We start from the raw sequence: 41,639 nt of genomic DNA on the forward strand, positions 1-41,639 counted from the left end.
TCATTGTCGCCGACAACCGTCTGATTAAATGCCGAAAAGCCCAGTTCTGCACACTGCGTGGCCAGATACCGGGCATTCGTATTAACAATGTTTCCTAATAAAAGTTCAGTCCCAACACTTATCAGTTCAGCAGTCATAGCTATCGGCTTCCCTCTTTAAGAATATCCTGATTTTTAACAAGATAGTCGATCAATGATATAATGGTCAGTATCGTTGACAGATAGATGAAAATCTGTTCCAATACATTAAACGCAGCATTATTCAGATTCAGCGACAAAAGTATTACCATGATCATCTGTGCCACTGTCTTGTATTTGCCCCACCATCCGGCGGCAATAACTGTTCCTTTTGTGGATGCAACCAGTCTGAACCCGCTGATAATGAATTCACGGCTGATTATAATAATTACAATCCAAGCCGGCAGCAGCTGCATGGATGCAAAACAAATCAGACCAGAGCTGACTAAAAGCTTATCTGCAAGCGGATCCATGAATTTTCCAAAATCCGTTACCAGATTATCCCTTCTGGCAAGGTACCCGTCCAGCCAGTCCGTTGCGGAAGCGACTATGAACAGAATTGTAGCAATGTATTTTCCAGCATCCCCGAACATCCCGGAAAGCAGGAAGAATACATAAAAAGGTATGAAACAGACCCTTATAATCGTTAGTTTATTTGGTAAATTCATTTCAACCCCATTTCCGGCAATCAATAACCTACATGATTTCTCCTATAAGATCATAGCCCGATGCACCTGTTATATCTACAGTCACAAAATCTCCGGTCATTAATTCCCAATTTGTATTCACAAAAACATTTCCATCTACATTGGGACTGTCCATGTAGGACCTGCCCACATAAACATCTTCATCGGTCAGCTTTCCTTCAATCATAACCAGAAGTTTCTTGCCCTTCATTGCTTCCGCATTTTCGAAAACAATTTCCTGCTGCAGCTGCATTATTTCGTCTCTTCTCTGCAGCTTGACTTCGTCATCTACCTGATCTGGCATAGTGGCTGCGGGGGTATCCTCTTCCTGGGAATAAGCAAAAACACCGAGCCTGTCAAATTCCATCCGGTCAACAAATTCCAGCAGTTCTTCATGATCTTCACTGGTCTCACCGGGAAAACCGCTAATCAGTGTAGTACGCAGCACAATTTCTGGTATTTCTTTCCTTATGGATGCAATGATGTCTATAAGCTGCTGTTTATTGGTTCTTCGTCCCATTCTTTTTAACACATTATCGCTGGCATGCTGTATTGGCATGTCGATATATTTACATATTTTTTCTTCTGTTTTAATGGTTTGGATCAGTTCTCCGGTAATCTCCTCCGGGTAGCAGTATAGCAGCCTGATCCATACAAGATCCTGTATTTCGCAAAGCTTCTTCAGAAGCTCATGAAGCATTTTCTTTCCATAGATATCCGTTCCATACAAGGTAGTTTCCTGAGCAACCAATATAAGTTCCTTTACGCCCTTTTCAGCCAAAGTTCTGGCTTCATCCACCAGTTCTTCCATCGGACGGCTGCGGTAAGCCCCCCTTATCGACGGGATGATACAGTATGTGCAATATTTATCGCAGCCTTCTGCAATTTTAAGGTACGCAAAATGACCACCCGTAGTGAGCACTCTTCCGCTTTTCGTCACCGGATGCCTGCTGTCTGCCTCAAAGCGCATGGTTCTGTCGCCATTCATGGCAGCGTCCAGAGCAGCACCTATTTCATTATAGGCATCCGTTCCAACAAGTGCATCCACTTCAGGTATTTCATTAGTGATTTCATCTTTGTATCGCTGGGCAAGGCAGCCGGTCACTATGAGGGCTTTACACCTTCCGTTTTTCTTCAGTCTGGCCATCTCACAGATCGTGTTAATGCTTTCTTCCTTCGCATCATTTATAAAGCAGCAGGTATTGACAATAACTGCATCTGCTTCCTCCTCGTCATCCGTGAATGAATAGCCCCTGCTGTTAAGGATCCCCAGCATCTCTTCCGAATCTACCAGGTTCTTATCACAGCCAAGGGATATAAATAATAAATTCATCTATACATTTTCCTTTGTATCTTCGTCACTGACAATCTTAACCTTTGACTGATATAATTCGTCAATAGCGATAGACAGGGGTTTCATACCGCAAGCTCCGCTTATGTGAGGCTCTTCTCCGGCAATGATCTGTCTCGCTCTTTTTGAAGTAGCGTTCACGATAGAATATCTGCTCTGTACTACCGGCTGCTCTCCTACTTCCACATCACTATTTACAACTTCCATTAAATCCGTATATGATGGATGTAACATATTTGTTCCTCCTATAAGCTTTTAAGCTCTTCTTTGATAGTATTTATCCGGTCAATATTTCTGAATGTCCTGCAGTGTTCACTCTGGATGACCCTGTGGATTTCATTCACGCTTTCATCCAAAACACCATTTTCGATGATATAGTCATACTTTTCCATTTCTGTTGACTCTTCACATGCACGCGCAAGCCTTGCCTGTATAGTCGCCTCGTCCTCCGTTCCACGGGAAACGAGCCGTCTTCTCAACTCTTCGGCACTGGGAGGCAATACGAAAACCAGCACAGTATCCGGATATTTTTCTTTCACCTTCAAGGCACCCTGAATCTCTATTTCCAGGATAATATCTTTCCCGTTATCCATTTCATTCATGATAAAGTTTTTGGGCGTTCCATAAAAATTGTCGACGTATTGTGCATGCTCCAGAAGTTCGTCTTTTTCAATCATTTCCTGAAACTCTTCTACGGACTTAAAGAAATATTCCTTTCCTTCGATTTCACCGGGTCTTGGTTTCCTGGTTGTGGCTGACACAGAGAGAGTATAACGACTTCCGTAAGAACTTATAAGTCTCTTGATGATTGTTCCTTTACCGGTGCCGGCAAATCCGGAAATTACCGTTAATATCCCTTTTTTACTCATTGCTTTCCCCTTTTGGCATTTCATTATGATTTTCATTAAAACGTCCGGCTATGGTGTCCGGCATAAGAGCAGACAGAATGACATAATTCCCGTCTGCGATTATCACAGACCGGGTGCGTCTGCCCTGGGTCGCATCCACTGCATTTCCATTGTCCTTTGCAGACTGGATCAGTCTTTTTATAGGCGCGGAATCCGGATTCAATACAGAGACTACTTTCCCGGAATTAACAACATTCCCATAACCAATGTTAATTAATCTTTCCATACATCTCCTTTGTTATTCAATATTTTGTATCTGTTCCCTGACTTTTTCAATCTCTGTTTTTAATTCAATCCCGATGCTGGATATTTCCATGTCGTTTGTCTTGGATAAAATGGTGTTGGCTTCCCGGTTCATTTCCTGGGCAATGAAGTCCAATTTCCTTCCCATTCCGTCCCCAGATTCAAGTACATCTTTTGTATTCATAATATGACTTTTAAGTCTGACAATTTCTTCATCTACACAGACCTTGTCGGCAAAAATAACCACTTCAGCCGCCAGTCTTGACTCGTCAATCTGGACATTCTCAACAAGTTCCCTGATTTTCTCATCAATTTTCTTACGATAGTCCGAAACAATCTGTGGAGAACGTTCTTCTATAAATACAACATGTGCAAGCATTATGTCAAGCTTTTCCGAAATATTTATTTTCAGTGAAGTCCCTTCCTTCAATCTTGATTCGACAAAGTTATCCAAAGCTTCCTGCAGTGCCTTTTGAATGGCACCCCAAAGCTCATCCTCATCGGGGCTCTGTTCTTCCATAATAAGCACTTCCGGACATCTCAAAAGCACGGAAGCCTTCATATCGTTATCCAGACCAAATGATTCTTCCACTCTTTTATAATAGGAAATATATTCTTCCGCAAGAACTTCGTTATACTTAAGGCTTGTGTTGCCGGACCCTGAATCTTCATAGGAAATATACAGATCTATCTTACCTCTTTGAATCTGTTGTTTCACGGTATTTCGAACTGCGGTCTCCAGCAGATTCAATTTTTTTGGCATTTTCAGGCTTAAATCAAAGTATTTGTGGTTCACAGATTTGATCTCCACAATCACTTTGCGGTTATTCTCAAAAATCTCCGCCCGGCCAAATCCTGTCATACTTTTAATCATAAATCCCACTTTCCAGATTCACGTCTTTTTTGATATTTAAAGAGCTATTATAATTCATTTACTGAAATCAGTCAAGCAGACGGAAGTCCCGGAGACCGGTCAGTTAACGGTTGACTTAAAGTGATTAAGATTATAGAATCATCTAATATAAAAGATATAGGAGGTTATTATGGCTTTAGATGGAATTACTGTCAGCGCCCTGGTTCATGAACTGGACTCCACCCTTACGGGCGGCAGGATAACAAAAATATCCCAACCAGAAAAAGATGAGCTGCTGCTTACAATAAAAAATAATGCATCCCAATACAGACTTTTGATTTCTGCAGGAGCATCCCTGCCCCTAATGTATCTCACAGACAAAAACAAACAAAACCCCATGACAGCGCCAAACTTCTGCATGCTCCTCCGCAAGCATATCAACAACGCCAAAATCACAGGCATCACCCAGCCTGGGCTGGAGCGTGTAATAAATATCAGCCTGGAACATTTTGATGATTTGGGCGACAAAAGAAGAAAAACCCTCATCGTGGAATTAATGGGGAAACACAGCAACATCATTTTTTGCAATGAAGAAAACCGTATTGTCGACAGCATTAAACATATATCCTCCAATGTCAGTTCCGTCCGGGAAGTTCTTCCAGGCAGGGATTATTTTATCCCCAATACGGCTGATAAAATAAATCCATTGGAGATGACCGCAGAGAAGTTTGAAGAAATATCACAAAAGCCAATGGAAGCCTACAAGGCACTATATACCTCCATGACGGGTTTAAGCCCAGTTGTGGCCCAGGAAATCTGCCACAGAGCATCCATTGAGCCTTTCAGGACAATAAATGAGCTTATGCCTGAAGAGAAAATGCGGCTGCTCGGCTCCATCACTTCCATGATGAAAGATGTGAAAAATAAAATCTTTGCTCCCTGCATATTCTACGAAAAAAAAATTCCTGTGGAGTTTTCTGCCATACCCCTGTCTGTTTACGAGGGACTTCCTGTAAAGCAGAGCGAAAGCATCAGTGAAATACTTGAAACATACTTCAGTGAAAAAGATGAAGTGACCCGTATCCGTCAGAAAACTATCGAATTAAGGCAGATAATACAGAACACCCTCCAGAAGGATTATAAAAAATACGATCTTCAGCTTAAGCAATTGCAGGATACCGAAAAAAGAGATAAATTCAAGATTTACGGGGAGCTCATAACAGCTTATGGATATAACCTTAAGCCTGGTTCAGATAAACTCGTAACCGTAAATTATTATGATGATGAAGAAATAGCCATACCCCTGGATCCAACAATGTCTCCCATTGAAAATGCCAAGAGGTATTTTGATAAATACGGAAAAATGAAACGGACAAATGAAGCCCTTGCAGAAATCATCAAGCAGACTTCAGATGAAATAACACACCTGGAATCAGTCAGCATGGCACTCGATATGGCCCAGGATGAAGGAGACATTTCCGAAATCAGGGAAGAGCTGGTTCAGAGTGGATATATCCGAAGGAGATCCGAAAAGAATAAAAGACGTACAGAGAGCAACCCGCTGCATTTCATTTCGTCAGAAGGCTATCATATTTATGTTGGAAAAAACAACCTGCAGAATGAATACATTACATTCAAGCTTGCCGGAGGAAATGACTGGTGGTTTCATGCGAAAGGAATACCCGGCTCTCATGTTATTGTGAAGTCTGAAGGAAGGGAACTGCCCGATCTGGTATTTGAGGAAGCGGCCAGACTGGCAGCCTATTATTCAAAGGGAAGAAGTCTGGAAAAAGTTGAAGTCGATTACTCCCTGAAAAAGAATATACGTAAACCTGGCGGCTCAAAACCGGGGTTTGTAATTTACCACACAAACTTTTCCATGATAATCGAGCCCGACATAACAGGTATCAGACAGGGGTAAATGATTTCTTGAGCTTTTCAGCCTCATCGAGCATTTCAGATGCGTTATGTCTTACCGTATCCGTAATATGGATTCCACCGAGGATTCTGGAAAGCTCATCAATGGACTCTTCTCTGTCCAGCCGGTTGACTTCAACAATTGTGGCACCCTCATTTACTCGTTTATCAATTCGAAAATGCAGGTCAGCCATAGATGCAATCTGCGGCAGATGTGTGATGCAAATAACCTGATGGTTTCTGGAAACGTGACTGAGCTTCCGGGCAACCTGCCCTGCGGTGCGTCCACTGATACCTGTGTCGATTTCATCAAATATCAGCGTGTTTATATTATCCTTCTGTGCCATGATGGTCTTGATCGCCAGCATGATCCTGGAAAGCTCACCGCCGGAAGCTACGTCCTTAAGGGGGCGTATTGGTTCCCCCGGATTTGTGGAAATCATAAATTCCACCCCATCTATCCCCTTTTGTGATGCCTCCGCTAATGGGACAAATTCGATTTCGAACCGCACATCATTGAAGTTCAGGTCCTCAAGAGATTTTCTTATTTCTTTTTCAAGTCTTTCTGCAGCTTCTTTACGGAGTACAGATAAGCTTATGGCAATTTCAGTGAGTTTGGCCATTTCTTTTTCAATCACATTTTCCAGACAGCTTTTTCTTGTTTCAAAATCCTTTAATACTTCAAGCCTGGAGGCCGCTTCTTCTCCGTAAGCCAGGATTTTGGAGATAGATTTCCCATACTTGCTTTTCATTTTGTTGATCAGATTCAGCCTGTTCTCAACTTCATAGACCGCCTGCTCATCATAAGAGAATTCGCCCATATATAAATTTATGCCTCTCATGAAATCACTGAAAATGCTTTCCAGCTCAAGAAGCTGATCATAGTGCTCCTGCAGACGTTCGTCATAGTTTGAGATATTCTTCAGGCTTTTCACTGCCTCTCCCATTTCATCTCCAATATTCAGAGATTCCACAGAAGACAGAACTTCCATAATTTTCATGCCGTTGGAAAGTTTCTTATATTCCGATTCCAGACTTTCATCCTCATCTATAATCAGATGGGCATTATCTATTTCGTTCAACTCATACTCATACAATGACATTTCCCTAAGCCGCTGTTCTTCGTCCAGGTTATAACCTTCCAGCTCCTGCTTAAGCCTTCGGATTTCCCGGTATTTGTCAGACACCTGGCCTGCGAGATCTGCGATTTCTGTCCCCCCGTACGTATCAAGGATTTCTATGTGTCTGGATTTGTTCAGCAGAGACTGATGATCATGCTGACCGTGGATGTCGACGAGATCAGAAGTAATCTGTCTCAGTTTTGATAATGTGACCGTAACTCCGTTTACCTTGGAGATACTGTGTCCATTGGTGATTTTTCTCGAAATGATGATTTGTCCGTTCTCGAACGAAATATCCTCTTTCTGAAGACAATGTCTTACATGAGGATCCTCAGTTTGAAATACAAGTTCTACAAGAGCATGATCGGCTCCCGTACGTATCAGGTCACTGGAAACCTTACCTCCCAGCGCGGCATTGATGGAACCAAGGATAATGGACTTACCGGCACCCGTCTCACCGGTCAGAATGTTCAGTCCCTCTCCGAAGCTGATATCAATATCCCTTATAAGTGCAAGATTTTTAACATGCAAATTCACTAACATTGATTATGCAGTCCTCCTTCACATTATTTGGCTGTATGGATTTCTAAAATATTGTTTATCTTTCCTGTCAGCTTGAATGTATCTTCCACCGAACGAACGGCACACATTATGGTATCGTCCCCTGCTATACAACCTACAATTTCATTGAAATTCAGTTCATCCAGCGCAGCCGCTACCGCCATAGCCATGCCGGATACAGTTTTTATCACCAGAATATTTTGTGCCATTTCCATGCCCGTAAATCCGTCACTTAAGACCCGAAGGTACTTTTCATTCATATCGGCCGGTTTTGTATGGAGCATGACATATTTCTGTTTTCCATCCCTGGCTGCGACTTTCGTGAGCTGGAGTTCACGAATGTCCCTGGAAATGGTAGCCTGGGTAACATTATAGCCAGATTCAATAAGCATCCTGGCCAGTTCCTCCTGGGTTTCAATATCATGGATATTGATAAGTTCGATTATTTTCCGGTGTCTGGTGATTTTCATTATCTCATCTTCTTTCCTAATAATTCTAAAAAGCTCATCTTATTAAGCTTAATAATCTTCGCGGATAAGTCTGCTTTCGTAATGATTACCCTGTCGCTGTCCTCCAGTATCACGTCGTTTTCTCCATCAAATACCAGTATTCTGCGGTTCTGCTTCAAATTCTTGTCCTGCATTATCTCGATTTCGATGGTCACATCCTCGGAAAATACGATGCTTCTTGAGTTAAGGGTGTGCGCACATATCGGTGTTACGACGATAATACTCGATGTAGGCTGGGCAATGGGGCCTCCTGCCGATAGATTGTATCCGGTCGTTCCGGTGGGGGTGGATACAATGATTCCATCTGCGTTATACTGATTCAGAAGCTGGCCATTTACATATATCTTGTATCCGATTATACGGAGCGATCCGCAGCGGTTGATGACGATATCATTTAATGCAATATTTTCTGCAATGACACTATCGTTTCGGAGTATTTTCCCCTCAAGCATCATTCTCTGCTCAATATGATATTCATCTTTAAGCAGTCGATCCAGGGATTCACCGATATTGTTCTTCTCTACTTCCGCCAGATATCCCAGATTCCCGAAATTGATTCCGAGTACGGGAATTCCTTTCGCAGCCATTTCCTTGGCGGCATGGATGAGGGTCCCGTCCCCTCCAATCACCAGAATGCATTGGATTTTTTCAGGAACCTCATCCGGATTGATGAAATCATAATTCTGGTGCTCCTGTGCTGTCTTGAAAACGCTTTTAGTACAAGAGGCCCCTCTGTCTTTTAAATATTTTTCAATCTGGTCGGTTATTTTGAATTCAGGATCTTTGATAGGATTGGTGACCACAAAAAAACTATTCATTATCTGTCCTCTGTTTGTCCAGTTCATCATGAGCCCGTAATACGGTCGAGGTCATGTCAGCCTCTGAAAAAACAAGCCCTTCCTCTTGTGTTTTTTCGATATACATCAGATACTCAATATTTCCCTGGGGTCCCTTGATAGGTGAATATTCAAGACCCAGGATGTTAAAGCTATTTGCTTTTGTAAAGGCAAAAACCTTTTCGATTACTTCCAAATGCGTTTCCTTATCCCGTACAACGCCCTTTTTTCCTACTTTATCCCTGCCTGCCTCAAACTGGGGCTTGATCAGGCATACCATTTTGGCACCCGGCACGAGCAGTTCTCTGACAGCGGGCAGGATTTTATCAAGCGAGATAAAGGATACATCTACCGATGCAAATTCAATCATATCTGCCACATCGTTTTTGGTTATATAGCGGACATTGAATTTCTCCATTGTCACAACTTTTTCGTCATTTCGCAGTTTCCATGCCAGCTGGCCGTGTCCCACATCCACCGCATACACTTTTTTGGCACCGTTTTGCAGCATGCAGTCCGTAAACCCACCGGTAGATGCTCCGATGTCCATGCAGACCAGCCCCTCTACGTTGACATGGAAGGTTTCCAGCGCCTTCTCCAGCTTAAGTCCGCCCCGGCTGACGTATCGGAGGGTATTTCCTCTGAGTTCGATTTCCGCTTCCGTATCTACGGAGGTTCCCGATTTATCTTCCCTCTGACCATTAACAAATACTTCCCGGGACATAATCACTGCCCTGGCATTTTGTCTGGTAGCCACGAGACCTTTTTGTACGAGTAAAACATCTAATCGTTCTTTCATATTATATCATTCCCGTTTTCAATTCCGATTTTTATTTCGATTTTTTTCACAATTGAGGCAGCATCAATATTTCCAGCCTTTTTTAATGTGTCCACATTTCCATGTTCGATATACCCGTTGGGAAGGGCTATATTTATGACTTCCATATCTAATCCCACAGAAGCAGCATACCCTAAAACGCTTTGTCCGAAGCCGCCGTTAAGAACGTTTTCTTCCATGGTTATCAGGTAATCATGGTCCTTTGAGAGCTCCATAATGGCAGCCTCATCGAAAGGTTTGATAAACCTTGCATTCACCAGAGAAACGTAAAGTCCCTTTTTCTTAAGTATTTCACGTACTTCAATGGCAGTTTCCACCATGGATCCCACGGCAAGGATAGCGATTCCTCTTTCTTTATAAATGACTTCACATTTACCGAATTCAATGGGCAGCCGGTATTCTTTAAGTCCGTCGAAAGCTTCTCCTCTTGGGTATCTGATTGCCAAGGGAGCATTAAACTCAGATGCAAACTGAATAGACGCTGCCAGTTCATACTTATTCTTAGGTGCCATGATGTTCAGGTTTGGAATCAGATTCATATAGGAAATATCGAAGACTCCATGATGGGTTTCTCCGTCGCTCCCTACAAGCCCTGCTCTGTCCACCGCAAATATTACAGGCAGATTCTGGATGCAGACATCATGAATAATCTGATCAAAGCCTCTTTGGAGAAAAGATGAATATATAGCCACAAAAGGCTTCAAACCGGTTGATGCAAGCCCGGCCGCAAAGGTGACAGCATGGCCTTCTGCAATTCCCACATCGAAAAAACGTTCCGGGAAGCTTTCTTTAAATCTTTTCAGACCGGTTCCATCCGGCATGGCCGCTGTGATGGCCACAATTTTTTTATTCTTCTCCGCTTCTTTTACAAGCGCAAGGGAAAATACATCCGTATAATCGGGTTTCTCTTTCTTTTTCTTAAGCTTGCCTGTCTCTTTGTCAAAAGGACCGACCCCATGAAAAACATCCGGATGCCTCTCGGCCGGAAGGTACCCCTTCCCTTTTTTGGTCAGTACATGAATCAATACAGGCTGGTTGAGCTTTTTTGCCTCTTTCATGATACTGATGAGCTGATTCACATTATGTCCGTCAACGGGGCCAAGATACGTAATTCCCATATCTTCAAAAAACATGCCCGGAATCAGAAGCTGTTTGAGGGAGCTTTTAGTTTTCTTGAGCTGCCGGACAAGACTCTCCCCAACCATAGGCACCCGGTTCAGCGTATTTTCTATTTCATCCTTGAAATCATTGTAGGATTTGTCTACCCTCAATTTATCCAGATAGCGGGATATTCCACCGACATTTTCAGAAATGGACATGTTGTTATCATTAAGGATTATTATGAAATTCCGTTTAAGCTGTGCTGCATTATTCAATGCCTCATAGGCCATTCCTCCGGTTAACGCTCCGTCCCCGATTACCGAAATGACCATTCCATCCTTATTAAGTATTTCATTCCCACGTACGATGCCAAGACCCGCTGAGATGGATGTAGAGCTGTGGCCGGTATCAAAGCTGTCGCATTCACTTTCCCTTCTTTTCGGGAATCCACTCATTCCGCCGTAGCAGCGCAGAGTTTCAAAATCGTCCCTCCGGCCGGTTAATAGCTTGTGGGTATAGGACTGGTGACCGACATCCCAGACAATTTTATCCTTGGGCAGGTCGAATACAATGTGCATTGCCATTGTCAGCTCTACAACCCCCAGATTGGACGCAAGATGTCCGCCCGTCCTGGAGATTTTATCAATCAGAAATTCCCTGATTTCCGCAGCAAGCGAATCATAGTCCTCTCTGGGTATTCTTTTAATATCATTTTCCATGTTTATTTTCTTAAGTATCACAGTTATTCCTTCTTACTTATTTCTTATGGTGAGATAACGTATCAGTTCAATGAGAAAATCATTCTTCCTATCCATGGAATTCAATTTGTCTATGGCGGAGGACGAAAGACTACGAACCTCCGACTCTGATTCATTTAATCCATTCAGTGTAACAAAGGTAGTCTTCTTGTTTTTTTCATCACTTAAAACAGGTTTCCCTATTTCTTCCATAGTCCCCGTGAGATCCAGAATGTCGTCACGGATCTGAAAAGCCCTTCCGATTTCTGAAGCTGTTTCTTCCATCAGAGAGATTGTTTGATCATCTGAGTCTGCCAGTACTGCCCCTATCATCATGGATGCCTCAATCAAGGCACCGGTCTTCAAAGAATAGATGAAATCCAGCTTTCTTGTATCCAAAGGCAGTCCTGTATTTACTACATCTGCCGTCTGGCCACCAATCATCCCAAACACACCGGATTTTCTGGCCAAAATGGCTGCTGCCCTGGCCATTTTCTTTGAGTCTTCTGACTCTATAATCTGTTGAAGTATAATTTCGAAGGCATAATTTAAAAGGGCATCCCCCGCAAGGATTCCGACAGCTTCCCCATACACGACATGCGTAGTTTTTCTGCCTCTTCTGTATTCATCATCGTCCATGGCAGGCAAGTCGTCGTGAATCAGGGAATAGGTGTGAATCAGCTCCATGGCCGCCATAAAAGGCTCTGTTATGGAGCAATCCCTACCACCGCAAAGCAGATACGTTTCATGAATCAGGATAGGACGAATCCTCTTTCCGCCTCCAAGTACACTATAACGCATGGCTTCCTGCACAATCTGCTGGTATCCCGCGGCAGGAGGCAGGAAGCTGTTCAACACTTCGTCGATATGTGCTATCCGTGTTTTTAGTTCTACATTAAAATTCATGATCTTCCTGTATGCTTCCTTCGTTAAGTATTGTTACTTCCTTTTCAACTTTATCTATCTTCTCATTGCATGATTGAATCAGCTTAACGCCCTCCCTATATAAGGAAAAAGACTCATCCAGGGGAATGTCCGGCTGATCCATTTTAATGATTATTTCATTAATCTGGCTGAGCATTTCTTCCAATGAAATATCAGGTTCTTTCTTAGCTTTTGGCATACTCTTCACCTCGTTTGGTTATATTGGTAACCTTGGACGTAATCTGACCGTCCTGAAGTTCTATTATTACAAGGTCGTCCGTATTGATGTTTTCCACACTCTTAATGGCTTTCCCGGATTCATCCGTGACGAACGCATATCCTTTATTCAATCTGGCTAACGGCGAAAGACCATTGAGTTTTTCTGCCGAAATAGCAATTTCATGGCGGGTTTCCCTGATTCTGCGGGATATTCTTTCGGCCAATTTTGTTTCTAAATCTGCAGTATACTGTTTCTTCTGGTAAATCTGGTTCACTGGACTCAAATATTTCATCCTGACCCCGGCATTATCCAGCCTTTCTCTGGTCCGGTCCAGTTTATCCCTTAACAGCTTGTACATTGTATATCCGGCATCCGAAAGATTCTTCTCAAGCCCGTAATAATCAAATACTGCCAGTTCACATGCTGCAGACGGTGTTGGTGCTCTCATGTCTGCGACGTAATCGGCAATGGTCGTGTCTGTTTCGTGTCCAACACCAGAGATTACCGGTGTTTGGCAGTTAAAGATGGCACGGGCAACGATTTCCTCGTTAAAGGCCCATAAGTCTTCAATGGAGCCGCCGCCTCTGCCAATTATGATTGTGTCCAGTCCCACTCTGTCCAGGGTTTCTATGCCTTTAACAATCGAAGCACCAGCCCCTTCACCCTGAACTTTTGCCGGATAAAGATATAATTTCACGTATGGATTTCTTCTTTTGGCGACATTTATGATATCCTGAATGGCTGCTCCGGTTTTAGCCGTAACTATACCTACTTTAAGGGCGTATGCCGGGATAGGTTTTTTGTACTCCTCAGAAAACATTCCCATTTCACCCAGACGGGTTTTCAATTCCTCATACTGCTGATATAAAATGCCGGCGCCGTCCAGCAGGATTTGTTTTGCGTATAGCTGGTATTTTCCATCTCTCTCATACACATTTATACCGCCCAAGGCGATGACCGTTTGTCCATCTTCCAGTCTGAAGCTTAGTCCTGAACGGTTTCCGGCAAACATTACGGCTGCAATTACTGATGATTTATCCTTCAGTGTAAAATAGATATGACCTGATGAGTGATATTTGCAGTTTGAAACTTCACCCTTGATATATATGTTGGAAAGAGCATAGTCCTGGGTGAAAATCCTTTTTATATATGAATTGACCTGTGATACAGTATATACATTATTCATACCTGTCCTCTAAACCAATTTTGCAAGAATCCCATTAACAAAAGAAGGCGAGTCATCCGTACCATATTTTTTGGCAATTTCTACCGCCTCGTTTATTGCCACGTTCACAGGGATGGTATCATCGTGCTTCATTTCAAAATACGCGAGCCGTAAAATTGAAAGATCAGTCCCGGTTATTCTATCCAGTTTCCATCCTTCCGACACCCCGGCAATAACTTTATCGATATCGTCAAGCATTCCTGTCACGGCTGTGACTTTTTCAGAAATATACTTTCTATCTTCATTTTTGATATTTTCCATATCTTCAAAATACAAATCAATCTGCTCCTTCAGTTCCTCTCTATCATGGAACTGTGTAATAAAAAGCAGCTTAAAAATATTTTCTCGTAATTCTCTTCTTTGCATTGAAATCCTCCGTTACAACTGTTTATTAAAAAAGGGTGTCCACTTTATTGACACCCCTGATTATGCTATATTTATCTCCTGACAGAAAACATTTACTGTTCTTTTTCCGTAACAACGCTTGCGATTCGGATATTTACATCCGCAATGGCAAGACCCGTCATATTTTCAAGGGCGGCCTTTACATTGTCCTGCACGGCGGCAGATACTTCCATCACATTGTATCCGTAAGCTATATTAAGGGAAATATTAACGGAAACCGTACTGTCGCAAAGTTCGACTGTGACTCCTCTTGACAGGTTTTTCTTTCCCAGTTTTGCCACCAGTTCGTTAGTGATGTTCCCAGCCATGGAACCGACGCCTTCTACCTCTGTGGCAGCCAGTCCGGCTATCACAGCCACTACGTCATCAGCAATATGAACCTCTCCAATGTTCCCGGTTTCGTGTATCTTATATGTGTTGCGTTTTTCCACGTTTTCCCTCCCGAGCGTTTCATTTATAACTGTATTATAACAAATTAAACGATAAATGCAACCTATTTAAGGCAGGCCTTCATTCAGAAAACCAGGATAAATTTGTTAAATTAATATTTATGCCGGTTTGTTATAGGAAAAGAAAAAACAATATGATATAATGCGAAATACAAAATATTTTAACTACAAAGAACAAGAGGAGAGATTAAAATGAAATTTAACCGTTGGATTTACGCAATTGCAGGATTTGTCGTTATGTTGTGCGCAGGACTGATTTATGCATGGACGAATATCTCAAAACCGATTCGGGCCGACATCGAAAGTGGAGCTTTGAACATACCTGCTGGCAGCCTGTCTTTGACCTTTTCCATATGCATGGTCTTTTTCTGTATTGGTGGTCTGGTTGGCGGAATGATTGTCAAAAAAGCCAGTGCAAAAATCAATATCATCATTGCTTTGATTTTATTTCCAGCCGGCCTTACCATTGCTGCCAATTCCCATTCAGCAGCAAGCCTTTACCTCGGTTATGGTGTGCTTGTAGGACTGGCTGCCGGATTTGTCTACAATGCCGTCATGAGCGTCGTAACAAGGTGGTTTCAGGACAAGCAGGGATTCATATCCGGGCTTTTGCTTATGGGCTTTGGACTTGGCGGGTTCATTTTAGGTCCCGTTGCCAACATCCTCAAAAATAATGTTGGCTGGAGAACTTCCTTTATCATTTTAGGTATCGCTTTTGCCATTATTCTGTTTATTTCCATATTTTTCATGGTCGTACCGGATGCCGGATATACACCTCCGGCTCCCGCAGCAGGCAAGAAGATAAAACCGGTTATGGAAGGTGCCCTTGATGTTGGTCCCAAAGAGATGATCAAAAGACCTTCCTTCTGGTTTTTCTTCTTTTGGAGCACACTCCTGTCCGGTGCAGCGTTATGTATTATCCCAAATGCGAACGCCCTGGCATCCTCTGTCAGCAATATCGGTGAAATGGGTCTGGTCATCGTTGCCGGAACAATAAGTATATTTAATGGATTAGGAAGAGTACTCTTTGGAACTATCTTCGACAAAAAAGGAAACCGGGCTGCTATCACCGGAGACGCCATCCTGCTTATACTGGCATCTCTCATCCTTCTGGCGGCTGTTCTGTCAAGCAACCTGATATTGACCGTAATTGGCTTCATTGCACTCGGATTGGCCTATGGCGGAGCGCCATCCAATACCTCGGCCTTTATCAACACCTTTTACGGCAACAGGAATTACTCCGTGAATCTGCCTGTCATGAACCTGCAGCTTATCGTGGCATCCCTGTGGGGACCAAACATCGCACAGACTTTCATGTCTTCATCCTCCGGCTTTACCGGCATACTGATCACTATGACCATTGTCGGAATTGTATCCCTGTTCATTTCATTTTTTATACGCAAAGCATAAGGAGCGCGTATCTGCTTCCCTGGTTTGCAAAATCTTTCAGCTGATAGCCAGTCCCGGAAAACTTCCTGGACTGGCTATTTCTTTATGTACTCAGGTTTTTCTTTAGAAATTCAACAAAAAAGGATACCACACGAAGTGATATCCTTTCTGCGTATCTTATATATATCTTATGCCTTTTCTTTCCGCATGAACTGCACGAATATAATCGCCAGAACAGTAAACACTCCCATAATCATAAGGGAAGACAGATAATTTGAGCTTGCCGCCCTGACCATGCCGATCAGGTAGGTTCCTAAAAAGGCTGCTACCAGCAGCGAAAAACTGCTTATTGCAAAGTTTGTCGAGAAATATGTATTACCAAACTGTTTACGTGTAAATGTTGCATTGCTGCCAGGTGCTGCACCATAAGACAAACCGATGCATATATATCCGATCACCAAGAAAGGCAGAAGGCCCGTGTTGAAGCATAAAATCAAAGAAATAACCCCTAAAAGGCCCAGAACCGATGACAATGTGAGTGAAAATGTTCTTCCTTTGATATCATACAGGGTTGAAAATGCAAATTTTCCTAATCCATTGGAGGCTGAGACAAGACCGACCGCCAAAGCAATCATCCCGCCAGGCACGTTGAATTCTGTTGCCAGCGTGGCTGAATGTCCTATCAAAGCCAAGCCCAGCGAACTCACGAATATCTGCCATATATTGAATATCCAAAAATATGGATGGCGGATCATTTCCTTGGGAGATCTGTCTCGAACTTCTGAATCGATTTTTTTATCACTCCATATGGCATTCAAATTCTTAGGTGTTCGGACAAAAAACGCAAGCGCCAGGAAAACCACAATGAAAGTAATTCCCAGATATACGAAGGTTTCCCTCCACTCAATTATATTAATCAGTTTTTTGGCAACAGTTCCCAGGACAAGTCCTCCCATACCAAAACAAAACAGCATTGATCCATTTATGATTCCTATACGCTTTGGATAGTACATAGGAACGATGCTCAGGATGCAGTTATATGCTGACCCTACCGACAATCCACAAAACACTCCATAGAACACATATAGCTGCCACAGAGAGGTCAGACGTGAAGTCAGTAGAAACCCTATCAGGATTACAATCGCATTGATAATCAGCAGAATACTTACATTGATTTTCTTTCGGATCCTGGCTGCTACCAGTCCTCCTATACAGAAAAAGGACATGCATATTGTAAATGTGAGGGAGGTCTGGTCCCTCGTCCAACCAAATTCTTTCTCAAGTGGTGCCACAAATATAGACCATGCATAGATTAGTCCCAGCAATAGCATAATTATTGCCGAGCTGGCCGTTGCCATAATTTTTCTCATTATCTAATTACCTTTCTCAATTTATAAAAAGGACTTCCGCCTTTGGCAGAAGTCACTTAAAAGCATAATATTTATTCTGACTTTAGCGCATTGCAAGATATCCACGATACTGGGACATGTTGTCACTGGCAGCATAGTCTGTCAGAAAAATACCATCAAATTCAAAAGTCGCCTGTAAATATGGAAAAGCATCTACACTTGCCCAGGATGGTTTTTCAATATTTTTAGCTTTGACAACTGCAGCCTGATACCACGCATTTGGTCCGTCAAACCACATTTCTACTACTCGGTGGAAAGCACAGCCATTGATGGACTGGATGACTTTGCTCGTAAGAATCCTGGTCACTTCCGGCATTTCCTGGAAGGCAGGAATCATTTTCTCATAAAACCACTTATCCCCTTCTTCCATCGAGGTACCCTCCGGATATTTCATTACAAAGTTCCAGCGGTAATTTGGTCCATTTTCTATCGTTCTTTCCTTGCCTTTGAAATCCTCTTCCCAGCAAAGCGGGAGGAATGCAAATATGAAAGGGGCACAGCCATTGTGACCGCCCTTAGATCTCGCCTCATCTCCTTCAAAATTCACTTCAAGATCATCATCGGGAATGTTTCCCTGCCACTTAAGGACATCGCACGGGAAATATTCTGTAAGAGCTTTGTTCTTAAAATGTTCTGTGAACGGATTCACCATCCAGTAATGTTCCGTGAGCTGCTGGCGAATTGTACCAAACCGTTCTCCTTCCGGAGGCGTCGGCAGAGCATTATAAAAACAATACTTCGATACATATGGCGCAAATTGTGAAATACTGTCCGGCACATGATAGTGGTATAGCCAGTTCTGTAATCTGTGGCGGTACTCCTCCTTCACGCAGTCGACATAAATCAAGCTTCTCATTGGCTGAAATTCTGGTCCCATAATATAACTCCTTTCTTGTCTGATTAAATTCTATATGATTCGCATATATTTATACGAATGTAACAGCAGTTTTATTCCGATCTGTGAAATTCTTTTGCCATTTCTTTTCCCCTGAGCACACGCAGTCCGCCTAATGCAAGGGATTCCATCTCGTTTTCTCCCGGATATACAATGACCGGCGCTATAAATTTAACTCTCTCAGCAATCATGCCGGTGAAGGTTTCCGAATAAGCAATTCCGCCTGTCAGGATGACAGCTTCCACGTTTCCGTTTACGACTGCCGCCTCGCTGGCAATGTGTTTGGCGATGTTTAAAGTCATGGCTTTATATACCATTTCCGCTTTTTTATCGCCGTCTTTCATCATCTTTTCCACTTCACGGGTATCTGTAGTTCCAAAATACGCAACGAAACCGCCTTTGTTCTTAACCATTTTCATCAGGGATTTTTTGTCATACTTTCCCGAGGTTGCCATATCGATAACCTGGAAAAGCGGAAGTCCACCGGTTCGTTCCGGTGAGAATGGCCCCTCTTCATCACTAACGATATCTGCTACACGTCCGTCTTCGTGAAGGCTGACAGAAATTCCTCCTCCAAGATGGGCTACAATCAATGAACAATCCTTGTATTCTTTGTCATGCTCTTTTGCATAGCGCATAGCAGCTGCACGCATATTCAGGTTGTGTCCGAGACCTTTTCTTCTCATCTCTGGAAGCCCTGTTATTTTCAAAAGGGGAAGCATCTCATCTACGGTCACGCCATCATAAATGAAAGCCGGGATATCGTATTTAGTTGAAATATCAAAAGCAATAACCGCCCCAAGATTGGAAGCATGTTCATTTTGCGGCTTGTTTCTAAGCTGCCAAACCATATCTTCATTTACTCTGTAGGCACCTGCTTCAATTGGAGGCAGAAGTCCTCCCCTGGACACTACAGCTGTCAGCTGGTCCAACGACACACCTTTCTCTTCAACGGTTTTGTAGATAAGGTCTCTCCTGAATTCATACTGATCCATGATTTCACTGAATTTGGTCAGTGTTTCGCTGTCGTGGTTAATATTTTCCACAAACAGCTGTTTTTCATCCTCATACACGGCTATTTTGGTAGATGTTGAACCCGGATTGATGATTAGTAGTTTTTCCATATTTCCTCCTGGATTAATTTGTCGCACAGGCAGCCAGTACGATAGATAAATATTTTTCCTCAGCGGAAGATCCTCTGGATGTAAGAATTATCGGAGCTTTCGCGCCAACTATAAAGCCGGCCATCTTTCCTCCGGCTATCGTAACAATGGATTTTCCGAGAATATTCCCCACCTGGATATTTGGAACCAGAATCATATCTGCATCTCCTGCAACCGGATTATGATACCCCTTGATGTCAGCAGCTTCTTTATCCAGGGCAATGTCCAAGGAAATCGGTCCTGCAACGATACAGTTTTTTATTTCGCCGGATTTATTCATCTGGGCAAGCTGATCTGCTTCGACAGTCTCAGGCATTTTGGGATTTACTTTTTCAACGGCAGCCACTGCCGCAACCTTCGGACAGTCATACCCCAACTTAATCATTGTATTGACGGCATTATCAATTATCTCCTTCTTCTGCTGCAAAGTAGGGTATGTAACCATGCCTCCGTCGCTTGTAACCAGTAATTTATGATAGTATGGCAATTCATTTATAACGAAATGCGACATCACTTTTCCCATGCCCAGCCCGGTCTCTTTATTCACTACCGGCTTAAGGATCTGAGAAGTTTCCAGTTTGCCTTTCATTATGAAATCCCCTTTTCCTTCTCGGACAAGAGCCACAGCTTTATAAGCGGCTTCATCCGGATCTGGAACGTCATAAATATCCGTTTCAGGGATTTCCATGCCAAGTTTATTGAGAATCGCCATAATAACCTTCTTGTCACCAACCAGGACAGGCCTTACAATTCCCTCCTTCACTGCGTGGTATACTGCTTCCAGTGTATGCTCATCACCAGCGGCAGCAACTATCATTCGTTTTGGTTCTGAAAAGCTTTTCACCTTGGCAATCAGCTCTTCAAAATTTTTCAACACCATAAAATACCTCCAGACCTGCTTTTATACTTCGATAAAATATGTGGATTGGATCAATATGCAGATCCAACATGTACATATTATCATACAGGAAAAAGAAAATCAATATATTATGCATAATATATTTTGCATAATATATTGAAGAAATTAATCCGCTTTAACAGAATTTTTGAGATTTTTTATAATGTATCCTCTGGACCACACACGATGCTCTTTCAGCGCATCCAGAATCTTCAGGACATCGCCTTCCCGAACGGCATCCCGGATCGTTTCAAAAAAAACAATCCCTGCTGGAAATTCACTGAAGCAGCTGCTGGTTGCCGAATCGGGCATCACGAACAGGTTGTGCAGGATTTCTTCCTGACCCTTCAATGAATTGCTGCGGTTAATGATCCTCTTATTGTCGGCATTCGTGTAAAAAACATTTTTTATTCTCCGTATGCAGATACAGCTCTCCTTCAAATCCTTGGAATCTCTGTAGTCATCTACGTAACGGCTGATTTCATTGGCCATTTCATCGTGATTTCCCTTTTCCATGGCATAATAGCAGGCGGCCATTTCATATGCTGCGGCAAGTTCCTGAATTTCACGCACGTCATCTGCAGTAATTTCAATTACTGTCGCTCCAACGTTATTCTCAAAATCCACCAACCCCTCGTTCATAAGCCTGTTGAGTGCTTCCCGGACAGGTGTCGAACTTACGCTGTATTCTTCCTGTAATTTTATAAGTGTAAGTCTGCTTCCAAGCGGTATATCCATTTTTATGATACGATCCCTAAGACTTTCGTATACCTGGTCCACCAAAGACATTTTTTTAATTTTCACCATATAATCATCCCTCTTTAAATGTATTTGTATTTGATATTATGTATAATACATTGTCTCATCATATGGGAAATAATACAAGTTTATTCTAAAAAAAGCCGTTATAAGTTTTCTTTCAGAATCCCTATAACAGCCTGATTGAATATTTTATTATTTTGAAGGAGTCGTTGCTGCGATAAACTCTTTATATTTGGCTACTCGGGCCTTATATTCATCCGATTTCTGGGACTCCGACAGTTTCCCTTCATTGGTTCGAATATCGTCGGCATGAATGAATTTTCCAGAAAGTGTATCATGTGCATGTGCAATCTGTGTTTCAGGAAAAACAAATGTCATCTTCCCATCTTTTATTTCCATATTTCCTTCGATACCGCAAAGGCAGCAGATAGCTTTTGCCGAGTCTTTGTCGAGAAAGAAATTATTGCTGTGACAGTGCGGACACACACCCTCTTCACTTTTATACTCTGCTTTTTCATAGTCCAATGCCGCATTCGCGATATTCTGGCCGATTTCATGGGCTTGAGCGAGATATTCATCATTCATCATTATGCCTTTTGACCACTTGAAAACATCATTATTAATGACTTTCCACATTGGCGTAAGTGCATGTATGCCGCAGTGTAATTGAATATCTGTTGCCCAGTCGGAACCGCCGACTCCCATGTAGGAGACAACCTTATCCTTGAGCAGACGTGGATCAGGAGCGATTCCTCCCATTTCCTCCGCAATCTTTGTGCCGATGATATTATTTCCCCTGTCTGTTCTTGGACCAAAACGATCTGTGATAGTCCTGAAAAGACCCGTTGCGCCTTTTTCAAAAATCGGAATAGAAAATACCACTCCGTCAGCATCCAGCATCTTCCCAAGCAGCCAGTCAAAATCATCCTTCAATATACATTTTCCGCCTTTTCCACCAAAAAGGCCTTTAACACATGCGATGCATCCCGTGCAATGTTTGATATCGAGATCATTCAGTCGTATAAATTCAACCTCTGCCCCCATATCCTTCGCACCCATAAGGGCTTCTTTGCACATTGCGTCATTGTTTCCATTCTTTGTTCCGCCGGAAATACCTAAAATTTTCATATGTATGACATCCTCTCCATTCAATGATTTATAGTTCTTAGTTTAGCAGAGGATCAGTTAAATGTTAACGTCTGATTTTATTAGATATTAACACCATTTTTGCAATTAACCAAATAAGTCTTTTTCTGTCGATTTGAATATGTTAAAATAATGTATATAAAATATCAAATATATACAGTATTGAAAGGTGGTTATCTCAATGGATGCCAAACAAATATCTTTTGATTTCGGTAAGGAAGTACCCATTCAATTTTCTATCGTCACTACTGCCCCTCTGGGAAGGCATTGGCATCCTCAGATTGAAATTGTGTATGTGCTCGAGGGAGAATCGGAAATCATAATGAATGAACAGAAATATCTTTTAAAAGAGGACCAGCTCCTGGTAATAAATCCTTACAGAATCCATACAATTCAGAATGACAAATGCACAATGGGGGTTTTTCTTATCAATCTTTCCATGTTCGACCAGACACTTGTGCGAGAATCCCTTCAGATTGATTGCAACAGCATCACAATCGGAAACGATGACCAGCTGCTGCCATTAAAACATCTTCTTGCCCGAATCGTAAAATCCAACATTTCCATCGAGAAACCGAAGCATGCGGAACTGCTGAATAAATCTCTTGCCTATGCCCTGTTGTTCGAACTCATCTCTAAATTCAGTGTAAAGGAGGTATCCGGCACAATCGAGACTTCGGCCACTTTCAACCGCATGGAAGATATCATCAAGTACATAAATCTTCACTATGCCGAAAACATTTCCCTGAAAGAACTATCCCGGGATTTTTTTCTTTCGGTGCCTTATCTGTCTCGAATTTTCAAGAAATATATCGGAATGAACTTCACGGAATATCTGAACAGTGTCCGGCTGGCCCGCTCTGTAGAATTCCTTCGGGATTCAGAAATCACAACAGAAAACATTTCCCAGCTCTGCGGATTTCCCAACAGTCGATCCTTTGTCAATACATTTCGCAAGGAATACGGAGAAACTCCCGCACAATACCGAAGAAATATAAAACTTCAAAAACCAGATTCCCCTCGTCCCCTGGTTCCGTCCCAGCACAACCAGCTTTATGTGCTGGCAAAATATCTGCACAACGAAGAGCTCGGGTCATCCGATGTGCAATATTATTTTCCGGATCTTGCCGAAATTGCTCCGGTTGATGTGACGCAGAAGGGTTTTCCATTGAAGCACACATATCGCAGGATGATTGGAATCGGCAAAGCAAAGCATCTTTTGTATCAGGAAAGCAGAAATATCCTTACCTGTGTTCAAAAAGAACTTGGTTTTTCATATATCACCTTTTACGGACTGCTGGATGATGACATGATGGTATTTTCCCGGGATGGGTCGCATAACCCGCATTATAATTTCCAATATATTGATGCCGCCTTTGATTTCCTTGTATCCATAGGACTCAAGCCGTTCATACAGCTATCCTTCATGCCAAAGGATTTGGCTGAAACCTCTGACAGAACTATGTTCTATAATCCATCAATCATCAGCTTGCCAAATGCACTCAGCGACTGGTACGAACTAGTCCGAAGACTGACACAGCATCTGCTCTCCCGTTACGGAGAAGAAGAGGTCACAACATGGCCGTTTTCTGTTTGGAACGAGCCAGAAACCTCGGAAAGCCTGTATGGTTTTGAGGATCAGAATGCTTTCTTTCGATTTTACAAGGAAACATTCCATTCCGTAAAGGGTTGCTGTGCAGGAATTTCATTTGGGACCCCATCCTTCATCTGTGAAACTCTGGAGCAGATGGACTGGTTCAGGGACTACATGAAATATTGTCAGGACAATTCGTGTATACCTGAATTCTTGAACTATCATTTTTTTCCTTTGAAATTGAATGATAAAATAGTGGAAAGAAATTTTGTTGCATCTTCCGCCCTGAAATACAGGGAATCACCGGATTCCTTGAAAGAAAGCATTTACAGCATTCTTAAAAATCTAAAGGACGGCAGCTTTCTATTTGACCGGATTTTTATGACGCAATGGAATTCATCCGTTTCCCACCGCGAACTCATAAATGATACGGCCTTCAAGTCCGCATATATCGTAAAAAACATACTGGAAAATTATGACAGACTGGACAGCTTCAGTTACTGGATGCTCTCGGATTTCAATGACGAATTGCAGGTTCCGGAACAGGCTTATCATGGCGGACTCGGTCTTATAACAGCAAACGGCGTCAGAAAAGCCTCCTATTATGCATTTGTCCTGTTAAGCAGGCTCGGATCCACTTTAATCGGCAAAGGAAACGGTTATTTTATCACGCGAAACGGCGGATCCTTCCAGATAATTCTGTATAACTATCAGCATTTTTCAAAACTTTACGCAGAAGGAGAACTTTTTGACCTGACCTTTACAAGCCGGTATGCCCCATTTACAAACGAAAGTTATAAGAAAATGGTTCTTCCCCTGGAAGGGCTTGACGATAGAAAATATCAAATACGGGAAACCATTCTGAATAGAAAATATGGCAGCTCCTTTGATAATTGGGTCAATGCAGGAGCACTGCCGTTTGAAACTCCGGAAGAAGCCGACTACATCAACGGCATATCCAGACCCCACGTACAAAGACGAATCATACAGGTTTCCGGAAATTACCATACTTTTTCCTGTGAGCTCGAACCACATGAAGTCCGTCTAATTGAAATGGCGCCCAGTCTGGACTGACGGGCGCCTTTGTTTTTTTACATTTTTATTTGTTGATCTGGCCATATATACTTAGATAATTAATAATATCAGTGTTAGAGATTATTCCATGCAATGTTCCATTTTTATCTACAACGATGACCCGTCCGATTCCATTCTGGGATATCTTTGACACGGCCGCAGAAACAGAGTCTTCCGGCACGACAAGCATTTTTTCCGTCAGAGCTGTCCGTATGTTGCCCACAGTCTTCGTTCCTCGGTGCTCCCGGTCCAGATTCTTAACCGTTTCCGTCCTGACGATCCCAATCATTTCCCCCTCCCGCATCACAGGAAAGATGGCGAACTTATATTTCAAAATATAATGATCAATCAGCTCTTGTACCGTGAGAGCATAATCGACCGTCACTACTTTTTCGGTCATGAACTGGCCTACCTGGATTTTATCAAAAACATTGGAAATCAGCATGGATTTATATTCAGAGAGGGACATCTGCATAAGAAGCCAGCTTATGAACGCAAGCCATATCCCATTGAATATGTAGCCATTAAAAGCTAAAAATACTCCCACAAATATCAAGAGATATCCGAAACCTTTTCCAATGTCTGATGCGATTTTTGTGGCTTTTTGAAGTCCTCCGCCAAACCGCCAGATCAATGCCCGCAATATTCTTCCGCCATCCAGCGGAAAGGCAGGAATCAGGTTGAACAGGGCCAAATAAAGATTCGTGGCAGACATGTACTGCAGTGGTATGGAAATAATGCCAGCTATTCCGGAATTTGGCAGAATTGCTGAAACCGCCCAGAAAACCAGTGACAGGAGGATGCTCATGGCAGGACCGGCAATTGCAATCTTGATTTCAGTTCCAGGTTTATCCGGCTCCTTTTCAATCTGCGCAGCTCCCCCGAATATGTAGAGGGAAATGCTCTTTACCGGAATGCCGAGCCTGACGGAAACCAGGGAGTGAGATAATTCATGAAGGAGTATGGAAATGAAAAACAGAATACCCACAGCTGCTCCCAGAATCCATCTGACGGGCACTTGCATATCCGGATAAAGCTGCGGCAAATATCCAGCTGCCAGAGAATACATGATCAGGATGAAGATAATGAACCAGCTGTAGTTTACTTCTATCCGGATACCCTTTATTTTTCCGATAGCAAAAGTTCCACCCATAGATTACCCTCCTGTCTGTTATGAATTTATTTTATCATATCAGCAGATGGATATAAACAATTATAAAAGTTTTGTGGTCCATTCGGAACAGTCCCAAACGTCCGTTGCAAGATCTTCATAAAAATCCGGCTCATGGCAAACCATCAGAATACTCCCCTTGAAGTCCTGCAGTGCCCGTTTTAATTCTGCTTTGGCCTCCACATCCAGATGGTTTGTGGGCTCATCCAGAACCAGAATATTCGTTTTCCGGTTGATCAATTTACATAGTCTGACTTTTGCCTGTTCTCCGCCGCTCAGGACTTTGACGAGGCTCTCAATATGCTTCGTAGTCAGGCCGCACCTCGCCAGGGCAGAACGCACTTCATACTGGGTAAATCCCGGAAACTCTTTCCAGATTTCTTCAATACACGTTGTTTTTATATCCTTCGGCATTTCCTGTTCAAAATATCCGATCTCAAGGTAATCCCCCAGTTCTACACTGCCAGACAAAGGTTTCTGCATTCCAAGAATGCTTTTCAAGAGGGTTGATTTTCCAATCCCGTTAGCTCCGGTCAGTACGATCTTCTGGCCTCTTTCCATTTCAAGATTCAGTGCAGAAGAAAGAGGCTCATTATAGCCGATGATTAAATTTGTCGTCCTGAATATATATCTACCCGGCGTCCTCGCTTCTTTAAAACAAAAAACCGGTTTTGGTTTATCCGCCGCCAGCTCTATGACATCCATCTTATCAAGCTTTTTCTGCCTCGACATGGCCATGTTCCTGGTGGAAACCCTTGCCTTGTTTCGGGCAACGAAATCCTTTAATCCCGCTATTTCCTTCTGCTGTCTATTGTAGGCTGCCTCTTTCTGGGATTTCTTCATTTCATATACTTCCATGAATTTATCATAATCTCCCACATAACGGTTCAATTCCCTGTTGTCCATATGATATATAAGATTAACCACGCTGTTCAAAAATGGTATATCATGGGTGATCAGAATAAAAGCGTTTTCATATTCGTTCAGATAACGCTTCAGCCAGTCAATATGCTCTGTGTCCAGATAGTTTGTGGGCTCATCCAGCAAAAGTATGTCTGGTTTTTCCAACAGTAGTTTTGCCAGCAACACTTTAGTCCTTTGTCCTCCGCTTAAGTCCATGACATCTTTGCCAAGACCGATATCATTCAGACCAAGGGCCCTGCCGATTTCATCGATTTTTGCATCGATCATATAAAAATCATGCATGGTCAGAAGGTCCTGAATGGTACCCAGTTCCTCCAGGTACACTGTCATTTCCGAATCCGTAGCTTCTCCCAGCCTGTCACAGATTGTGTTCATATTCTTTTCCATTTCATAAAGAAAATCATATGCAGAAGCCAGCACATCCCGAATGGTCATGCCTTTTTCTAATACTGTGTGCTGATCCAGATAGCCGACCCTGACGTTCTTGGACCACTCAACATTCCCTTCATCCGGCATCAGTTTTCCGGTTATTATATTCATGAAAGTGGACTTTCCCTCTCCGTTTGCTCCAATCAATCCGATATGTTCGCCTTTAAGAAGACGAAAGGAAACATTCTCAAATATTCCCCTGTCCCCAAACCCGTGCGTCAGGTTCTCTACGTTTAATATGCTCATTAATGACTCCTTAGGTTTTTTCTTCACGATTCTAACACATAAGCTTATATTCTGTCCATCAGCAATAGCAGTCCGTATATGATTGCCTGAGGAGAAGGGGGACACCCTGGAATATAGAGATCCACCGGCAATATATTGCTTAGTTTATCAAGATTTCCGTACCCATCTTTAAAAACCCCTCCATCATTGGCACAGCTCCCTACCGCAATAACCAGCTTTGGCTCAGACATGGCATCATATGTTTTGAGCAGAGCCTTCTTCATGTTGACAGTGACCGGACCTGTTACCACAATACCGTCACAATGTCTGGGAGATGCAGAAAAATTTATTCCGTACCTGGACAAGGCATAAAAATTGTTCTGCGTTGCGGAAAGCTCCAGCATGCATGCATTGCAGGAACCTGTATCCACCGATCTCAGCACCAGAGATCTGTTGAAGATTTTAAAGATTTTCGATCTTAACTCTTCGCCTTTTTCTGACAAATGCGCCATTTTATAATCAGAGGATGCAGTAAGGGCCTCCTGTTTGCATACACCGATGCATTCTTGGCAGAATATGCATTTGTCCATTTGTACTTCTGCCATTTCTCCCAGCGTGATGGCTCCCGCAATGCACTCTGCTGCACATTCCCCACATCGACTGCATCTTTTGCTGTCCACCAGAATCCGCCCATTGGCATATCCATTTTCATACAAGGAGTCTTTAACGGATTCGCTGCCATATTTAATTCTATCCCAAATAATTTTCATATTTAACCTACCTGTCGTTTTCAGAATATGACATGTTGAAACTTTTGTTGCATAGCGGAAAATCCGGGACAATCTCCCCAAGCACTGCAAACGTAAGGCCCTCCCAGTTCATGAAGGACGGAGTCCGCATGTAAAGTCTTTCAAACCTGTTGTTTAAACCGGTTTTTCCATATACTATCAATTCACCCTTTACAGTCTCAACAATGGAAAATCCTTCCACCCCGGGCTCGATGTTGATTTTTTCCCTGCATTTATTTACGTCATTCTCCACCAGATTCAGCGCCTGTCGAATAAACAGAAACGCGTCTTTGATTTCAGCAATTTTTATCTTATACCGTTCAAATGCCCCGCCCGTCTTCTCAAAATTGATTTCTTTTTTTAGAGATTGATATATCTCGTAAGGAAAACTTTTTCTTACATCATAGTGGATGTCAGACGCCCTGGCCACGACGCCAGTCATGTTGAGACTTTTTGCAATTTTATTTTCAACAATACCGGTATCCTCTACTCTGTCCAAAAATGACACGGCGTTCAGAGTGATATCCAGCAGCCCGTCAAACCGTTTTTCCACCATTTGCAGTGTCTCCAGTATATCGGCTTTATTCGCTAGGGTGATTTTTGAATTTAGGCCGCAGGGAACAATCACGTTTCTTAAAAATCTGCTCCCAGTTATTCTTTCGCATAGCTGGTGGATCATTTCTGATAAATATGCGAATTTTTTTGCCGGATAACTAAATCCAACATCCAAACATATTCCACCAATATCATCCAGATAGTTGTACGTTCTCTCCAGCTCCAGCAATACAACTCGTACAGCTTTTATGTCTTCCGGCAGATTATAATCCAATATTTTTTCAATAAGCAGGGCGTATGCTTCTGCGTACGCGACAGATGATTCACCGGAAACCCTTTCCAGTATCAGATTCAACCTGTTAATGTCTGTATTTTCACAGATTTTCTCGATGCCCCTGTGCTTATACATCAGGCGTATTTCCAGATTTTCAATGGGTTCTCCTATAGCGCTGAACCGAAAATGCCCCGGCTCTATAATTCCCGCATGAACCGGTCCGACAGGAATCTGATACCCGCCTCCATTCGTAACTTCCTTAAATCGGTAAACTTCCGTCTCGTTCAGATTTCTGATTTTTCTTCCATAGGTAAAATCTTTGCAGAGAGGATAAACATCCTTCTCCCATTCTTCATGTTTAACCAGATGCCTGTTGTCAATTGCCCCAACGATTTCCAATCCAAACAGATCTCTGATTTCCCTTTCAAACAGACCGCTCTGATTTGCCAGTCCCTGAAGCGAGATCAGTTCCCCTTCGGTTTCGTATCTTATTATGACAAAATAGCCCTGTTTTCTGCTGGTAAGAATAACGCTGATTACAAACATGTCCTCCTGCATGCAGAACTCCCCGGCGAAGTACATCCGGAAGTCCCTGAACATGCACTCCGTAATTTTTATTATATTATCTTTATCAGCATATACGAAAAGCTCATTCTTATTTTTAATCTCTGTATTCAAGCCGGGATTTCCCGCTAATATGGCATCTTTTATTTCTTGTAATCTCATCCGTTCACTCCCTTAAATTCCGATGATGGAGACAGCTTTCTCCAGTATTGTCACAAAATAATTGCTGAACGTAATTGTAATTAAAACCACGAACGCCAGCGACAGGACCAGCGGCCAGATATTCTCATTATCTTTTTCCAACTTCACATATTCTTTTCCTTCCGGATTTTTAAATATCATCCTTATAAATATGTTCAGGAATCCTGCAAATACGAGGATGAGACACAATAAATAGATTCCCGCAGAAATGTAGTGCCCCTGCTGTATCCCTGCATTCAGGATGCTGAATTCACTGAAAAACGTTGCGAAGGGAGGACTTCCCACGATGATAAGCATGCCGATAATCAGAAAGACGGCGTTCTTCGGCATTAATCTTACCAGACTGTTCACTTTCTCAATTCTTTTCGTTTTCAATGCAGAAAGAAGGTTCCCGGCGCCCAGAAACAGGAGGCTTTTACCAAAGGCATGTACGACCGAGTGCAACAGAGCACCAAATATTCCCCAAAAACCACCAAACCCTATTCCGATTGCTATGATTCCCATATTCTCAATGGATGAAAAGGCCAGAAGACGCTTATAATTCGTCTGCTTAAGCATGCTGAACGAAGATACGATGAGGGAAACCAGCCCGAATACTATGAACAGGTATTTCAGATTCCCAAGACCGGGAAAGCTTTTCACAATAATGTAAAACCGTAAAATAACGTACATCGCCAGGTTGAGAAGCACGCCGGACATCATGGCGCTAATTGGCGAAGGGGCCTCGCTATGTCCGTCTGACAGCCAGGTATGCATGGGAGCGAAACCAACTTTCGTTCCAAGCCCCACGAATATCAGCGTAAATCCAATCCTATTATAAAGTCCGTTTGAAGAGGAAAACGCCTGAAGAAGGGATGTCCAACTAAAATCGACATATGTTGCCCCGTACTCTGCCGAATAAATCAGCATGATTATCCCCACAAGTCCGACAATCAGCCCGGTTGAGCAAATAATTATGTATTTCCAGGCGGCTTCCAGCGATAATTTATCCCTATGGAAACCGATCAGGAAGGATGTTGCAATGGTCGTTGCTTCCAGTCCGATCCACATCCCCATGACGTTGTTGCTGACCGCCGTAATCAGCATGGAAAAAACAAAAGCATTAAAGAGAAAATAGTATATCCTGGCTCTTTTAATGGAAATTTCACCATCCATCACTTCATTCAGGATGTATCTGTATGAGTAAACGGCCGCAATAAGCGCAACGGACGTTATTATAAAAATCTGTATTACGTTCAGCGAGTCCAGATATACGAGATTGCCAAAATATGCTATGGAATCACTCTGCCGGATCAGTACAATAAACCTTACGGAAGCCAGAAAACAGACCAGTATTCCGCATGTTGTTGAAATCGAAACAAATTTTAAATTTTTAGAAATGAATGATATTATACTGGTTATTATCAATATAGAAAAAATTATCAGAATCTCCATGATTATACCGCCTAATCTTTTAAGTTTGAAAGGTAATCCGTATTGACCGAGTGAAAGACCTTGTTTATATAGAAAATCATAATTGCCATGATTGCCGATATAAGCAATACCTCCAGTATGATCAGAATATCAATCAGAAGCCCCATTTTTATCATGGATAGTTCCAAAAGGACCAGACCATTTTCCATCACCAGAAACCCGGTCATCTGAGTAATCGCCTTTTTTCGCGCAACCAGCATGAGAGCTCCTGTCACCAGCAGTACAACCCCCGCGATGATAAAATCACTGTTGAAGCCTTCCATGACAACGTAAATCACTGCAATGAATATGCCGGCAATCACACTCGACCACCACCCATTAATAATGGGATCCATTTCTCTGTTCGCGGATAGTTCTTTAATGGACCTATTCATGAAATGTGGAATCAGCACCGTTTTGGTTATCAGGGTCAGTACCCCAATTACGTAATAATGGCTTTCACCTGACAGATATCCCAGCGCAAAGCATAAAAGCCCAATTGCCAGCGATTGAATCCGGAATCCTTTGGTCAAAAGATTGATTCTTCTAAAACCTGCCATGATAATCGCGGTTATGAGTATTACCGCAGTTAGTATTTCAAGCATGACTATCTCCTTATATTTTTAATGTAAATATACAATGGCTATTGCCGTCAGCGCGAAACAGAAAGATGTAGCAAGTAATTCAGGTGCCCTGAATAGACGGAATTTTGCCATAATCGTTTCTGTTACAGCAAGCATGGACAACATAATCAGCATCTTTACAACGAAAAGAACAAACGCCGTCAGAAGGAATGAACCCGATGCTGAAGCAGCAATACCAAAAGGAATGAAAGCATTTACAAACAAAGCCATACTTACAGTCAGTTTTAAATAGGTTGACAGTTCAAAATACGCAAGATCCCGTCCGCTTAGATCCAGAAGCATTGCTTCATGTATCATTGTCAACTCCAGGTGCGTCTCCGGATTATCCACGGGTATCCTGGTATTCTCCGCTGCTATCCATAGCAAGAATGCGACGGCCGCCATAATATGGGCTGCCGGTTCCGCAATTCCCCTGCTGTTGATATACGTTATCTCAATTATATTGAAACTGCCCGCTTCAAAATACAAAAATGCAGCAGTCAGAAATCCGATCGGCTCAGCAAACATAGAAATAAAGAGTTCTCTGCTCCCCCCCATCCCACCGAATGCACTGGCAGAATCAAGACCAATTAATACCGTCATAAATTTCAATATGGCCATCAGAAATATAATCACGAAAATGTTCCCCAGCCCGTAGTCAGAGCCGATGTATGCGACTGGCACAGTGAAAGCAAGAAGTATAGAGGCGGCAAGCACGATTGCAGGAGCAATGGAAGTAATAAAGGAACTATTGCCGGACAGCACTCTTCCTTTTGAAAATAATTTCATCAGTTCGTAGTACGGCTGTAAGACGGGTGCTCCTTTGTATCCCCTTAATACCGCTTTCAATCTTCTTAAGCTCCCAACGAAGAGCGGAGCTCCTGCAATAAGGAGCAGGCTCTGTATAATATATATTATGCTCATTTCCGCTCCTCCTACACAAAATTGATCACAAGAATCAATGATAAAATTACTGCAACCAGGATATATGCTACATACAGCTGAATCTTTCCATAATGAATTTTCACGACCCTGACTGCAAGAAAATTCGTAAAATAAATCAGCTTCATGTAAATGTTATTCTCCAGCTTATCCGTTGTTTTCTGTTTTAGCAGTATGGTATCTTTAACCTTGGATTCTTTTTTGTACCCGGCCATCCGCCCAAAATATCTGGCAACCGGCTGGCTGAATCCATCCCCGGAATATTGCATGTTCGGTTTGGACGTATCAAATCCACATCCCCAGGTTGAATTTATCTGAGGTTTCTTTCCTTTGTCCAGTATCCTGGATACAAGCAAAATCAGTATAATGATACCAAATAGAAGTATCGCCACCCTTGTAATTTCATAGCCAAAAGGCTGGACAATATACTTCGTTTCCAAAATTGATTCCGACAACCCTATAGATATCATTCCAACAATAAATGGGGAAAAAATTCCAAACAGAATCGAAAGAGCGGAAAGCATTGCCATCCCCACATTCATGGAACGAGGTATCTCACGGACATTTACGGCTTTCTCACTCCTGGCCTTTCCCAAATAGGTTATCCCAAACGCTTTGACTGCTGCAAATATGGCTGCGCCGGATGCAAGCATAATTACACACCCGCAAAGGATAACCACAAGAAACAGCTTTTTACTGTCCAGCAGAAACGAAGACTTAATAAATGATACCAGAATCAGGCTTTCACTTGCAAAACCATTCAATGGAGGTATACATGAAATTGCTGCAGTGCCTATAAAAACACAGATTGCAGTAAATTTCATTTTAGCGTGGAGGCCTCCCAGTTCATTCATATTGCTTGTACCGGTTGCGAATAAAGCACTCCCTGCCCCCGTAAACAGCAGGCTCTTGAAAACACCATGGTTTAATGAGTGGAAAAGACCGGCTGTCAGAGCCATGATGGCTGCCTCATATAATTTCAAGTCATATAATACCAGGGCGAGCCCGATAACTGAAAAAATAACCCCTATGTTCTCACTGCTGGAGTAGGCAAGAAGTTTCTTGTTATCATTTTGAAGAAGTGCATTAATGATGTTATAAATGGCAAAGACTGTTCCGAGGAGCATTACTGCAAGACCACTTTCCCAGGAAACGCCCCCCATAAGGAAAAAAGTCACACGGATGAAGCCATAGATTGCAACTTTGAGCATTACCCCGGACATCATTGCAGAAAGCATACTTGGAAACTTATGGATGGCACAAAAGGATGAACCCTCGGATACCAGCAGCCCTGCTTTCGCGCCAAATCCAATCAGCGCTAAGATAAATATGATCCAGGGCTCCTGTATCATACCTCTTGAATGTACAATTTCAGTAAAATCAATTGAACCGGTGTATTTATAGATGAATCCGAACATCATCATCAGAAATAACCCGCTGATATGAGTCAGGACAAAATAATAAATTCCCGGTTTTATACTTTCTCTGTTCTTATGGTCATAAATCGCCAGAAAGAAGGATGCAATGGACATAAGCTCCCAGAACACCATAAAAGAAATGGAATTGGAAGACATCACCACTCCGATCATCGAAAGGACAAACAAGCCGAACATTATCCAGAAATATCTACCTGAATAAATATTTCTGTATTTTTTTATATATCCAGTTGAATACACCGATACTGGGATTGCAATCAGAATGATTATAAACAAAAAAAACACAGAAAGAAAATCATCCATAAAAAACTTGGACAAATAAGAAAGCATAAAATTACCATCTCCATTTTAAATTATATTTAATCGCAAAATCATTTCGAGTATAACACTGTTTACCGATAAGCACAAACAACTTTTTGACACGGTAATGCAAAAAAGTCCTCCGAAGAGGACTTTTTCTTTACCTTCAATTCGGCATGGTCCATAACAAAGAAAACTTTGTTGCGGGCCACGCCGTGAATTGTGAATTCAAGGATGATTATCTCAGTATTATTTCACCGAGATTCAGCGATTTACCATCAATGGTAAAATCAGTGCTGTATTCAAGGTTTTCAGATGTAACCTTCAGCGTATAATCTCCGTCGGCAAGATCATCAAACTTGAACTCACCGAAATAATCAGTAGTTGCGGAAGCTGCACTGGCTCCGGAGAGGGTAACATTGGCTCCTTCGAAACATTCCCCGTTTACAAGAACTTCGGCAGAAATGAAATTCTTTGTGTACATATACAGGTTTTTGTAGAATACGTGAGGATTTGTACCAAGTTCTGGCCTGAAGACCTCAAGAGCTTCTTCTTTGATTTTTGCTTCCATTTCTTCTGGCTCGAGTAAATAATGAACGATTGCGTTGGTAGGGCAGCTGTGTGCACATCTTGGCATCGTAAGAACCGGATCATGATCCAGAATATGAGCACAGAATGTACATTTCTGAGGTGTAGCAGCCTCCTCGCTCCAGTAAATAGCTCCATAAGGACATGATTTTACTAATGCTTCATTTCCTTTGGCTTTAATCATGTCTATCATTACAATACCATCTTCGCGCCTTGTAATAGCTCCGTTTGAAGCCTTGATGCAAGGAGCGTTTTCACAATGCTGACAAGGCATTGGAAGAAAATGTATGTCCATACGTGGAGCTTTACCACGCTCGGTGCGCAGAATATTCATCCAACGGTGTCCGTGACGTGGCTGCTCGTCGGTATAAGGTGCCCAATTGTTGCCGATATGCTCGTCTTTGCAGGCCATGAAGCAATCATTGCAGTCAAAGCAGAGTGCAACATCTATAATCATATAATGCTGTTTCATCTTAGTTGTCTCCTTTCCATTTTTCTACTTCCACCAGACAATGTTCGGTGGCCATACCACTTGCATATTTGGACATCAATCTGGCTGGTGTAAGAATGTTGATACATCCTCCACGGTCAGTTGAATTACCGGGTTCGCCTAATGGAACGTATTCTGCAGATGATTCATAGCAATGACAGGTTCCGGCAGGAATACGTTCAGTGACTTTGGCTGCAAAAAGTACGGAGCCACGCTCATTGTACGCCTTGATGATATCGCCGTCTTTGATTCCTCTTGCCTCAGCGTCTACAGAATTTATACGGAAGATCCAGTAATAGAAGCCGTCGATCAATACGCGGTGGTCTTTGATGTCATTTACATAGGAGTTCTTGCCATCGCTGTGGGTATGGAAAGTGAAACGTGGATGAGGTGATACGACCGCAAGCGGGTAAGTTTTAATACGATCGGTGTGATGTCCTTCCCATGACGGAATGTACATAGGCATAAGCGGACGCTCTTTATCATCTGTATCGTAGTGACCGAACCGTTTGAGACTGTTGGATACGAATTCCACTTTACCAGACTGTGTCTGCAGGCCTTTTTGGTCAACCAGATCACCAGGGCGGAAGCGGGAAATCCAGCCTCTTACATCCTGTTCCCGGTCTTCAGCGAACCAGCGGAAAGCAGGCGCAGAAGGAGCCTTATTGGTAACAGGAACAATATAATATCCTTTTTCAAAGAATTCTTCCCAGGATATAACGGTAGGAAGATCGGAAGCATAAAACATCTGTTTTGCCCAATCAAGATCTGTCTTGCCTTCGGAGAACACTTGACCAACGTTCAGCTTCTCGCAAATAGCACGGAAGATTTCGTAGTCGGACTTGGATTCGCCAACAGGATTGATACATTTCTGCTGAAGCATGATAACCCTGTGGTTGCACTGATTGTGTGAATCCGGGTTGTAACCGGAGTTGCTGCACCATTCACCGATGTCCCAACGCTCGAAGTTTGTGCATGCTGGTAAAATGATATCTGCAAAAGGAACCTCTCCTTCCATCCAGATAGACTGGCTGACTACAAATGGGAGACGTTTGGTTCTGTACATTCTTGCATAACGATTTCCTTCACCCATCGTTCCGATGTGTGGACCGCCGTATTTATAGAGCATCTGGATACGTGAATATCCTGCAGCCGGATACGTGTATTTATGGAACTGCTGTTCCTGTGAAGCACCGACAAATCCACGGCCGTACCATTCGACTTCATCGTCCAGAACGCATTCTGGAAGTCTCATACGGTGAAGATGAACGCCCGAACCAGTACTCAGGTTTGAGGTCATTGGTCTGCTCTTAACACCGTCAAACATACGATATACAAATGTAGCTCCTGCAGCAGAGTTGTCGCAGTCACCAGCGATACCGCCATCTGCGTAGCCTGGGAAATAGAAATCAGAGTCAACAGGCACACCCTGTGTAGTGCTGTACATGTTGATTCCTGGCTTTCCAAGACCCTGCATGGTAATCAGGGCAACCATGAGACGTGCCCAGTCCATACCGATAGGGCTACGGCAGGCTCCACCCCAACCGCCTAAACCGCCGGCAGCGAGCATGGTTTTATTTTTTGCCCATTCACGAGCAAGAGCACGGATTTCATGGGCAGGTATGTTACATTCTTCTGCAGCCCATTCGGTGGTCTTAGGAATACCGTCTGTTTTGCCGAGAACATATTCTGTCCATTCGTCAAAACCAAATGTATGTGTCTTGACATATTCTTTGTCATAGGTACCTTCTGTAAGCCAGGTATATGCAATACCAAGAGCCAGAGCACTATCGGTACCAAGTTGTGGGGAGAACCACTTTCCACCATAGAGAAGATTGGTGTTATTGTAGTAAGGGTCAATAAAGACCATCTTTACGCCCAGTTCTTTGAGCCAGCGGCGACGGATTGTACTTTCGTAGGCACTGTAGATACCATTGTTGGTCTCAGGGTCAGATGACCAGAAAACCATCATCTCACAGTTCTGGATGCAGTCTTCAAAGAGATCCGTCTGCTCCGGATTTCCAAGACGTGCGGTGAATCCCCACATATGGGTAGCGCCCCAATGGAAGCCTTCCCAACTGTCAGGGTTATGGTCTGCGTAGGTCATGCCAACCGTGTTCATAAAGCGGAAGAGAGCACTGTGGCGATATCCTATATTACCCCATAAATGATGGGAACTTGGTTCGATAACCATAGCGCCAGGTCCGAATTCGCGTTTGATGCGTCGGATTTCGCCTGTTACGATATCCAAGGCTTCATCCCAACTGATTCTTTCATAGCCGGACTCGCCACGTTTTTCCTCGTTGCGTTCACCGTTTGGATCAAAGTCAACACGTTTCATTGGGTACATAATACGGCGATCTGTGTAGATTGTTCCTTTAAATCCTGCGGTAAAAGCCGTGTATGTTGTTTTTCTTGGAGGCTGGAACGTGCGCCCCCTCGCTTCGATTTTCCATGAATCGGCATCATTTTCATCCAGATCCATCGGTGTCATGCGGACAATCTTATCCTGTTCTTCGTCAACATAAACGAATACCGGACCACCGGTGGTCATCTGAGTCTTTCTGGTGAGTTTCTTAAATTCGTTCATTCATCTGATCCTCCTTAAAGAATTTGATACAGTGCTGCTGTCAATCCTGAAAAACATTCAGACTTATGCGCTGTACGTAAATTATATAACTTTCAACCAGTAAATACAACGAAGTGACAATCCACGATCTTTTCGTTTAATCTAAAAAACAAATAACTGAAAATAAGGTCAGCCTTTTTTCTCTTCCTGCCACAAACCAAATGCATTTCCTTCCGTGTCCATACATACGGCAAGGTATCCCCACCCTGGCACAGGCATTTTAGACTGAATGACCCTCCCTCCAAGGATTTCTACTTTTTCGCAGTATGCGTCGACACTTGCAACCCCGATATAGTTTGTAATCCTTTGTGACGGTTCTCCACGCAGTCCCAGTCCTCCACCTACTCCCGGGCTTCCATCCTGACCCTTAGTCTCGATCAGATAAAAATCCGGAAAACCCGGTGTGCTCGTAAAATTCCAGTCGAATAGAGTCTCATAGAATGCCTTTGCCCTTGCAGTGTCATCTGCGGCAATGTCAAAATGAACGATTGTCGGCATATTGCTACCTCCTTATATGGCGCCGATTTAGGCGCATTTTATTGATTCTTCAGCATTTCGAGGGTTTCTTCCAGTTTTTTAAGAAAAGTCGGTATAGCCGGATTGTAATTTTCCTGGTTCCAGGCGGCCACCAGGGAAGGGTCCCAGTCGCTTTCCATTTCCACGAATTTAATATATGGGTTCATTTTCAGGCTGGTGCGGTCATCAAGGATTGTAACGCCCTTCCCGACCTCTACCCACAGTATCTGTTCCGCCAGACTGGATGCGAAACAATGCTTTGGTTTAAATCCCGCTTTCTGGCACGCCTGGAATATTAAAGGAGATGAATTGGAGTTGTCTTCTGGCGAAATCATGACAAACATTTCATCCTTCAGATCAATCAGTGAAAGATTTTTCTTTTCGGCCAACGGATGGCTCCTGTTGATTACGATGTAATCCTTTGAATCCTCCAATTTCTGATAGAGGAGATGGTCTCTGTTCTCCACTTCGAATTTAACGGTGAAAATCAGGTCCAATTTACCATTATAGACATCTGTGATCAATTTACTGAAGGTGCTTGTATGAAACGCAAGCTCAATATTAGGATGTATTTCCTTGAAATATTGATAGATGGGAGGCATGAAATCTGCCACATTCACCTCATCCAGTATTCCGATATTCAATATTCCGTTTAATCCTTTTTGCGCATTCTGCGCTTTTTCCACAAGTGCGTAATAATTTTCATACAGCTCGCTCAAACCAAGATACAAAATATTGCCGGCCGGTGTAAGTCGCACAGTCCTTCCTGTCCGTAAAAACAGTTGCAGGTTAAGTTCGGATTCCATTTTAGTGATGTAGCGGCTCAGGGAGGGCTGCGAAATATACAACTGCTCTGCCGCCTTTGTAAAACTCAGGGATTTTGCAACTGCAACAAAATATTTTACCTGAAGCATATTCATGACTGTGTCTCCAATCTGTATTCATTCTTTTAATATTATTCTACCATCAGTTTGAGCTTTCAACAACTTTTAATATATAACAGACAGACCGGCGGGAATTGGAAAACGCCCGCCGGTCTGTCTGTTATATATTATTCATTATTTTATTCCGTTATGATTTGTTTTAGCTTTTTGCTGCAGCTCTGCTTTTTGGCAAGATTATATGCAGTACAATAGCTGCCAGGGATCCGATGGTAATGGATGAGCCGAATAAATAGGAAAGCAGGGTTGGCATCTGTCCGACTACAGCTGCAGGCAGCAGACTGGAGCCTACGGTAATCATTATAACAAGACCCATATATAATCCGTTGCGTTCATCCTGGAAATGATGTGCCACACTCATGAGGCCGCTCTGCGCAATGAGTGCCGTCATTATCAAAAACACTCCCCAGATAACAGCAGCAGGGACACATGCAATGATATTCATGATTTTAGGCAGAAACGCCAATACTACGCATATTACACCGGCTCCAACTGCTGTCCATTTGCTCAGATTTTTTGTGACCGCGATAACACCTGAGTTCGTTCCATAGCTTGTTACCGGGACTCCGCAGAGAACCGCACCGATCATTGAGCCAATGCCCTCTCCGACGACACCTTGGTCAAGACGTTTATCTTCCAGTGGCTCTCCCGAAATTACAGAAACAGTGAACCATGTGCCCATCGCTTCAACAAACACTATGAAAAGAATAAATACCATGACCAGCACTACGCCAAAGTCAAATTTCGGAAGGCCAAAGTGGAAAATATCCGGTATGCCGACCCAGGGGGATGTTCCCACGGTCGCAAGATTGACATTGCCGAAGAAAGCTGAAAAAACCGTTCCCAGTATCATTGCATAGATAACGCATCCTGAACGGAAGAATTTACCGACCTTGCTGGGATGCTTACCAATAAAGATCATAATGATCAAGATTACTGCTGTAAATCCGCCTTCAATGAAATTGATGTTTTGATCGCCAGGTGCCGTGATAAGAGAATTCCATGATGTAAACATCAGCGAAACGCCTACCACAACAATAACCATACCGGCAACGATTGGCGGAATTATGTGTTTTACCACTTTACTCAGGACTTTTAAATATCCCAGGGCGACGATTACCAGGCCGCTTATGATAATACTTCCAAAACACACGGCAAACCCCTGTTTGGAGGCTATCGCGATAATCGCTCCAAGGGACGCGAATGACATGCCCTGGATAACCGGATATTTAAGGAAAAGGCCAGCCTGGATCACAGTCGCTAGACCACAGGCCAAAAACGTCAGCGCAATAAGTGCAGTGGCATCTGAAATGTTCAGCTGCATAACTGCTATCAGCACTACAGGCCCCAGGAACAGGTT

The 41,639-nt window shown here is 42.8% G+C and carries 39 protein-coding genes (1 of these 39 running past the window's edge); 3 read left to right on the plus strand and 36 right to left on the minus strand.

The window, feature by feature from the left end:
- The 7 genes in view from BUA79_RS05365 to BUA79_RS05395 are tightly spaced (at most 28 nt apart) and all read right to left on the minus strand, a layout consistent with a single transcriptional unit that may run on beyond the window.
- A protein-coding gene (locus BUA79_RS05365; RefSeq protein ID WP_073993340.1) for a competence/damage-inducible protein A crosses the window boundary here: on the minus strand, window positions 1–137 show its 5' portion. 1,096 nt of this gene lie to the left of the window's left edge; the window shows 137 of its 1,233 coding nt (coding positions 1–137); it begins with the start codon at window positions 135–137; its stop codon lies off the left edge, out of view.
- 2 nt (window positions 138–139) lie between these two features.
- The gene (gene pgsA, locus BUA79_RS05370) at window positions 140–685 is read right to left on the minus strand and encodes a CDP-diacylglycerol--glycerol-3-phosphate 3-phosphatidyltransferase (RefSeq protein ID WP_073993383.1); all 546 of its coding nucleotides are present in this window, start codon (window positions 683–685) and stop codon (window positions 140–142) included.
- A gap of 28 nt (window positions 686–713) precedes the next feature.
- Entirely contained in the window at window positions 714–2,036 is a 1,323-nt protein-coding gene (gene rimO / locus BUA79_RS05375) for a 30S ribosomal protein S12 methylthiotransferase RimO (protein WP_073993341.1), read from the minus strand.
- Window positions 2,037–2,288 (minus strand): DNA-directed RNA polymerase subunit omega, encoded by a 252-nt coding sequence (gene rpoZ, locus BUA79_RS05380; protein ID WP_073993342.1) that lies wholly within the window; start codon window positions 2,286–2,288, stop codon window positions 2,037–2,039.
- Between the two features lie 11 nt (window positions 2,289–2,299).
- Window positions 2,300–2,923 (minus strand): guanylate kinase, encoded by a 624-nt coding sequence (gmk, locus tag BUA79_RS05385; protein ID WP_073993343.1) that lies wholly within the window; start codon window positions 2,921–2,923, stop codon window positions 2,300–2,302.
- Entirely contained in the window at window positions 2,916–3,188 is a 273-nt protein-coding gene (locus tag BUA79_RS05390; RefSeq protein WP_073993344.1) for a DUF370 domain-containing protein, read from the minus strand. Before BUA79_RS05390 ends, gmk begins: the two co-directional genes overlap by 8 nt.
- Window positions 3,189–3,200: 12 nt before the next feature.
- Window positions 3,201–4,079: a YicC/YloC family endoribonuclease gene (locus BUA79_RS05395; protein ID WP_073993345.1), complete on the minus strand. Its 879-nt coding sequence runs from the start codon at window positions 4,077–4,079 to the stop codon at window positions 3,201–3,203.
- A 169-nt stretch (window positions 4,080–4,248) separates the two neighbouring features.
- On the opposite strand from BUA79_RS05395, the gene BUA79_RS05400 reads away from it, so the two are divergent.
- Complete coding sequence (locus BUA79_RS05400; RefSeq protein WP_073993346.1) at window positions 4,249–5,979, plus strand: Rqc2 family fibronectin-binding protein; 1,731 nt, start codon at window positions 4,249–4,251, stop codon at window positions 5,977–5,979.
- On the opposite strand, the gene recN is transcribed toward BUA79_RS05400, so the two are convergent.
- From recN to BUA79_RS05450, 10 genes are all read right to left on the minus strand, one after another.
- Window positions 5,966–7,639 carry a DNA repair protein RecN gene (recN, locus tag BUA79_RS05405; protein WP_073993347.1) on the minus strand — a complete coding sequence of 558 codons (1,674 nt, stop codon included), beginning with the start codon at window positions 7,637–7,639 and terminating at the stop codon, window positions 5,966–5,968. The genes BUA79_RS05400 and recN overlap by 14 nt on opposite strands.
- A 23-nt stretch (window positions 7,640–7,662) precedes the next feature.
- Window positions 7,663–8,127 carry an arginine repressor gene (gene argR, locus BUA79_RS05410; protein WP_073993348.1) on the minus strand — a complete coding sequence of 155 codons (465 nt, stop codon included), beginning with the start codon at window positions 8,125–8,127 and terminating at the stop codon, window positions 7,663–7,665.
- Window positions 8,127–8,984 carry an NAD(+)/NADH kinase gene (locus BUA79_RS05415; protein WP_073993349.1) on the minus strand — a complete coding sequence of 286 codons (858 nt, stop codon included), beginning with the start codon at window positions 8,982–8,984 and terminating at the stop codon, window positions 8,127–8,129. Before BUA79_RS05415 ends, argR begins: the two co-directional genes overlap by 1 nt.
- Window positions 8,977–9,801 carry a TlyA family RNA methyltransferase gene (locus tag BUA79_RS05420; protein WP_073993350.1) on the minus strand — a complete coding sequence of 275 codons (825 nt, stop codon included), beginning with the start codon at window positions 9,799–9,801 and terminating at the stop codon, window positions 8,977–8,979. Before BUA79_RS05420 ends, BUA79_RS05415 begins: the two co-directional genes overlap by 8 nt.
- Complete coding sequence (gene dxs / locus BUA79_RS05425; protein WP_073993351.1) at window positions 9,798–11,681, minus strand: 1-deoxy-D-xylulose-5-phosphate synthase; 1,884 nt, start codon at window positions 11,679–11,681, stop codon at window positions 9,798–9,800. Before dxs ends, BUA79_RS05420 begins: the two co-directional genes overlap by 4 nt.
- Before the next feature lie 12 nt (window positions 11,682–11,693).
- Entirely contained in the window at window positions 11,694–12,584 is an 891-nt protein-coding gene (locus tag BUA79_RS05430) for a polyprenyl synthetase family protein (protein ID WP_073993352.1), read from the minus strand.
- Window positions 12,574–12,801 carry an exodeoxyribonuclease VII small subunit gene (xseB, locus tag BUA79_RS05435; RefSeq protein WP_073993353.1) on the minus strand — a complete coding sequence of 76 codons (228 nt, stop codon included), beginning with the start codon at window positions 12,799–12,801 and terminating at the stop codon, window positions 12,574–12,576. The genes BUA79_RS05430 and xseB overlap by 11 nt, the downstream gene beginning before the upstream one ends.
- Window positions 12,788–14,008 (minus strand): exodeoxyribonuclease VII large subunit, encoded by a 1,221-nt coding sequence (xseA, locus tag BUA79_RS05440; RefSeq protein WP_073993354.1) that lies wholly within the window; start codon window positions 14,006–14,008, stop codon window positions 12,788–12,790. Before xseA ends, xseB begins: the two co-directional genes overlap by 14 nt.
- A 9-nt stretch (window positions 14,009–14,017) precedes the next feature.
- Window positions 14,018–14,413: a transcription antitermination factor NusB gene (gene nusB / locus BUA79_RS05445; protein WP_073993355.1), complete on the minus strand. Its 396-nt coding sequence runs from the start codon at window positions 14,411–14,413 to the stop codon at window positions 14,018–14,020.
- A gap of 92 nt (window positions 14,414–14,505) precedes the next feature.
- Window positions 14,506–14,883, minus strand: coding sequence for an Asp23/Gls24 family envelope stress response protein (locus tag BUA79_RS05450; RefSeq protein ID WP_073993356.1), 378 nt, complete (start codon window positions 14,881–14,883; stop codon window positions 14,506–14,508).
- Window positions 14,884–15,093: 210 nt separating this feature from the next.
- Between BUA79_RS05450 and BUA79_RS05455 the strand changes: the two genes are divergently transcribed.
- Window positions 15,094–16,311: an MFS transporter gene (locus BUA79_RS05455; protein WP_073993357.1), complete on the plus strand. Its 1,218-nt coding sequence runs from the start codon at window positions 15,094–15,096 to the stop codon at window positions 16,309–16,311.
- 167 nt (window positions 16,312–16,478) lie between these two features.
- Here the strand turns inward: BUA79_RS05455 and BUA79_RS05460 are convergent, their stop codons facing one another.
- From BUA79_RS05460 to BUA79_RS05485, 6 genes are all read right to left on the minus strand, one after another.
- The gene (locus BUA79_RS05460) at window positions 16,479–17,660 is read right to left on the minus strand and encodes an MFS transporter (RefSeq protein WP_094757323.1); all 1,182 of its coding nucleotides are present in this window, start codon (window positions 17,658–17,660) and stop codon (window positions 16,479–16,481) included.
- Between the two features lie 82 nt (window positions 17,661–17,742).
- The gene (locus BUA79_RS05465; RefSeq protein ID WP_073993359.1) at window positions 17,743–18,576 is read right to left on the minus strand and encodes an acetyl-CoA hydrolase; all 834 of its coding nucleotides are present in this window, start codon (window positions 18,574–18,576) and stop codon (window positions 17,743–17,745) included.
- 71 nt (window positions 18,577–18,647) lie between these two features.
- Entirely contained in the window at window positions 18,648–19,718 is a 1,071-nt protein-coding gene (buk, locus tag BUA79_RS05470; protein WP_073993360.1) for a butyrate kinase, read from the minus strand.
- A 13-nt stretch (window positions 19,719–19,731) separates the two neighbouring features.
- Complete coding sequence (locus BUA79_RS05475) at window positions 19,732–20,637, minus strand: phosphate acyltransferase (protein WP_073993361.1); 906 nt, start codon at window positions 20,635–20,637, stop codon at window positions 19,732–19,734.
- Between the two features lie 144 nt (window positions 20,638–20,781).
- A complete protein-coding gene (locus BUA79_RS05480; RefSeq protein ID WP_073993362.1) occupies window positions 20,782–21,462 on the minus strand; it encodes a GntR family transcriptional regulator in 681 nt (226 codons plus the stop codon).
- Window positions 21,463–21,609: 147 nt separating this feature from the next.
- On the minus strand, window positions 21,610–22,545 hold the full coding sequence (locus BUA79_RS05485) for a flavodoxin family protein (protein ID WP_073993363.1): 936 nt from the start codon (window positions 22,543–22,545) through the stop codon (window positions 21,610–21,612).
- A gap of 199 nt (window positions 22,546–22,744) precedes the next feature.
- On the opposite strand from BUA79_RS05485, the gene BUA79_RS05490 reads away from it, so the two are divergent.
- Window positions 22,745–25,231: a GH39 family glycosyl hydrolase gene (locus BUA79_RS05490; RefSeq protein ID WP_073993364.1), complete on the plus strand. Its 2,487-nt coding sequence runs from the start codon at window positions 22,745–22,747 to the stop codon at window positions 25,229–25,231.
- Between the two features lie 25 nt (window positions 25,232–25,256).
- On the opposite strand, the gene BUA79_RS05495 is transcribed toward BUA79_RS05490, so the two are convergent.
- The 13 genes from BUA79_RS05495 to BUA79_RS05555 all read right to left on the minus strand — a co-directional run.
- Window positions 25,257–26,384 carry a site-2 protease family protein gene (locus tag BUA79_RS05495; protein WP_073993365.1) on the minus strand — a complete coding sequence of 376 codons (1,128 nt, stop codon included), beginning with the start codon at window positions 26,382–26,384 and terminating at the stop codon, window positions 25,257–25,259.
- 60 nt (window positions 26,385–26,444) lie between these two features.
- Window positions 26,445–28,001 (minus strand): ABC-F family ATP-binding cassette domain-containing protein, encoded by a 1,557-nt coding sequence (locus BUA79_RS05500; RefSeq protein WP_073993366.1) that lies wholly within the window; start codon window positions 27,999–28,001, stop codon window positions 26,445–26,447.
- 44 nt (window positions 28,002–28,045) lie between these two features.
- Window positions 28,046–28,750: an NADH-quinone oxidoreductase subunit NuoB gene (nuoB, locus tag BUA79_RS05505; protein WP_073993367.1), complete on the minus strand. Its 705-nt coding sequence runs from the start codon at window positions 28,748–28,750 to the stop codon at window positions 28,046–28,048.
- Between the two features lie 7 nt (window positions 28,751–28,757).
- Complete coding sequence (locus BUA79_RS05510) at window positions 28,758–30,323, minus strand: NADH-quinone oxidoreductase subunit D-related protein (RefSeq protein WP_073993368.1); 1,566 nt, start codon at window positions 30,321–30,323, stop codon at window positions 28,758–28,760.
- Between the two features lie 12 nt (window positions 30,324–30,335).
- Window positions 30,336–31,796, minus strand: coding sequence for a proton-conducting transporter transmembrane domain-containing protein (locus BUA79_RS05515; protein ID WP_073993369.1), 1,461 nt, complete (start codon window positions 31,794–31,796; stop codon window positions 30,336–30,338).
- Window positions 31,797–31,807: 11 nt separating this feature from the next.
- On the minus strand, window positions 31,808–32,419 hold the full coding sequence (locus tag BUA79_RS05520; RefSeq protein ID WP_073993370.1) for a hydrogenase: 612 nt from the start codon (window positions 32,417–32,419) through the stop codon (window positions 31,808–31,810).
- An 18-nt stretch (window positions 32,420–32,437) separates the two neighbouring features.
- Window positions 32,438–33,361: a respiratory chain complex I subunit 1 family protein gene (locus BUA79_RS05525; protein WP_073993371.1), complete on the minus strand. Its 924-nt coding sequence runs from the start codon at window positions 33,359–33,361 to the stop codon at window positions 32,438–32,440.
- A gap of 11 nt (window positions 33,362–33,372) precedes the next feature.
- A complete protein-coding gene (locus BUA79_RS05530) occupies window positions 33,373–35,118 on the minus strand; it encodes a proton-conducting transporter transmembrane domain-containing protein (protein WP_242941648.1) in 1,746 nt (581 codons plus the stop codon).
- A 235-nt stretch (window positions 35,119–35,353) separates the two neighbouring features.
- Window positions 35,354–36,175 (minus strand): 4Fe-4S dicluster domain-containing protein, encoded by an 822-nt coding sequence (locus BUA79_RS05535; RefSeq protein WP_073993373.1) that lies wholly within the window; start codon window positions 36,173–36,175, stop codon window positions 35,354–35,356.
- Between the two features lies 1 nt (window position 36,176).
- A complete protein-coding gene (locus tag BUA79_RS05540) occupies window positions 36,177–38,783 on the minus strand; it encodes a molybdopterin-dependent oxidoreductase (RefSeq protein ID WP_073993374.1) in 2,607 nt (868 codons plus the stop codon).
- A 168-nt stretch (window positions 38,784–38,951) separates the two neighbouring features.
- The gene (locus tag BUA79_RS05545) at window positions 38,952–39,320 is read right to left on the minus strand and encodes a VOC family protein (RefSeq protein WP_073993375.1); all 369 of its coding nucleotides are present in this window, start codon (window positions 39,318–39,320) and stop codon (window positions 38,952–38,954) included.
- A 38-nt stretch (window positions 39,321–39,358) separates the two neighbouring features.
- A complete protein-coding gene (locus BUA79_RS05550; protein ID WP_073993376.1) occupies window positions 39,359–40,258 on the minus strand; it encodes a LysR family transcriptional regulator in 900 nt (299 codons plus the stop codon).
- A gap of 163 nt (window positions 40,259–40,421) precedes the next feature.
- Window positions 40,422–41,639 (minus strand): uracil-xanthine permease family protein (locus BUA79_RS05555; protein WP_094757324.1); only part of this gene is annotated, 1,218 nt, incomplete at its 5' end.

The organism is Parasporobacterium paucivorans DSM 15970 (assembly GCF_900141895.1).
In the GTDB taxonomy this organism is placed as follows: domain Bacteria; phylum Bacillota; class Clostridia; order Lachnospirales; family Lachnospiraceae; genus Parasporobacterium; species Parasporobacterium paucivorans.

What these genes read in the sequence shown, in the direction of transcription:
- pgsA (WP_073993383.1), bottom strand. Translation starts at nt 685, where the DNA reads ATGAATTTACCAAATAAACTAACGATTATAAGGGTCTGTTTCATACCT.
- rimO (WP_073993341.1), bottom strand. Translation starts at nt 2,036, where the DNA reads ATGAATTTATTATTTATATCCCTTGGCTGTGATAAGAACCTGGTAGAT.
- rpoZ (WP_073993342.1), bottom strand. Translation starts at nt 2,288, where the DNA reads ATGTTACATCCATCATATACGGATTTAATGGAAGTTGTAAATAGTGAT.
- gmk (WP_073993343.1), bottom strand. Translation starts at nt 2,923, where the DNA reads ATGAGTAAAAAAGGGATATTAACGGTAATTTCCGGATTTGCCGGCACC.
- BUA79_RS05390 (WP_073993344.1), bottom strand. Translation starts at nt 3,188, where the DNA reads ATGGAAAGATTAATTAACATTGGTTATGGGAATGTTGTTAATTCCGGG.
- BUA79_RS05395 (WP_073993345.1), bottom strand. Translation starts at nt 4,079, where the DNA reads ATGATTAAAAGTATGACAGGATTTGGCCGGGCGGAGATTTTTGAGAAT.
- BUA79_RS05400 (WP_073993346.1), top strand. Translation starts at nt 4,249, where the DNA reads ATGGCTTTAGATGGAATTACTGTCAGCGCCCTGGTTCATGAACTGGAC.
- recN (WP_073993347.1), bottom strand. Translation starts at nt 7,639, where the DNA reads ATGTTAGTGAATTTGCATGTTAAAAATCTTGCACTTATAAGGGATATT.
- argR (WP_073993348.1), bottom strand. Translation starts at nt 8,127, where the DNA reads ATGAAAATCACCAGACACCGGAAAATAATCGAACTTATCAATATCCAT.
- BUA79_RS05415 (WP_073993349.1), bottom strand. Translation starts at nt 8,984, where the DNA reads ATGAATAGTTTTTTTGTGGTCACCAATCCTATCAAAGATCCTGAATTC.
- BUA79_RS05420 (WP_073993350.1), bottom strand. Translation starts at nt 9,801, where the DNA reads ATGAAAGAACGATTAGATGTTTTACTCGTACAAAAAGGTCTCGTGGCT.
- BUA79_RS05430 (WP_073993352.1), bottom strand. Translation starts at nt 12,584, where the DNA reads ATGAATTTTAATGTAGAACTAAAAACACGGATAGCACATATCGACGAA.
- xseB (WP_073993353.1), bottom strand. Translation starts at nt 12,801, where the DNA reads ATGCCAAAAGCTAAGAAAGAACCTGATATTTCATTGGAAGAAATGCTC.
- xseA (WP_073993354.1), bottom strand. Translation starts at nt 14,008, where the DNA reads ATGAATAATGTATATACTGTATCACAGGTCAATTCATATATAAAAAGG.
- nusB (WP_073993355.1), bottom strand. Translation starts at nt 14,413, where the DNA reads ATGCAAAGAAGAGAATTACGAGAAAATATTTTTAAGCTGCTTTTTATT.
- BUA79_RS05455 (WP_073993357.1), top strand. Translation starts at nt 15,094, where the DNA reads ATGAAATTTAACCGTTGGATTTACGCAATTGCAGGATTTGTCGTTATG.
- BUA79_RS05460 (WP_094757323.1), bottom strand. Translation starts at nt 17,660, where the DNA reads ATGAGAAAAATTATGGCAACGGCCAGCTCGGCAATAATTATGCTATTG.
- BUA79_RS05465 (WP_073993359.1), bottom strand. Translation starts at nt 18,576, where the DNA reads ATGGGACCAGAATTTCAGCCAATGAGAAGCTTGATTTATGTCGACTGC.
- buk (WP_073993360.1), bottom strand. Translation starts at nt 19,718, where the DNA reads ATGGAAAAACTACTAATCATCAATCCGGGTTCAACATCTACCAAAATA.
- BUA79_RS05475 (WP_073993361.1), bottom strand. Translation starts at nt 20,637, where the DNA reads ATGGTGTTGAAAAATTTTGAAGAGCTGATTGCCAAGGTGAAAAGCTTT.
- BUA79_RS05480 (WP_073993362.1), bottom strand. Translation starts at nt 21,462, where the DNA reads ATGGTGAAAATTAAAAAAATGTCTTTGGTGGACCAGGTATACGAAAGT.
- BUA79_RS05485 (WP_073993363.1), bottom strand. Translation starts at nt 22,545, where the DNA reads ATGAAAATTTTAGGTATTTCCGGCGGAACAAAGAATGGAAACAATGAC.
- BUA79_RS05490 (WP_073993364.1), top strand. Translation starts at nt 22,745, where the DNA reads ATGGATGCCAAACAAATATCTTTTGATTTCGGTAAGGAAGTACCCATT.
- BUA79_RS05495 (WP_073993365.1), bottom strand. Translation starts at nt 26,384, where the DNA reads ATGGGTGGAACTTTTGCTATCGGAAAAATAAAGGGTATCCGGATAGAA.
- BUA79_RS05500 (WP_073993366.1), bottom strand. Translation starts at nt 28,001, where the DNA reads ATGAGCATATTAAACGTAGAGAACCTGACGCACGGGTTTGGGGACAGG.
- nuoB (WP_073993367.1), bottom strand. Translation starts at nt 28,750, where the DNA reads ATGAAAATTATTTGGGATAGAATTAAATATGGCAGCGAATCCGTTAAA.
- BUA79_RS05510 (WP_073993368.1), bottom strand. Translation starts at nt 30,323, where the DNA reads ATGAGATTACAAGAAATAAAAGATGCCATATTAGCGGGAAATCCCGGC.
- BUA79_RS05515 (WP_073993369.1), bottom strand. Translation starts at nt 31,796, where the DNA reads ATGGAGATTCTGATAATTTTTTCTATATTGATAATAACCAGTATAATA.
- BUA79_RS05520 (WP_073993370.1), bottom strand. Translation starts at nt 32,419, where the DNA reads ATGCTTGAAATACTAACTGCGGTAATACTCATAACCGCGATTATCATG.
- BUA79_RS05525 (WP_073993371.1), bottom strand. Translation starts at nt 33,361, where the DNA reads ATGAGCATAATATATATTATACAGAGCCTGCTCCTTATTGCAGGAGCT.
- BUA79_RS05530 (WP_242941648.1), bottom strand. Translation starts at nt 35,118, where the DNA reads ATGGATGATTTTCTTTCTGTGTTTTTTTTGTTTATAATCATTCTGATT.
- BUA79_RS05535 (WP_073993373.1), bottom strand. Translation starts at nt 36,175, where the DNA reads ATGAAACAGCATTATATGATTATAGATGTTGCACTCTGCTTTGACTGC.
- BUA79_RS05540 (WP_073993374.1), bottom strand. Translation starts at nt 38,783, where the DNA reads ATGAACGAATTTAAGAAACTCACCAGAAAGACTCAGATGACCACCGGT.
- BUA79_RS05545 (WP_073993375.1), bottom strand. Translation starts at nt 39,320, where the DNA reads ATGCCGACAATCGTTCATTTTGACATTGCCGCAGATGACACTGCAAGG.
- BUA79_RS05550 (WP_073993376.1), bottom strand. Translation starts at nt 40,258, where the DNA reads ATGAATATGCTTCAGGTAAAATATTTTGTTGCAGTTGCAAAATCCCTG.